50 protein-coding genes, 1 tRNA gene and 1 pseudogene (1 of these 52 only partly in view) are annotated in these 56,208 nt (G+C 69.9%); 12 read left to right on the top strand and 40 right to left on the bottom strand.

Going from position 1 to position 56,208, the window contains the following annotated elements; all coding sequences use genetic code 11:
- From hisS to Q392_RS16900, 9 genes and pseudogenes are all read right to left on the bottom strand, one after another.
- On the bottom strand, window positions 1-3 hold the start of the coding sequence (gene hisS / locus Q392_RS16940; protein ID WP_038210300.1) for a histidine--tRNA ligase. 1,320 nt of this gene lie to the left of the window's left edge; only the first 3 of its 1,323 coding nucleotides appear in the window; its start codon is at window positions 1-3; the stop codon falls past the left edge of the window.
- Window positions 4-16: 13 nt separating this feature from the next.
- Window positions 17-1,294, bottom strand: coding sequence for a flavodoxin-dependent (E)-4-hydroxy-3-methylbut-2-enyl-diphosphate synthase (gene ispG / locus Q392_RS16935; protein WP_038210298.1), 1,278 nt, complete (start codon window positions 1,292-1,294; stop codon window positions 17-19).
- 25 nt (window positions 1,295-1,319) lie between these two features.
- On the bottom strand, window positions 1,320-2,264 hold the full coding sequence (locus tag Q392_RS16930) for a helix-turn-helix domain-containing protein (RefSeq protein ID WP_038210297.1): 945 nt from the start codon (window positions 2,262-2,264) through the stop codon (window positions 1,320-1,322).
- Window positions 2,257-3,099: a type IV pilus biogenesis/stability protein PilW gene (gene pilW / locus Q392_RS16925; RefSeq protein ID WP_157008037.1), complete on the bottom strand. Its 843-nt coding sequence runs from the start codon at window positions 3,097-3,099 to the stop codon at window positions 2,257-2,259. Before pilW ends, Q392_RS16930 begins: the two co-directional genes overlap by 8 nt.
- A gap of 145 nt (window positions 3,100-3,244) precedes the next feature.
- Window positions 3,245-4,348: pseudogene (gene rlmN / locus Q392_RS16920) on the bottom strand (dual-specificity RNA methyltransferase RlmN); the annotation flags it as partial.
- Window positions 4,349-4,377: 29 nt separating this feature from the next.
- On the bottom strand, window positions 4,378-4,791 hold the full coding sequence (gene ndk, locus Q392_RS16915; RefSeq protein ID WP_038210293.1) for a nucleoside-diphosphate kinase: 414 nt from the start codon (window positions 4,789-4,791) through the stop codon (window positions 4,378-4,380).
- Window positions 4,792-4,974: 183 nt separating this feature from the next.
- Window positions 4,975-6,573: a pseudouridine synthase gene (locus Q392_RS16910; RefSeq protein WP_038210289.1), complete on the bottom strand. Its 1,599-nt coding sequence runs from the start codon at window positions 6,571-6,573 to the stop codon at window positions 4,975-4,977.
- A complete protein-coding gene (scpB, locus tag Q392_RS16905) occupies window positions 6,570-7,319 on the bottom strand; it encodes an SMC-Scp complex subunit ScpB (RefSeq protein ID WP_038210286.1) in 750 nt (249 codons plus the stop codon). The genes Q392_RS16910 and scpB overlap by 4 nt, the downstream gene beginning before the upstream one ends.
- 149 nt (window positions 7,320-7,468) lie before the next feature.
- Window positions 7,469-8,476: an RluA family pseudouridine synthase gene (locus Q392_RS16900; RefSeq protein WP_425425186.1), complete on the bottom strand. Its 1,008-nt coding sequence runs from the start codon at window positions 8,474-8,476 to the stop codon at window positions 7,469-7,471.
- A 30-nt stretch (window positions 8,477-8,506) separates the two neighbouring features.
- Between Q392_RS16900 and Q392_RS16895 the strand changes: the two genes are divergently transcribed.
- Window positions 8,507-9,319, top strand: a complete 813-nt coding sequence (locus Q392_RS16895) for an outer membrane protein assembly factor BamD (protein ID WP_245610738.1) — start codon at window positions 8,507-8,509, stop codon at window positions 9,317-9,319.
- A gap of 73 nt (window positions 9,320-9,392) precedes the next feature.
- Here Q392_RS16895 and yoaA read toward each other — a convergent pair whose 3' ends face one another.
- Both yoaA and Q392_RS16885 read right to left on the bottom strand, forming a co-directional pair.
- Complete coding sequence (gene yoaA, locus Q392_RS16890) at window positions 9,393-11,414, bottom strand: DNA repair helicase YoaA (protein ID WP_038210283.1); 2,022 nt, start codon at window positions 11,412-11,414, stop codon at window positions 9,393-9,395.
- Window positions 11,414-11,617 (bottom strand): DUF465 domain-containing protein, encoded by a 204-nt coding sequence (locus Q392_RS16885; protein ID WP_038210281.1) that lies wholly within the window; start codon window positions 11,615-11,617, stop codon window positions 11,414-11,416. Before Q392_RS16885 ends, yoaA begins: the two co-directional genes overlap by 1 nt.
- Window positions 11,618-11,716: 99 nt before the next feature.
- On the opposite strand from Q392_RS16885, the gene Q392_RS16880 reads away from it, so the two are divergent.
- Window positions 11,717-12,496, top strand: coding sequence for a PP2C family protein-serine/threonine phosphatase (locus Q392_RS16880; RefSeq protein ID WP_038210279.1), 780 nt, complete (start codon window positions 11,717-11,719; stop codon window positions 12,494-12,496).
- Window positions 12,497-12,518: 22 nt separating this feature from the next.
- Here the strand turns inward: Q392_RS16880 and Q392_RS16875 are convergent, their stop codons facing one another.
- From Q392_RS16875 to Q392_RS16850, 6 genes are all read right to left on the bottom strand, one after another.
- On the bottom strand, window positions 12,519-13,151 hold the full coding sequence (locus Q392_RS16875; protein WP_051953598.1) for a hypothetical protein: 633 nt from the start codon (window positions 13,149-13,151) through the stop codon (window positions 12,519-12,521).
- Window positions 13,152-13,237: 86 nt separating this feature from the next.
- Window positions 13,238-14,338 (bottom strand): cell division protein ZapE, encoded by a 1,101-nt coding sequence (zapE, locus tag Q392_RS16870; RefSeq protein ID WP_038210277.1) that lies wholly within the window; start codon window positions 14,336-14,338, stop codon window positions 13,238-13,240.
- Between the two features lie 85 nt (window positions 14,339-14,423).
- Complete coding sequence (gene lpdA / locus Q392_RS16865) at window positions 14,424-15,857, bottom strand: dihydrolipoyl dehydrogenase (RefSeq protein WP_038210274.1); 1,434 nt, start codon at window positions 15,855-15,857, stop codon at window positions 14,424-14,426.
- A 10-nt stretch (window positions 15,858-15,867) separates the two neighbouring features.
- Window positions 15,868-17,145 (bottom strand): 2-oxoglutarate dehydrogenase complex dihydrolipoyllysine-residue succinyltransferase, encoded by a 1,278-nt coding sequence (gene odhB, locus Q392_RS16860; RefSeq protein WP_038210271.1) that lies wholly within the window; start codon window positions 17,143-17,145, stop codon window positions 15,868-15,870.
- Between the two features lie 96 nt (window positions 17,146-17,241).
- Window positions 17,242-20,112: a 2-oxoglutarate dehydrogenase E1 component gene (locus tag Q392_RS16855; protein ID WP_038210269.1), complete on the bottom strand. Its 2,871-nt coding sequence runs from the start codon at window positions 20,110-20,112 to the stop codon at window positions 17,242-17,244.
- Window positions 20,113-20,368: 256 nt separating this feature from the next.
- Window positions 20,369-22,285: a propionate--CoA ligase gene (locus Q392_RS16850; RefSeq protein WP_038210267.1), complete on the bottom strand. Its 1,917-nt coding sequence runs from the start codon at window positions 22,283-22,285 to the stop codon at window positions 20,369-20,371.
- Between the two features lie 254 nt (window positions 22,286-22,539).
- Between Q392_RS16850 and Q392_RS31360 the strand changes: the two genes are divergently transcribed.
- Window positions 22,540-23,361 (top strand): Crp/Fnr family transcriptional regulator, encoded by an 822-nt coding sequence (locus Q392_RS31360; RefSeq protein WP_051953596.1) that lies wholly within the window; start codon window positions 22,540-22,542, stop codon window positions 23,359-23,361.
- On the opposite strand, the gene Q392_RS16835 is transcribed toward Q392_RS31360, so the two are convergent.
- Window positions 23,343-23,951, bottom strand: coding sequence for an isochorismatase family protein (locus Q392_RS16835; RefSeq protein ID WP_038210334.1), 609 nt, complete (start codon window positions 23,949-23,951; stop codon window positions 23,343-23,345). The genes Q392_RS31360 and Q392_RS16835 overlap by 19 nt on opposite strands.
- A 44-nt stretch (window positions 23,952-23,995) precedes the next feature.
- Window positions 23,996-25,129, bottom strand: a complete 1,134-nt coding sequence (locus Q392_RS16830; RefSeq protein ID WP_084217126.1) for a PQQ-dependent sugar dehydrogenase — start codon at window positions 25,127-25,129, stop codon at window positions 23,996-23,998.
- A gap of 219 nt (window positions 25,130-25,348) precedes the next feature.
- On the opposite strand from Q392_RS16830, the gene Q392_RS16825 reads away from it, so the two are divergent.
- Entirely contained in the window at window positions 25,349-25,882 is a 534-nt protein-coding gene (locus Q392_RS16825) for a C40 family peptidase (RefSeq protein WP_038210254.1), read from the top strand.
- A gap of 91 nt (window positions 25,883-25,973) precedes the next feature.
- Here Q392_RS16825 and lpdA (Q392_RS16820) read toward each other — a convergent pair whose 3' ends face one another.
- The 4 genes from lpdA (Q392_RS16820) to aceE are packed head-to-tail and all read right to left on the bottom strand — an operon-like array spanning window position 25,974 to window position 32,874.
- Window positions 25,974-27,803, bottom strand: coding sequence for a dihydrolipoyl dehydrogenase (lpdA, locus tag Q392_RS16820; RefSeq protein ID WP_038210252.1), 1,830 nt, complete (start codon window positions 27,801-27,803; stop codon window positions 25,974-25,976).
- 46 nt (window positions 27,804-27,849) lie between these two features.
- Complete coding sequence (locus Q392_RS16815; protein WP_038210249.1) at window positions 27,850-28,440, bottom strand: Ntn hydrolase family protein; 591 nt, start codon at window positions 28,438-28,440, stop codon at window positions 27,850-27,852.
- A 15-nt stretch (window positions 28,441-28,455) separates the two neighbouring features.
- Window positions 28,456-30,108: a dihydrolipoyllysine-residue acetyltransferase gene (gene aceF / locus Q392_RS16810; RefSeq protein WP_038210246.1), complete on the bottom strand. Its 1,653-nt coding sequence runs from the start codon at window positions 30,106-30,108 to the stop codon at window positions 28,456-28,458.
- Between the two features lie 48 nt (window positions 30,109-30,156).
- A complete protein-coding gene (aceE, locus tag Q392_RS16805; RefSeq protein WP_038210243.1) occupies window positions 30,157-32,874 on the bottom strand; it encodes a pyruvate dehydrogenase (acetyl-transferring), homodimeric type in 2,718 nt (905 codons plus the stop codon).
- A 183-nt stretch (window positions 32,875-33,057) separates the two neighbouring features.
- Here aceE and Q392_RS16800 point away from each other — a divergent pair, with 183 nt between their 5' ends.
- From Q392_RS16800 to Q392_RS16780, 5 genes are all read left to right on the top strand, one after another.
- A complete protein-coding gene (locus Q392_RS16800) occupies window positions 33,058-35,598 on the top strand; it encodes a PAS domain-containing sensor histidine kinase (protein WP_038210241.1) in 2,541 nt (846 codons plus the stop codon).
- On the top strand, window positions 35,595-36,248 hold the full coding sequence (locus Q392_RS16795) for a response regulator transcription factor (RefSeq protein ID WP_038210239.1): 654 nt from the start codon (window positions 35,595-35,597) through the stop codon (window positions 36,246-36,248). The genes Q392_RS16800 and Q392_RS16795 overlap by 4 nt, the downstream gene beginning before the upstream one ends.
- A gap of 81 nt (window positions 36,249-36,329) precedes the next feature.
- Entirely contained in the window at window positions 36,330-37,181 is an 852-nt protein-coding gene (folD, locus tag Q392_RS16790) for a bifunctional methylenetetrahydrofolate dehydrogenase/methenyltetrahydrofolate cyclohydrolase FolD (RefSeq protein WP_038210235.1), read from the top strand.
- Between the two features lie 36 nt (window positions 37,182-37,217).
- On the top strand, window positions 37,218-39,269 hold the full coding sequence (locus tag Q392_RS16785) for a M3 family metallopeptidase (protein ID WP_038210332.1): 2,052 nt from the start codon (window positions 37,218-37,220) through the stop codon (window positions 39,267-39,269).
- A 52-nt stretch (window positions 39,270-39,321) separates the two neighbouring features.
- Entirely contained in the window at window positions 39,322-39,963 is a 642-nt protein-coding gene (locus tag Q392_RS16780) for a glutaredoxin family protein (protein ID WP_038210230.1), read from the top strand.
- 9 nt (window positions 39,964-39,972) lie between these two features.
- Here Q392_RS16780 and rpiA read toward each other — a convergent pair whose 3' ends face one another.
- Window positions 39,973-40,662 (bottom strand): ribose-5-phosphate isomerase RpiA, encoded by a 690-nt coding sequence (gene rpiA, locus Q392_RS16775; RefSeq protein ID WP_038210227.1) that lies wholly within the window; start codon window positions 40,660-40,662, stop codon window positions 39,973-39,975.
- A 51-nt stretch (window positions 40,663-40,713) separates the two neighbouring features.
- On the opposite strand from rpiA, the gene Q392_RS16770 reads away from it, so the two are divergent.
- A complete protein-coding gene (locus Q392_RS16770) occupies window positions 40,714-41,772 on the top strand; it encodes a quinone-dependent dihydroorotate dehydrogenase (RefSeq protein ID WP_038210223.1) in 1,059 nt (352 codons plus the stop codon).
- A 65-nt stretch (window positions 41,773-41,837) separates the two neighbouring features.
- On the opposite strand, the gene Q392_RS16765 is transcribed toward Q392_RS16770, so the two are convergent.
- The 15 genes from Q392_RS16765 to uvrB form a co-directional block, all read right to left on the bottom strand.
- Window positions 41,838-42,539, bottom strand: a complete 702-nt coding sequence (locus Q392_RS16765; RefSeq protein WP_038210220.1) for a phage holin family protein — start codon at window positions 42,537-42,539, stop codon at window positions 41,838-41,840.
- Between the two features lie 72 nt (window positions 42,540-42,611).
- Window positions 42,612-42,920 (bottom strand): glycine zipper domain-containing protein, encoded by a 309-nt coding sequence (locus Q392_RS16760; RefSeq protein ID WP_038210216.1) that lies wholly within the window; start codon window positions 42,918-42,920, stop codon window positions 42,612-42,614.
- Between the two features lie 106 nt (window positions 42,921-43,026).
- Window positions 43,027-44,133, bottom strand: coding sequence for an NAD(P)/FAD-dependent oxidoreductase (locus Q392_RS16755; protein ID WP_038210211.1), 1,107 nt, complete (start codon window positions 44,131-44,133; stop codon window positions 43,027-43,029).
- Window positions 44,134-44,165: 32 nt separating this feature from the next.
- The gene (locus Q392_RS16750) at window positions 44,166-44,381 is read right to left on the bottom strand and encodes a hypothetical protein (RefSeq protein ID WP_038210208.1); all 216 of its coding nucleotides are present in this window, start codon (window positions 44,379-44,381) and stop codon (window positions 44,166-44,168) included.
- Between the two features lie 121 nt (window positions 44,382-44,502).
- Complete coding sequence (locus tag Q392_RS16745) at window positions 44,503-44,958, bottom strand: hypothetical protein (protein ID WP_038210205.1); 456 nt, start codon at window positions 44,956-44,958, stop codon at window positions 44,503-44,505.
- A gap of 145 nt (window positions 44,959-45,103) precedes the next feature.
- Window positions 45,104-45,178, bottom strand: a tRNA-Val gene (locus Q392_RS16740).
- 96 nt (window positions 45,179-45,274) lie between these two features.
- Window positions 45,275-46,000 carry a DNA polymerase III subunit epsilon gene (dnaQ, locus tag Q392_RS16735; protein WP_038210203.1) on the bottom strand — a complete coding sequence of 242 codons (726 nt, stop codon included), beginning with the start codon at window positions 45,998-46,000 and terminating at the stop codon, window positions 45,275-45,277.
- Between the two features lie 88 nt (window positions 46,001-46,088).
- On the bottom strand, window positions 46,089-46,427 hold the full coding sequence (gene fdx / locus Q392_RS16730) for an ISC system 2Fe-2S type ferredoxin (RefSeq protein WP_038210201.1): 339 nt from the start codon (window positions 46,425-46,427) through the stop codon (window positions 46,089-46,091).
- A 20-nt stretch (window positions 46,428-46,447) separates the two neighbouring features.
- Complete coding sequence (gene hscA, locus Q392_RS16725) at window positions 46,448-48,304, bottom strand: Fe-S protein assembly chaperone HscA (protein WP_038210199.1); 1,857 nt, start codon at window positions 48,302-48,304, stop codon at window positions 46,448-46,450.
- Window positions 48,305-48,313: 9 nt separating this feature from the next.
- Window positions 48,314-48,832 (bottom strand): Fe-S protein assembly co-chaperone HscB, encoded by a 519-nt coding sequence (hscB, locus tag Q392_RS16720; protein WP_038210197.1) that lies wholly within the window; start codon window positions 48,830-48,832, stop codon window positions 48,314-48,316.
- Window positions 48,833-48,905: 73 nt separating this feature from the next.
- Entirely contained in the window at window positions 48,906-49,229 is a 324-nt protein-coding gene (gene iscA / locus Q392_RS16715; protein ID WP_038210196.1) for an iron-sulfur cluster assembly protein IscA, read from the bottom strand.
- A gap of 16 nt (window positions 49,230-49,245) precedes the next feature.
- A complete protein-coding gene (iscU, locus tag Q392_RS16710) occupies window positions 49,246-49,653 on the bottom strand; it encodes a Fe-S cluster assembly scaffold IscU (RefSeq protein ID WP_038210194.1) in 408 nt (135 codons plus the stop codon).
- A gap of 31 nt (window positions 49,654-49,684) precedes the next feature.
- Window positions 49,685-50,905: an IscS subfamily cysteine desulfurase gene (locus Q392_RS16705; RefSeq protein ID WP_038210191.1), complete on the bottom strand. Its 1,221-nt coding sequence runs from the start codon at window positions 50,903-50,905 to the stop codon at window positions 49,685-49,687.
- Between the two features lie 79 nt (window positions 50,906-50,984).
- Window positions 50,985-51,521, bottom strand: coding sequence for a Fe-S cluster assembly transcriptional regulator IscR (iscR, locus tag Q392_RS16700; RefSeq protein ID WP_038210189.1), 537 nt, complete (start codon window positions 51,519-51,521; stop codon window positions 50,985-50,987).
- A gap of 226 nt (window positions 51,522-51,747) precedes the next feature.
- Complete coding sequence (gene uvrB / locus Q392_RS16695; protein ID WP_038210187.1) at window positions 51,748-53,859, bottom strand: excinuclease ABC subunit UvrB; 2,112 nt, start codon at window positions 53,857-53,859, stop codon at window positions 51,748-51,750.
- Window positions 53,860-53,990: 131 nt separating this feature from the next.
- On the opposite strand from uvrB, the gene Q392_RS16690 reads away from it, so the two are divergent.
- Both Q392_RS16690 and Q392_RS16685 read left to right on the top strand, forming a co-directional pair.
- Window positions 53,991-55,190 (top strand): amino acid aminotransferase, encoded by a 1,200-nt coding sequence (locus Q392_RS16690; protein ID WP_038210184.1) that lies wholly within the window; start codon window positions 53,991-53,993, stop codon window positions 55,188-55,190.
- Window positions 55,183-55,842: a nucleotidyltransferase family protein gene (locus tag Q392_RS16685; RefSeq protein WP_051953594.1), complete on the top strand. Its 660-nt coding sequence runs from the start codon at window positions 55,183-55,185 to the stop codon at window positions 55,840-55,842. The genes Q392_RS16690 and Q392_RS16685 overlap by 8 nt, the downstream gene beginning before the upstream one ends.
- A gap of 32 nt (window positions 55,843-55,874) precedes the next feature.
- Here the strand turns inward: Q392_RS16685 and Q392_RS16680 are convergent.
- Window positions 55,875-56,208, bottom strand: a 334-nt coding sequence (locus tag Q392_RS16680; protein WP_038210183.1) for an IS5 family transposase, incomplete at its 5' end; no start/stop codon positions are given.

Below are 56,208 nucleotides of genomic sequence, written 5' to 3'. Positions count from 1 at the left end.
CATGGAATGCAGGAAATCAGGCTTCGGCGGCGTGGGCCTGGCCGAAGCGCTTCTCGATGTAGTTCTCGACGATCTGGTGGAACTCGGCAGCGATGTTCTCGCCGCGCAGCGTCAGGGCCTTCTGCCCGTCGATGAAGACCGGCGCGGCCGGCGCTTCGCCGGTGCCGGGCAGGCTGATGCCGATGTCCGCGTGCTTGCTCTCGCCGGGGCCGTTGACGATGCAGCCCATCACGGCCACCTTCATCGCCTCGACGCCGGGGTACTTGTGGCGCCACACCGGCATCTGCATGCGCAGGTAGTCGTCGATCTGCTTGGCCAGCTCCTGGAAGGTGGTGCTGGTGGTGCGCCCGCAGCCCGGGCAGGCCGTGACGCTGGGCACGAACACGCGCAGGCCCAGCGCCTGCAGGATCTCGGAGGCGATCACCACCTCCTGCGTGCGCGGCTCGCCGGGCTGCGGCGTGAGGCTGACGCGGATGGTGTCGCCGATGCCTTCCTGCAGCAGGATCGACAGCGCCGTGGCCGAGGCCACCGTGCCCTTGGTGCCCATGCCGGCTTCGGTCAGGCCCAGGTGCAGCGCGTAGTCGCAGCGGCGAGCCAGTTCGCGGTAGACGGAGATCAGGTCCTGCACGCCGCTGACCTTGCAGCTCAGGATGATCTGGCTGCCGTCCATGCCCATCGACTCGGCCAGCTTCGCCGAGTCGATGGCGGAGGTGACCAGCGCCTCGTACATCACGCTCTTGGCGTCCCAGGGCGGCACGCGCCGGCTGTTCTCGTCCATCAGGCTGGCCAGCAGCTCCTGGTCGAGGCTGCCCCAGTTGACGCCAATGCGCACCGGCTTGTTCCAGCGCATCGCGGCCTCGATCATCTGGCCGAACTGCTTGTCCTTCTTGTCGCCCTTGCCCACGTTGCCCGGGTTGATGCGGTACTTGGACAGCGCCTCGGCGCAGGCCGGGTACTCGGTGAGCAGGCGGTGGCCGTTGTAGTGGAAGTCGCCGATCAGCGGCACGTCCACGCCCATGCGGTCGAGCTGCTCGCGGATGTAGGGCACCTGCGCGGCAGCCTCGGGCGTGTTCACCGTGATGCGCACCATCTCGGAGCCGGCCTGCGCCAGCGCCTTGACCTGGATGGCGGTGCCGATCGCGTCCACCGTGTCGGTGTTGGTCATCGACTGCACGCGCACCGGCGCGTCGCCGCCGACGGTGACCACGCGCGGGCCCCAGACCACCCTCGCCTGCCGCGAACGGCGCGGCTGCGGCGAGGCCGGGGCAATGGGCTGCTGCGAAGAAGAAGTCACTCGGCGCTCCAAATGCGGTGCGGCCTCACGAGGACCTGACCACGAAACGCGCCACGCCGCCCGACTTGGTCAGCGGCGCGAGGTCGAAGGCCTCGCCGTGCACCCGCGCATCGACGCTGGCGGCACGCCCGAGCACCACGGACAGCGGCAGCGCGCCCGAGAGATGCACCGTCTCGCCCGCCGCCAGGATGCGCTGCAGCAGCACCTTGCCGCCGGCATCCGTCACCGTGACCCAGCATTCGCCGCGCGCGGCGGTCAGCACCAGCGGCTCGGCCGTGGCAGGGGCCGCGGGCACGTCCTGCGCGGGCGCCACCGATGCGGCCGCGGTGCCCTCCGGCGCCGCAGCGACCGCCGGCCCGGCCGGGGCCGCAGCGGCCGGAGCCACCGATTCGACGACGGTGCCGGGCGCTGCCGCCGCCACAGGCGCGGCAGCGGGGGGCGCATCGCTTTCGGCGCTGCCGCCGGCTCCGGAAGTGAGATCACCCATCCAGGCGCCGAGCCGGTCGAAAGCCGACTGGGGCAGCCAGAACACCGCGGCCGCGGCCAGCAGCAGAGCGGCCACACCGCCCATCAGGGGCCGCGACGGCACCCAGCCGCCCAGCCCGCCGCCATGCCCCGGCACATGGCTGCGGATGCTGCCGCCCAGGCTGCGGTCGGCCTCCGCCAGCGCCACCTTCTGGGCGCCCGGCAGCTTGGCCAGCACGGGCGCCGGATCGATGCGCAGGGCGCGCGCCACGCTGGCGGCCAGGGCCCGTGCGAACACGGGGTCGGGCAGCGCCTCGATGTCGTCGTTCTCCAGCGCCTCGATCCGCTGCGGCGGCACCTTCAGCGCCGCGGCGACCACCTCGACATGCAGGCCGTGCGCCTCGCGCGCCTGGCGCAGCATGTCGCCGGCGCTCAACTGCGAGGTGTCGCCCGGGCTCAGCGGCTGCGAGAGGGACGCGCCGAACTCGCTGGCCCGCTCAATCATCGAAGCTGCCACGTTCGTAGGCCAGCGCCTCGCGCGACTGCGGGAAGCGCCGCTGCAGCTGCGTGCCCAGCTGCCCCACCGCCTCGCGGTTGCCCAGCCGGCGCTCCGTGCGGATGCCCAGCCACAACGATTCGGCATTGGCGGTCGGGCCGTTGTTGATACGCCGCACGTAGAACTGCGTGCGGGCGAAGTCGCCGCGCTGGTAGAGCAGCAGCGCGAGGTTGTAGCCGATGACCGGGTTGCCCGCGTCCATCTCGTAGGCCTGCATCAGCGTCTTCTCGGCCCCCGCGCGGTCGCCGGCCTGCATCTGGCACACGCCCTGGGTCATCAGGGTCTTGGACGCCTCCTGGTAGGTCGGCACAGCCAGGGCGGCAGCGAACTCGCGGCTCGCATCCGCGTAGCGCTTCTGCTGGCACAGCAGCCAGCCGTAGTTGTGGCGGGCGTCGGCGTCGCGCGGCTTCAGGGCGATGGCGCGGCGGAAGCTGTCCTCGGCCTTCTCGGGATCGTCCAGGCGCATGTAGATCAGCCCACGCAGGTTGTACGCCGCGGCCATGTTGGGATCGGCCGCCAGCGCCTGGTTGACCTCGCCCAGCGCAACCTCCGGCTGGCCCTGCTGGAAGTAGCCCAGCGCCAGTTGCATGCGCAGCTCGGCCCGGCGCTGCGCGTTCGCCGCATCGGCCGGCTCGGCCACCGGCGGTCCCGCGTGGCGCGTGTCGGCCAGCGAAGTCGTGGTCGTGGTCGTGGTGGTGCAGCCGGCGGCCAGCGCGAGCAGCGCCACGGTGCACCACAGCCTGCGCACGCCCCGTGCGGCGACTGGCGGGAAGGGCGATGTCATCGGGTCAGTGCTCCTCACAAGAAAAACGCCGGGCCGCCCCAAGTTTTCTTGCCCCCTCGGGGGGCGGGCTGGGCGCAGCCCGGCCCTGGGGGTGCTCACCGGCATGGGCGGCCTGGGCGGCAGGCGCACCGGCTGGCGACCGGTGCAGAACCACGGTGCGGCGCTGCGCCATGCGCTCGGCCGCCCGGGTGCGGTCCTTCACATCGCCGGCGAGCTGGCCGCAGGCGGCGTCGATGTCGTCGCCGCGCGTCTTGCGCACCGTGGTGACGATGCCGGCGTCGGCCAGCAGCCGCGCGAAGGCCTGCACGCGCGCGGCCGGCGAGCGCAGCAGGCCCGAGGCCGGGAAGGGGTTGAAGGGAATGAGGTTGAACTTGCACGACACGCCGTGCTCACGCACCAGCGCCGCCAGCTCCCTGGCGTGCTCGGGCTGGTCGTTCACGCCGTCGAGCATGCAGTACTCGAAGGTGATGAAGTCCCGCGGCGCATGCGCCAGATAGCGCCGGCAGGCGGCCAGCAGCTCGGCCAGCGGGTACTTGCGGTTCAGCGGCACGAGGTCGTCGCGCAGGGTGTCGTTCGGCGCATGCAGCGACACGGCCAGCGCCACCGGGCAGTCGGCGCCGAGGCGGTCCATCATGGGCACCACGCCGGAGGTCGACACGGTGAGCCGGCGGCGCGAGAGGCCGTAGGCGTTGTCGTCCAGCATGGCGCGCAGCGCCGGCACCAGCGCCGTGTAGTTCTGCAGCGGCTCGCCCATGCCCATCATCACCACGTTGGTGATGACGCGGTCGCTGCGCTGCAGGTGCCGGCGCAGGAAGTGCTCGGCGAACCACAGTTGCGCGACGATCTCGCCGGTGGTCAGGTTGCGGCTGAAGCCCTGGTGGCCGGTGGAGCAGAAGCGGCAGCCCACCGCGCAGCCGGCCTGCGAGGAGACGCACAGCGTGCCGCGGTCCTCCTCGGGAATGAACACGGACTCGACGGCATTGCCGTCGCCCACGTCGAACAGCCACTTGATGGTGCCGTCGGCCGAGATCTGCTGCGAGACGACGGGCAGGGCCTGCACCGTCGCCGTCTCGGCCAGCTTGGCGCGCAGCGACTTGGCCAGGTCGGACATCTGGCCGAAGTCGCTCGCGCCGCGCTGGTGGATCCAGCGGAACAGCTGCGTGGCGCGGAAGCGCTTCTCGCCCAGGCGCTCGCAGAACGCAGCCAGCCCCTCGAGGTCGAAGTCGAGCAGGTTGACGGCGGTGTTCATGCGTGCGCCCGTGCGGTCGCCGACGGGGCTTACTTCAGTTCGGGGAAGAAGAAGGCGATCTCGACCTTGGCCGTCTCCGGCGCGTCGGAGCCGTGCACCGCGTTGGCGTCGATGCTGTCGGCAAAGTCGGCGCGGATGGTGCCGGGCGCGGCCTTCTTCGGGTCGGTGGCGCCCATCAGGTCGCGGTTCTTGGCGATCGCGTTGTCACCTTCGAGCGCCTGCACGAACACCGGGCCGGAGATCATGAAGTCGACCAGGTCCTTGAAGAAAGGACGCTCCTTGTGGACGGCGTAGAACTCCTCGGCCTGGGCGCGCGACAGGTGCACCAGCCGGGCGGCCACGATCTTCAGGCCGGCGGCCTCGAAGCGGGAGACGATCTTGCCGATGACGTTCTTGGCGACGGCGTCGGGCTTGATGATGGACAGGGTGCGTTCGATGGCCATGGAAGTGCTTTCTGTTGAATCGGAAATGCGTGGTTGTTCGGATGCGCGAGACCGTGCGGGAAAGACACCCCCGGCCTCGACAAAGCCCGTTATTTTAGCCCGGACGAATGACGTCCCGGCCGCCGCCGCGGGCAAAAACCGCAGCGGAATCCGTGACTTGGCCCGGCGATTGAATGTGGCCGCTCAGCGCGAACGCTTGCGGCGGCGCCCGCCGCCACCGCCACCACCGCCGCCGCCGCCGCCCGGCATTCCACCGCCCGGGCCGCCGCGCCCGCCGCCCGGGCCGCGCTGTTGGCGCGAGAAGCTGTCGCTGCCGATGTAGCCGAAAGAGGTCTTCATCGGATCGGGCTGGGCGCTGCTGCCTCCGCCGCCACCGCCCTTGGGGCCATTGCCGCGGCTCTTACGGCCGGCCGCCTGCCCTCCTCCGCCGCCACCGCCGCCGAAGCCGCGCGCTCCGCCGGGCGTGGCCGGGCGCGGGCCGCTGCCCTTGGGGCCGCCGCGACGGCGCTTGTTGTTGTTGTTGTTGCGGTTGCCGCCGTTGCGCCCGCCGCCGGCCTCGCCGGGGCCCGAACGCGCCAGCAGCGCCTCGGCGCCGGCGGCCTTGGTCAGGGCGCGGATGTCCCGCTCGTCCAGTTCCAGCCAGGCGCCGCGCTTGAGCCCGCGCGGCAGCACCATGGCACCGTAGCGGATGCGGATCAGCCGGCTGACGGCATGACCCACTGCCTCGAGCAGGCGGCGCACCTCGCGGTTGCGGCCTTCGGAGATCGTCACGCGGTACCAGTGGTTCGACCCTTCGCCGCCGCCGTCCTCGATGGTGCCGAACTGGGCTCGGCCGTCGTCGAGTTGCACGCCGTCGAGCAGGCGCTGCTTCTCCTCGTTCGACAGCGCGCCCAGCACGCGCACCGCGTACTCGCGCTCCAGGCCGAAGCGCGGGTGCATCAGCCGGTTGGCCAGCTCGCCCGAATTGGTGAACAGCAGCAGGCCCTCGGTGTTCAGGTCCAGCCGGCCGACCGACTGCCACTTGCCCTGCTGCAGCCGGGGGAGCCTGCGGAACACGGTGGGACGGTTCTGCGGATCGTCATGCGTGACGACCTCGCCCACCGGCTTGTGGTACGCGATCACGCGCGGGGGCGGCGGCGCGATGCGGAAGCGGATCGGCTTGCCGTTGAACTTGACCTGGTCGCCGTACTGGATGCGCTGGCCGATGTGGGCCGGCTCGTTGTTGACCGAGATGCGGCCCTCGAGGATCAGGCGCTCCATCTCCAGACGCGAGCCGAGGCCGGCCTGGGCCAGCACCTTGTGCAGCTTGGGCGCGTCGGCCTGCGGCAGCAGCACGCGCTTGGGCAGCGCGACCTCGGGGCGCTGCTCGTCGTCGTCGAAGCGGCCGGAGACGACGTCGGCGAACTGGATCGGCTCCGGCGGCGGCGCGTTGCGCTGCTCGCGTTCGGCGGCGCGGCGGGCGCGGTCGAACTCGTCGTCGTCCTCGTCTTCGTCCTCCTCTTCTTCGTCGTCGGCATCGCCGCCATCCGCGTCCTCGACGCGCTCCGTGGCGCGTTCATCGGCGGGCGGCGGCACCGGCGCATCGGTCACGGCCGGCACCTCCTCCGCCGCATCGGCAGCTTCCTGCGCGGGCTTGGCCGGTGCACGCTTGCGGCGCCGCGGCTTCGGCTCGGCGGGCGGGCCGGCCACCTCCGCGTCCACCGCAGGCACGGGCGGGGCCGCCGGTTTGTCCTCGGCCCCCATCGGCTCGTCGGGCAGGCTGTCGGGATCGGAAGCGCTCATGGCTGGTTCTCGGGGGGGGATGCTTCGGGAGGGAGATCGGGCGCCGCCGGAGCCTGGGGCTCGTCGGGTGCGATGGCGGGATCGGCGTCGGGCGCGGGCGGCGCGTCCGGGGCGGCAGCCTCCTCGGCCGTGCCGCCCTGCTCCGCCGCCTCGTCCGCTTGCGCGGGCGCAGCCGCCTCGGGCTCGTCGATCGGCAGGGAGGGCTGTTCGCCGCCGTCGGGCAGGCCCGGCGGGCGGGGCGCCTCGATCATCGGCAGCTGGTCGAGCGAGGCCAGGCCCAGGTCGTCGAGGAACTGGCGCGTGGTGGCGTACAGCGCGGGGCGGCCGACCGTCTCGCGGTGGCCGATGACCTCGATCCAGTTGCGATCCTCCAGCTGCTTGAGGATCAGCGAATTGATGGTCACGCCGCGGATGTCTTCCATGTCGCCGCGCGTGACGGGCTGGCGGTAGGCGATGATGGCCAGCGTCTCCAGCGCCGCACGGGTGTAGCGCGGCGGCTTCTCGGGATGCAGGCGCTCCAGGTGGTCGCGCATCTCGGGGCGGCTCTGGAAGCGCCAGCCGGAGGCCACGCTCACCAGTTCCAGGCCACGCTGCGTCCAGTCCTCCTGCATCTCCGCCAGCAGCGTCTTGAGGGTGTCGGCGCCCAGTTCGTCGTTGAACAGCGCGCGCAGGTCCCGCAGCGGCAACGGCTGCGCCGAACAGAGCAAGGCGGTTTCGAGAATGCGCTTGGCATCCGCCGTATTCATGGTTCGCGTCGTCCGGGAAGAGGCGCCGGCGAAGGCGCGCGTTCAGAACACAGAAAAGAGAAAGAAGCGGTGGGACGGCAGTGGCGCCGCGTCAGGCGCGACAGGGGAGGCGCGGTCCGGTGGGCTGTCACCGGCGGCAGGGCGAGCCGTCAGGTGCGATTGTAGTCCAGCCCCCGCGAGCGCAGCAGCGCCGCCAGGTCGGCCGGCGGCGGGCGGCGCCAGCGCATCGCCTCGCCCGTGACGGGATGCACGAATGCCAGTTGCCATGCATGCAGCGCCTGGCGCGCCAGGCCGTCCACCGGCCGGCCGCCGTAGACCTCGTCGCCCACCAGCGGATGGCCGATCGATGCCATGTGCACGCGGATCTGGTGTGTGCGCCCGGTCTCCAGCGTGCAGCGCACGAGGCACAGCTCGTCGGTGCCGCCCAGCGACTCGATCAGCGTGCGGGCCGGCTTGCCGGCGTGCTGGCGCAGGTCGACCACCGCCATGCGCAGCCGGTTGCGCGGATCGCGGCCGATGGGCGCATCCACCTGCCGCGCGGCCGGGCCGCTCCAGCGGCCGTGCCCGAGCGCGATGTACTGCCGCGTGACCTCGCGCGCAGCGATCATGCGCACCAGCGCCTCCATCGCCTCGCGCGTGCGCGCCACCACCATCAGGCCGCTGGTGTCGCGGTCCAGCCGGTGCACGATGCCGGCGCGCGGCAGCCGCGCGGCGGCGCCGTCGCGCGCCAGCAGGCCGTTGAGCAGGGTGCCGCTCCAGTGGCCGGGCGCCGGGTGCACCACCAGGCCGGCGGGCTTGTCGAGCACCAGCAGGTGGGCGTCCTCGTGGACCACTTCCAGCGCCATCGGCTCGGGCCGGAAGGCCTGGCTCTGCGGCGTGGGCCGCAGCTCGACGCTGCCGCTCTCGCCGGCGCGCACGGCCGTCGACGGCTTGCGCACCACGCGCCCCTGCACCTGTACGGCGCCGGCCTCGACGAGCTGCTGCAGGTAGCTGCGCGAGAACTCGGGCACCAGCACGGCCAGGGCACGGTCCAGGCGCTGCCCGTGCAGCGCGGCCTCGATGCGGAAGGGCCGCAGCTCGCTCGCCTCGGCCGCCTCGCCGCCCTCCTCCGGCAGGGCCTGCGCCGGGTCTTCCGGGAGGGGGCCGGCCGATATAATTGAAAGGGTTTCCTTCACGAAAGCTTGCCTGTGACGTTGCGCGCCAAATTATCGGCTGCCCCCACCCTGCTGGCCCTGTGCGGCGCTGCTGCCCTGATCGCCGGATGCTCCTCCACGCAGGAGGACCGCACCGCGAACTGGAGCCCCAACCGCATCTACCAGGAAGCCAAGGAAGAAGCCGACGGCGGCTCCTACGACAAGGCCATCCCGCTGTTCGAGAAGCTGGAGGGCCGCGCCGCCGGCACGCCGCTGGCGCAGCAGGCGCAACTCGACAAGGCCTACGCGCAGTTCCGCAGCGGCGAGCGCGCCCAGGCCATCGCGACGGTCGACCGCTTCATGAAGCTGCACCCGGCCAGCCCCGCGATCGACTACGCGCTCTACCTCAAGGGCGTGATCAACTTCAACGACGACCTGGGCATGTTCGCGTGGCTCACGCGCCAGGACCTGTCGGAGCGCGACCAGCAGGCGGCCAAGGAGTCCTTCCTGGCCTTCAAGGAGCTGGTGACCCGCTTCCCCGAGTCGCGCTACGCGCAGGACGCGCGCCAGCGCATGAACTACGTCGTCAACTCGCTGGCGCAGTACGAGGTGCACGTCGCCCGCTACTACTACACGCGCGGCGCCTACCTGGCGGCGATCAACCGTGCGCAGATCGCGCTGGCCGACTACCGCGAGGTGCCGGCGCTGGAGGAGGCGCTGTACATCATGGTCCAGTCCTACGACGCGCTGGGCATGACGGACCTGCGCGACGACGCCAAGCGCGTGCTGACCACCAACTACCCGAACAGCACCTACCTCACGCAGGGCTTCCGCGCCAAGGACGACCCGTGGTGGAAGCTCTGGTGACGGCGGCGCGGCGGCGCTGATCCGATCCGCAACGGCCGCCTCGCGCGGCCGTTTCCATGTCCGGGGTGCGGTTTCAGGCGTGGCCCTGGCCGGCGGTCGCGGCGAGCGCGTCCAGTTCGGCCTCAAACTGTGCCGGGTCGTCCAGGCGGCGCATCGGCGGCAGCGCGCCCAGCAGGCGGCGCCCATAGCCCATGCTCAGCAGCCGCGTGTCGCACAGCACCAGGAGGCCGCGGTCGCTCTCGCGGCGGATCAGGCGCCCTGCGCCCTGCTTGAGCGCCACCGCCGCCTCGGGCACGAAGTAGTCGTTGAAGCCGCTGCGCCCCTGCAGTTCCAGCCGGCGCGCGCGGGCCTCGACCAGCGGATCGCCCGGTGGCGGGAAGGGCAGCTTGTCGATGACCACCAGTTGCAGCGCATCGCCGGGTGCGTCGAAGCCCTCCCAGAAGGAGGCCGAGGCCACCAGCACGCAGCCGGCGCGCCCGCCCTGGCCGCCTTCGCGGAAGCGCTCCATCAGCACGCGCTTGGGCAGTTCGCCCTGGACCATGACCTCGTAGGACGCGCCCGCCGCTTCCGCCTCGCGGCGCATCTGCTCGCCGATGGCGCGCAGCGCCCGCAGCGTGGTGGTGAGGACCAGGGTGCGGCCGCCCAGGCGCGCCGCGCCGTGCGCGGCCAGCCGTGCGACCGCGGCGGGGTGGCCGGGCTCGTTCGGCTTTGGGAAGCCGCGCGGCACAAACACCGCCGCCTGCTGCGCGTAGTCGAAGGGGCTGACCACGCGCAGGATCTGCGCGTCCTCCAGGCCGCAAGGCTCGGTGAACCAGCGCAGCGCCGGGTCGTCGCCCAGGGTCGCCGAAGTGAAGACCCAGGCGCGCGGACGGCTGCCCGCGGGCTGCTCGGCCGAGGCGTCGGTCTTCAGCAGGCGCTGGCGCACGGTCTCGGCGATGTCCAGCGGCGACTCCACCAGCCGCAGTTGCGTGCCCACGTCCAGCCAGCGCACGGAGGGCGCCTCGCAGTCCTGCGCGAAGTGCGCGGCGCGCTCGGCGGTCCGCACGGCGCGCTCGTGCAGTCGCACGAAGTCCGGCGCGATCTCGCTGACGGTGTCCAGCGCGGCGGCGGCCTCCTGGGCCGCCTGCCGCACGGCCTCGAGCGCATCGAGCCACGGGCCCGCCTCCACCCCCTCGGGCGCCGCGCCGGCCCACTTCAGCCGGCTGCCCTGCCACGGCTTGCCGGCGGCCATGCGCAGCTCGCGCGCGGCGCGCTCCACCGCGCTGGCCAACTGCATCCAGTCGGCCAGGCCGCGGGCCAGCCGCAGGCCGGCCGCCAGCAGGTCGCGCGCGAAGTCCAGCACCTGGCCGGTGCCCAGCTGCAGGCCGAGGAACTGCACCCCGGTCTCGTTGAGCTGGTGCGCCTCGTCGAACACCACCACGCGCACGCTGGGCAGCAGCTCGGCCATGCCGGACTCGCGCACCGCCAGGTCGGCGAAGAACAGGTGGTGGTTGATGACCACCACGTCCGCCGCCATCGCCTCGCGCCGGGCGAGGTTGACGTGGCAGCCCTTGAACTTCGGGCATTGCGCGCCCAGGCAGTTGTCGCGGGTGGAGGTCACCAGCGGGATGACGGGCGAGCGCTCGTCCAGCCCGGGCAGCTCGGCCAGGTCGCCGGTGCGGGTGGCCTGGGCCCATTGCTCGATCTTCGCCAGCGTGCGTATCGCGCCGCGCTCGACGGAGGCGTCCTGCCGCGCCTGCTCCAGCCGGTGCACGCACAGGTAGCTGGCCCGGCCCTTGAGCAGCGCGCTGCGCAGGGGCAGCTCCAGCGCCTCCAGCAGCCGCGGCAGGTCGCGGCCGAAGAGCTGGTCCTGCAACGCCTTGGTGGCGGTGGACAGCAGCACGCGCTCGCCGCTGAGCAGCGCCGGCACGAGGTAGGAGAAGGTCTTGCCGACGCCGGTGCCGGCCTCGGCCACCAGCACGCCGCCCTGCTCGATGGTGTCGGCCACCGCCAGCGCCATGTGCGTCTGGCCGGGGCGCACGCGGAACACGTCCGCCGCGCGGGCGAGCGCACCCTGCTCGGCGAAGGCGCCTTCGACCTCCTCGCGCAAGGGCATCAGGCGGGTTCCTGCGGGTCGGCCAGCAGCTCCAGCCGCGCGATCTCGTCGCGCAGCGCGAGCCGGCGCTTCTTCAGGCGGCGCAGCAGCAGTTCGTCGGCGGGCGCGGTCTCGGCCAGCCGGTCGATGCTGGCGTCCAGGTCGGCATGCTCCATGCGCAACTCAATCAGTCGGCGCGTGACGGAATGAAGGTTGGAGTCCAATGCGCGGGGCCCGAGGACGCGGGCCGGAGGGAACGATCGACTGATAATAAGCGCTTCGTCCACGCACCCGCAGGCCTCGCGGCCGCGATCGCCGCGTTCATGCCCCGAGGCTTCCGACTTGCCGCCGCCACTGGCCTGCACCAGGGCGACCGGCCCTACCAGCAAGACCAGGTCGCGCTGCTCAGCCACCCGCGCGTGCCGGGCTGCGTGCTCGCGGTGGTGGCCGACGGCATGGGCGGTCGCAGCGGCGGGCGCAAGGCTTCCGACCAGGTGCTGCTGACCGCGCAGCAGCTCTTCGCCCGCTTCTCGCCGGACCGCGACACCCCCCAGGAGCTGCTGCGCCGCCTGGTCGAGGACGCGCACACCGTCATCAAGCTCACAGCCGCGGCCAGCGAACAGGAACCGCACAGCACCCTCGCGGCCTTCCTGCTGACGCCCGACGGGCGCGGCGCGGCGGTGCACGCCGGCGACTCGCGCATCTACCAGTTCCGCAAGGGCCGGCTGGTGCGGCGCACGCGCGACCACTCCTACGTCGAGGTGCTCATCGAGCGCGGCGAACTGGCCGAGGACCAGGCGATGCTGCATCCGCAGGCCAACATCCTGGTCGGCTGCCTGGGCATGCGCAGCACGCCGCCGCCGCTGGACGTGCACACCCTGGAAGAACTGGGCCCCGGCGATGCGCTGCTGGCCTGCAGCGACGGCCTGTGGCACTACTTCACGCCCGAGGAGCTGGGCGCCGTGGTGGCCGAGCAGTCGCCGCGTGAGGCGGTGCAACTGCTGGTGGACGAAGCACGCCGGCGCGCCCGCGGCACGGGCGACAACCTGTCGGTGGCCATCGTCCGGCTGGATCCCCTGCCGCGGCACACGCCGCAAGCCTAGGCGCCCCGCCCGTCCCCTCGCCTCAGCGCGGCGGCGGCGGCAGCGGGGCCGCAGGCGGCTTGGTGCGCTCTGCGTTCTTGCGTTCGCGCTCGGCGCGGCGCTGCTGCACGCTGCGCTGCTTGTTCTCGAAGCGCTCCCGCTCGGTGGGCGCCTCGGCGCGCTGGCGCGCGGCGCGCGCCTGGTCCTCCGCGAACTGGCGTTGCTTGCCGGCCGCGTCCTGGCGGTTCTGCGCCTCCTCGGCCGCCATGGCGGCGCGGCTCGCCGCGTGGTCTGCGGCGCGCTGTTCGCGCGCCTGCTGCGCCTCGCGGGCCTTCTGCTGCTCCTCGGGGCGGTCCTGCGTCCGCGGGGTGGCCTGGCGCTCGTCGATGCGGCGCAACTGCTCGGCGCCGCGGCGCTTGCGCTCGATGTCGTTGATGGCCGCTTCCTGGCGCTTCAGGTCGTCCTCGGCGCTGCGGCGGGCGCGGCGCGCCTGGCTCAGGCAGTCGTTGACGGCGAAGCGCTGGTAGCAGGCCGTCTCCTGCTGCTGGAAGCGCGTCTCGACTTCCTGCCGCTCGGCCGCGATGCGGTCGCGCTCGGCCTGGAAGTCCTCCTGCGCGCCGGCGAGCGCGCCGCCCAGCAGGGCCGGCAGGAGAAGGAGGGCACGCAGAAGCTTCATGCCGGCACCGCCCGGCCGCCCGAAGGCGCCGACGCTTCCCCTCCGGGGGGCAGCGATACGCGAAGCGATGAGCGTGGGGGCCAGTTTCATGTCAGGCGGGTATCGACGACACGGCGCTCCTGCGAGAGGAACTCCTTGGATTGCATTTCATTCAGGCGCGAGACCGTGCGCGGGAACTCGTGCGCCAGGGGCCCTTCGGTGTACAACGCCTCGGGCGGCACCTCGGCGGACATGATCAGCTTGACGCGCCGATCGTAGAACACATCCACCAGCCAAGTGAAACGGCGTGCTTCCGAGGCCATGCGCACCGGCATGGCGGGCACGTCCGAGAGCAGCACGGTGTGGAACTGGCTGGCGATCTCCAGGTAGTCGTTCATCGAGCGCGGGCCGCCGCACAGGGTCTTGAAGTCGAACCAGACCACGCCGCCGGCGCGGCGGCGCGCACGGATCTCGCGCCGCTCGATGTGCAGCACCGGGTTGTCGTCGCCCTTCTCCGCCAGCTTCTCGAAGGTCTTGCGCATCTCCTTCTCGGCCGCCGCGTCGTTGGGCGTGAGGTACAGCCGCACCTGCTCCAGCGTGCGCCGGCGGTAGTCGGTGCCGTTGTCGACGTTGATGACTTCCAGCTTGCGGTTGAGCAGGTCGATGGCGGGCAGGATCCGGTCCCGGTGCAGGCCGCCGGGGTACAGGTCGTCGGGCTTGAAGTTGGAGGTGGTGACGAAACCCACGCCGTTGTCGAACAGCGCCACCAGCAGCCGGTGCAGGATCATCGCGTCGGTGATGTCGGCGACGTGGAACTCGTCGAAGCAGATCAGCTTGAAGCGTTTCGCGATGCGCCTGCCAAGTTCGTCCAGCGGGTTCTGGATGCCCTGCAGCTCGGCCAGCTCGCGGTGCACCTCGCGCATGAACTCGTGGAAGTGCAGGCGCGTCTTGCGGTTGAGCGGCACCGCGTTGAAGAAGCAGTCCATCAGGAAGCTCTTGCCGCGGCCCACCCCGCCGTACATGTAGACGCCCCGCGGGATCTCGGGACGGTTGATCAGCTTCTTGAAGGCATTGGAGCGCTGGGCCTTGTAGGCAGCCCATTCGCGGGCGCAGCGGTCCAGCGCGTCGACGGCGCGCAGTTGCGCCGGGTCGGCGGTGTAGCCGCGCGCCTTCAGTTCGGCTTCGTAGGCTTGCTTGACGGACTGCAAGAGGATTCCGGGGGACGTGGAACGAAGAAGCCGCTCGCGCAGGCGCGTGGCCCGGCGGCGAGCGGCTGGGGCTCGGCTCAGCGCATCAGAAGTTCAGCGTGCGCTTGTCGACGGCCAGGGCCGCCTCCTTGGTCGCCTCCGACAGCGAGGGGTGCGCGTGGCAGATGCGCGCGATGTCCTCGCTGCTGGCCCTGAACTCCATCGCCACGACGGCCTCGGAGATCAGCTCGCTGGCCATCGGGCCGACGATGTGCACGCCGAGGATCTCGTCCGTCGCCGCGTCAGCCAGGAACTTGACCATGCCGGTCGTGTCGCCCAGCGCACGCGCGCGGCCGTTGGCCAGGAAGGGGAAGGTGCCGGCCTTGTACTTCACGCCGTCGGCCTTGAGCTGCTGCTCGGTGCGGCCGACCCAGGCGATCTCGGGGCTGGTGTAGATGACCCACGGGATGGTGTTGAAGTTGACGTGCCCGTGCTGGCCGGCGATGCGCTCGGCCACGGCCACACCCTCTTCCTCCGCCTTGTGCGCCAGCATCGGGCCGCGCACCACGTCGCCGATGGCCCACACGCCCGGCAGGTTGGTGCGGCACTCGTCGTCGACCACGATGGCGCCGCGCTCGTCCAGCTTCAGGCCCACGCCTTCCGCGTTCAGGCCGACGGTGTTGGGCACGCGGCCGATGGAGACGATCAGCTTGTCGACTTCCAACGTCTGCGCCTCGCCCTTGGCGTTGGTCCAGGCGATGGACACGCCCTTCTTCGACGACTTGACCTCGCCGACCTTGACGCCCAGCTCGATCTTCAGGCCCTGCTTGTCGAAGGCCTTCTTAGCCTCCTTGGCGATCTGCTCGTCCACCGCGCCCAGGAAGGTGGGCAGGGCTTCCAGCACCGTCACCTCGGCGCCCAGGCGGCGCCAGACGGAGCCCATCTCCAGCCCGATCACGCCGGAGCCGATCAGCGCCAGCTTCTTGGGCACGGCGGGGATGCGCAGCGCGCCGTCGTTGGAAAGGATGTTCTCCTCGTCGAAGGGCGTCCCCGGCAGCGCGCGGGCGTTGGAGCCCGTGGCGACGATGACCTGCTTGCCGACGATGCTCTCCTCCTTCTCGCCGGCGACCTTGATCTCGTAGCCGCCGTCGGCGGCCTTCACGAAGGAGCCGCGGCCGTGGAAGAAGGCGATCCTGTTCTTCTTGAACAGGTACAGGATGCCGTCGTTGTTCTGCTTGACGACCGCGTCCTTGCGGCCGAGGAGCTTCACTAGGTCCAGCTCCAGGCCTTTGACGTTGATGCCGTGCTCGGCGAAGTGCTTGCCGGCATGCTCGTAGTGCTCCGAGCTCTGCAGCAGCGCCTTGGAAGGGATGCAGCCCACATTGGTGCAGGTGCCGCCCGGCGCGGGCTTGCCGTCCTTGTTCTTCCACTCGTCGATGCACGCGACGTTGAAGCCGAGCTGCGCCGCGCGGATGGCGGCGATGTAGCCGCCGGGGCCGCCGCCGATGACGACGACGTCGAATTGCTTGCTGTCTGCCATTCGCCGCTCCTTACAGGTCGAACAGCAGGCGCGACGGATCTTCCAGCGCCTCCTTCATGGCCACCAGGCCCAGCACGGCCTCGCGGCCGTCGATGATGCGGTGGTCGTAGCTCATCGCCAGGTAGTTCATCGGGCGCACCACGATCTGGCCGTTCTCGACCACGGCGCGGTCCTTGGTGGCGTGCACGCCCAGGATGGCGGACTGCGGCGGGTTGATGATCGGCGTGGACAGCATCGAGCCGAAGGTGCCGCCGTTGGAGATGGAGAAGGTGCCGCCGGTCATCTCCTCGATGCCCAGCTTGCCTTCCTGCGCCTTCTTGCCGAACTCGGCGATCTTCTTCTCGATGTCGGCGAAGCTCATCTGGTCGGCATTGCGCAGGATCGGCACCACCAGGCCGCGCGGCGAACCCACGGCGATGCCGATGTCGAAGTAGCCGTGGTAGACGATGTCGTTGCCGTCCACGCTGGCGTTGATCACCGGGTACTTCTTGAGCGCGTGCACCGCGGCCTTGACGAAGAAGCTCATGAAGCCGAGCTTGACGCCGTGCTCCTTGGTGAACGCGTCCTGGAACTTCTTGCGCAGTTCCATCACCGGCGCCATGTTGACCTCGTTGAAGGTGGTCAGGATGGCGTTGGTGGCCTGCGACTGCAGCAGGCGCTCGGCGATGCGGGCGCGCAGGCGGCTCATCGGCACGCGCTCTTCGGGGCGCTCGCCCAGGTCCTGCTTGCCGCCGGGGGCGGACACCTGCGGCAGCGCGGCCTTCGGCGCGCCGGTGGGAATCTGCACGGCGGGCGCGGCGGACGGCGCGCCGGCGCCGCGGGCCACGGCCGACAGCACGTCGCCCTTGGTCACGCGGCCGTCCTTGCCGGTGCCGGCCACGTCGGCGGCGGTGAGGTTGTTCTCGGCCAGCAGCTTGGCGGCCGAGGGCATGGCCACGTCACCCTTGCCGGCGGCGGTAGGCGCCGGCGAGGCGGACGAAGCGGCGGCGGGCGCGGTCGCCGGGGCTGCAGCAGCGGCCGGCGCGGGGGCGGCGGCGCTGGCCTTGCCCTCCGTGTCGATCTTGGCGATCAACTGGTCGGCCACCACGGTGGCGCCGTCGCCGGCCACGATCTCGGCCAGCACGCCGGCGGCCGGCGCCGGCACCTCGAGCACGACCTTGTCGGTCTCGATCTCGATCAGGATCTCGTCGACCGCGACGGCTTCGCCGGCCTTCTTCTTCCACTGCAGCATCGTGGCCTCGGCCACGGACTCGGACAACTGGGGAACCTTGACTTCAACGATGGACATGTGTGTTCTCTGATGTTCGTTCTGGGGAGCGGCACGTGCGCCGTGGGCGCGCATGCGCGAAGGCCGGCGCTGGGGCCGGCCTCCGACAGGTCTTCCTTACTTGGTGAGCACGAAACCCTTCAGCTTGCCGAAGGCGCCGTCGACCAGCGCCTTCTGCTGTTCCTGGTGCAGGTGCGAGTAACCCACCGCCGGCGAGGCGGAGGCCGCACGGCCGGCGTAGCCCAGCTTCTGGCCCTCAAGCATGTTCTCGTGGATGTAGTGCTGCACGAAGAACCAGGCGCCCTGGTTCTGCGGCTCGTCCTGGCACCACACCACGTCGACGGCGTTGGGGTACTTCTTCAGTTCGGCGCCGAAGGCCTTGTGCGGGAAGGGATAGAGCTGTTCCACGCGAAGGATCGCGACGTCGTCAGTGCCCTTTTCCTCGCGCTTCTTGGCCAGGTCGTAGTAGACCTTGCCCGAGCAGGCGATCACGCGCTTGACCTTCTCGGCCTTGAGCGCCTTGCTGTCGGGAATGACCGTCTGGAAGCCGCCCTTGATGAACTCCGACAGCGGCGAGGTCGCGTCCTTGTTCCGCAGCAGCGACTTGGGCGTCATGATCACCAGCGGCTTGCGCAGGTTGCGCACCTGCTGGCGGCGCAGCACGTGGAAGATCTGGCTGGCCGTGGTGGGCTGCACGATCTGCATGTTGGCGTCGGCGGCCAACTGCATGAAGCGCTCCAGGCGCGCCGAGCTGTGCTCCGGGCCCTGCCCCTCGTAGCCGTGCGGCAGCATCAGCGTGATGCCGTTGACGCGGCCCCACTTCACTTCGCCCGAGGCGATGAACTGGTCGATCACCACCTGCGCGCCGTTGGCGAAGTCGCCGAACTGGGCTTCCCAGATGACCAGCGTGCTGGGGTCGTTGGAGGCATAGCCGTATTCGAAGGCCAACACCGCCTCTTCCGAGAGGATGGAGTCGATGACGACGAACGGCGCCTGGTTCTCGGCCACGTTCGACAGCGGCACGTAGGTGCCCACGTCGAACTTCTCGCGGTTCTGGTCGTGCAGCACGGCGTGGCGGTGGGTGAAGGTGCCGCGGCCGCAGTCCTCGCCCGACAGGCGCACGCCGTAGCCGCTGGCCACCAGCGAGGCGAAGGCCATGTGCTCGCCCATGCCCCAGTCCACGTTGATCTCCCCACGACCCATGGCGGCGCGGTCGTCGAGCACCTTCTTGACCAGCGGGTGCACGGTGAAGCCCTCGGGCACCGTGGTGATCTTCTCGGCCAGGCGCTTCCACTCGGCCAGCGGGATGGCCGTCTCGGCGGCGTCGGTCCACTTCTTGTTGAGGAAGGGGCTCCAGTCGACCGCGTACTTGCTCTTGAAGTTGGTCAGCACCGGATCGACCGTGTGCTTGCCCGCGTCCATGGCCGCCCGGTAGGCCTTGACCATGTCGTCGCCCAGCGTCTCGCCCAGGCCCTGCGCCGCCAGCTTGTCGGCGTAGAGCTTGCGGGTGCCCGGATGCTTGGCGATCTTCTTGTACATCAGCGGCTGGGTGAGCGCGGGCGTGTCCTGCTCGTTGTGGCCCAGCTTGCGGAAGCAGACGATGTCCACCACCACGTCCTTGTTGAATTCCTGGCGGAACTCGAGGGCTAGCTGCGTGCACAGCACCACTGCCTCAGGGTCGTCGCCGTTCACGTGCAGCACCGGCGCCTCGATCATCTTGACGATGTCGGAGCAGTACAGCGTGGAGCGCGAATCGCGCGGGTCGCTGGTGGTGAAGCCGATCTGGTTGTTGATGACGATGTGCACCGTGCCACCGGTGTAGTAGCCGCGCGTCTCGGCCAGCGCCAGGGTCTCCATCACCACGCCCTGGCCGGCGAAGGCGGCGTCGCCATGCACCAGCACCGGCAGCACCGAGTCACCCTCGGCGTCGCCGCGGCGGTCCATGCGGGCGCGCACGGAGCCCTCGACCACCGGGTTGACGATCTCCAGGTGCGAGGGATTGAAGGCCAGCGACAGGTGGACCGGGCCGCCGGGCGTGCTCACGTCGGAGCTGAAGCCCTGGTGGTACTTCACGTCGCCGCTGGGCAGATCCTCAGGGGCGGTGTGGTCGAATTCGGAGAACAGGTCCTTGGGCGCCTTGCCCAGGGAGTTGACCAGCACGTTCAGGCGGCCGCGGTGGGCCATGCCGATCACGATTTCCTGCACGCCCTTCTCGCCGGCGCGGTTGATCAGCTCGTCCATCGAGACGATGAAGCTCTCGCCGCCTTCGAGCGAGAAGCGCTTCTGGCCGACGTACTTGGTGTGCAGGAAGCGCTCCAGGCCCTCGGCCGCGGTCAGGCGCTCCAGCACGTGCTTCTTCTGCTCGGTGCTCAGCTTGGGATTGGTGCGGGCGCTTTCGAGCTTCTGCTGCCACCAGCGCTTCTGCGTCTGGTCGGTGGTGTACATGTACTCGGCGCCGATGGTGCCGCAGTAGGTCTCGCGCAGCGCGTTCAGCAGGTCGCGCAGGGACATCGTGTCCTTGCCGAAGAAGGTGTTGCTGGTGTTGAACACCGTCTCCATGTCGCCGTCGGTGAAGCCGTAGAACGAAGGCTCCAGCTCGGGGATGGCGGGGCGCTCGGTGCGCTTGAGGGGATCGAGGTCGGCCCAGCGGGCGCCGACGTTGCGGTAGGCGGCGATCAGCTGCTGGACGGCGGTGCGCTGGCGGCCCAGTTCGGAGTCGGCGCCGTTGGCCTGCACCACCTTGGCGGTGCCCTGCTTGGCACGCTCGGCAAAGGCGTTGATGACCGGCTGGTGGGGAACGTCCTTGGCGTCGCTGCCGTTCGTGGCAGGCACGTGCTGCAGGGCGTCGAAGTAGGAGCGCCAGTTGTCGGGCACGCTGCCCGGGTTGGCGAGGTAGTTCTCGTACATCTCCTCGACATAGGGCGCGTTGCCGCCGAAGAGGTACGAATTGCCTTGATAGGCGGTGTAGATGGACGGGGAATCACTCATGTTCCGCTGACCTCCGCTTCCCTTCAGGAAGCATTAGCTGGTTAGAAAAACCTTCCGCGACACGGCTGAACCGGTTGGCGGATGCGACTGTGGCTGGGAAGGGCCTGAGTACCTTCGCATTGTGCCACGTCAAATGGATGACGGCCGCCCCTCGGAACGCAGGCGCGGCGCGAATCCCGTCTTTCCGCCGGGAAGAACGGGCATTCTTGGCACGCGCGCCCGCCAGGGCAAGCGGGCCGAACCCGAGGCGGGCCGCTCAGCCGGCCGTCACCAGGGCCCGGATGGCCTGCAGCGTGCCGGGGTCGTCGATGGTGGTCAGGTCGCCCGGGTCGCGCTGCTCGCACACGGCCTGGATGGCGCGGCGCAGCAGCTTGCCGCTGCGCGTCTTGGGCAGGCCGGCCACGAAGCGCACCCGCGCCGGCCGGGCCAGGGCGCCGAGCCGCTCGGACACGGCCTGCATGATCTCGCCCTCCAGCTTCAGCGCCTCGGCCGCGTCGCCGGCGGCGGCGCCGGCCTTGGGCACGACGAAGGCCATCGCCACCTGGCCCTTGAGCGGATCGGCCACGCCCACCACGGCCACCTCGGCCACGTTGGGGTGGCCGGAGATGGCCTCCTCGATCTCGCGCGTGCCCAGGCGGTGGCCGGCCACGTTGATCACGTCGTCGGTGCGGCCCAGGATGTAGTAGTAGCCGTCCTCGTCGCGGATGCCCCAGTCGAAGGTGGAATACACCAGCTTGCCCGGGATGCTCTTCCAGTAGGTCTGGACGAAGCGCTCGTCGTCGCGCCACACGGTCTGCATGAAGCCCGGCGGCGTCGGCCCCTCGATGGCGACCACGCCCTTCTCGCCCGGCGCGGTCAGCTCCTCGCCGGTGGCCTCGTGCAGGATCTTCACCTTGTAGCCGTACATCGGCACGCCCGGGCTGCCGAAGCGGGGCGCCTTGGGCTCCACCGCATTGGCCAGGGTCAGGATCGGCCAGCCGGACTCGGTCTGCCAGTAGTTGTCGATAATGGGCACGCCCAGACCGTCGCTGATCCAGCGCGCAGTGGGCTCGTCCAGCGGCTCGCCGGCCAGGAACAGTGAGCGCAGGCTGGCGAGGTCGTACTTCTTCAGCAGCGCCGGGTCCTGCTTCTTGAGCACGCGCACCGCCGTCGGCGCGCTGAACATGACGGTGACCCTGTACTTCTCGACGAGTTGCCACCAGATGCCGCCGTTGGGCTGGCGGTCCAGGCCCTGGGTCGGCAGGCCCTCGTACACCAGCGTCGCCATGCCGGCCAGCAGCGGTCCGTAGACGATGTAGCTGTGGCCCACCACCCAGCCGATGTCGCTGGTGGAGAAGTAGGTCTCGCCGGGCCGGCCGTCGAAGATGTGCTTCATGCTGGCCGCCAGCGCCACCGCGTAGCCGCCGACGTCGCGCTGCACGCCCTTGGGCTTGCCGGTGGTGCCGCTGGTGTAGATGGTGTAGCTGATGTCCGTGGCCTCCAACCAGGCGCAGGGCACCTCGGCGTCGGCATGGCGGGCGAGCAGGTCGGCCGCCAGGTGGTCTCGGTCGGCGGTCAGTTCCATGGGCGCCAGCGCCCGGTCCACCAGCAGCACCGCCGGCGGCTTGTGGGCGGACAGGCGGATCGCCTCGTCCAGCAGCGGCTTGTAGGGGATCACCTTGCCGCCGCGCGAGCCGGCGTCGGCGCTGACCACGACCTTCGGCCCGGCATCCTCGATGCGCGAGGCCAGCGAGGCGCTGGCGAAGCCGCCGAACACGACGCAGTGGATGGCGCCGATGCGCGCGCAGGCCAGCATGGCGAACACCGCCTCGGGAATCATCGGCATGTAGATCAGCACCCGGTCGCCGCGGCCCGCGCCCAGCGCCATCAGGCCGGCGGCCATGCGCTGCACCTCGGCATGCAGTTCGCGGAAGGTCCAGGTGCGCTCGACGCCGGTCTCGGTCGAGACGCCGATCAGCGCCGGCTGGTCGCCGCGCGCGGCCAGGTGGCGGTCGACCGCGTTGTGGCACAGGTTGGTCTGCCCGCCGACGAACCAGCGGTAGAAGGGCGGGCGGGCGGCGTCGAGGATCTGCCGGGGCGGCACGTGCCAGTCGATCAGCCCGGCCTGCTCGGCCCAGAAGGCATCGGGCTCCTCGATGGAGCGAAGGTGGAAGTCCTCGAATCGGGTGGTCATGGCTGTCTCCTGGCGGCGCGGGGCCGCCTTGTGCTTTTCGGATCGGGGGCGAAGGAGCGCCGCCGGGGCGCCCCGCATGCAGTCGATTATGGAAGGCGCCCTTGCGTACGCCTGACATGGCGCACGCGGCGCACGCATCGCGGCCGCCACGGGCCCGACTCTTGAGATGCCTCAAACCCGCAGCCGCCGGCTCTTGGCAGATTCGCAGCATCCCTTTTTCCTTTTGCCTTGCCAATCTGCAGGAGTCACCGTCGATGCCGCCGGCCTTGTCCCCCGCACCGCGCCCGCCGTCCCCCGGGCCGGCCTGCGCGCGTCCCCGGCCGCCCACCGCCGCGCCCGCGACGGGCCTGCGCGCCGATGCCCAGTTGCTGCGCCTGGCCTTCGCCCCGTCCGGCCTGCGGCAGGCGAGCCTCGAGCGGCTGGCCGCGGCGCTGCAGCCGCACCTGCTGTCGCCGGGCCTGGTCCGCGGCGCCCCGCCGGCCTTCCCGCCGGCCTGGTGGCTGGTGGCCGAAGGCCGCATCGTGGTGGGCCGGCCGGGCGAGGACGGCGGCCTGGTGGAAAACCGCATCGTCGAGCGCGGCCAGTGGTTCGACATCGCCGGCGCCTGGCTGGACTCGGCCTGGATCGAGTCGGCCACCTGCCCGGTGCCGGTGACGCTGCTGGCCCTGCCGCTGCAGACGCTGATCGCCTGCGCCCAGGCCGATGCCGCGCTGCTGCACGCGATGGGCCGCGTGATGGCCGAGCGCGTGCGCGAGCTGACCGAGGGCCGCCACGAACTCGCGACCAAGGACGTGCTCAGCCGCCTGGCGCTGTGGCTGCTGCGCCAGCCCAGCCAGCCGGGGCCCGACCATGCGCCGGCGATCCACCTGCCGGTGCAGAAGCGCTCCATCGCGCAGCAGCTGGTGATGGCGCAGGCGACGCTGTCGCGCAGCTTCCGCCGCCTGGCGGAGCTGGGCTGCATCGAGGTGGCCGGCTACACGGTGATCGTGCGCGACGTGGAGGCGCTGCGCAGCCTGGCCGGCGAGCCGCCGCTGCTGGCCGGCCCCGTGCCGGGGCGTCAGCGGATGAGTGCCTGAAGCGCCTTGAAGGCCGGGTGCTCGGCGCTGCGCAGCCACTCGAAGCCGACCATCTCCGTCGTCACCAGCTCGGCGCCCGCGCCGGCCAGCCGGTCGAAGGCGGCGTCGCGGTTGCGCTCGGTGCGCGAACCGCAGGCGTCGGTGACGACCCAGACCTCGAACTCGTCCTCCAGCAGCTCCAACGCCGTCTGCAACAGGCACACGTGCGCCTCGCAGCCGGCGATCACGATGCTCTCGCGCGCCGCCGGCGCGGCGGCCGAGCGCTCCTTCTGCAGGTGGCGCGGCAGGCTGCGGGCGTTGCCCTGCGGGGCGCGGGCGGGCGGACGCAGCCATTCGGCGAGGCCCTCGGCCACGGCGCTGAAGTGCATCTTGGGCAGCGTACGGCGGCACAGGGCGCGCAGTTCGGACGCGTTCTCGCCGAGCCGGGCCGGGTTCTGCTCGGTGCCGAACACGGGCACCTCGGCCAGTTGCGCCAGCTTCGCCAGCCGCACGGCGTTGGCCAGCACGGCCTCGCCCTGGTGGATGGCGGGCATGAGGCGGGCCTGGTAGTCGACCAGCACGAGCTGGGAGGAGGAAGCGTCGAGCAGCATGGCGGCCATTGTCTCCGCGATCGGGTCGGCAGCGGCCGGGCGCTTCAGCGCGGCACGAGGCGGATCAGCTTGCCGTCCTGCGCGTCGGTCAGCACGTAGAGCAGGCCATCGGGCCCCTGGCGCACGTCGCGGATGCGCTCGCGGCCGGCCTCCAGCAGCTTGTGCTCGGCCGTCACCTTGTCTCCCGCGAGTTCGATGCGGTCCAGGTAGCCGAACTTGAGCGAGCCGACGAAGAGGTTGCCCTTCCAGGCCGGCCCGTAGCGGTCGCTGGTGAGGAAGGCCATGCCCGAGGGCGCGATGGACGGCACCCAGTATTTGAGCGGTTGCTCCATGCCCGCCTTGGCGGTGATGCCTTCGCCGATGGCGCCGCCGCCGTAGTTCTCGCCGTAGGTGATGATCGGCCAGCCGTGGTTGCGGCCGGGCTGCGGCCGGTTGATCTCGTCGCCGCCCTGCGGACCGTGCTCGTGCATCCACAGCCGGCCGTCCGGCCCGAGCGTCGCGCCCTGGCTGTTGCGGTGGCCATAGCTCCAGATTTCCGGCAGCGCGCCGGCGCGGCCGACGAAGGGGTTGTCCTTCGGGACGCTGCCGTCCTTGGCCACGCGCACGACCTTGCCCAGGTGGTTGTCCAGCGTCTGCGCATCCTCCTTGCGGCTGAAGCGGTCGCCCAGCGTGAGGAAGAGCGTGCCGTCACGCCCTTCCACGATGCGGCAGCCGAAGTGATTGCGGCTGGCCACCTTGGGCTGCTGGCGGAAGATGACCTGCACCCCCTCCAGCCGCCGCAGGTCGTCGGACAGCCGGGCCCGCGCCAGCGCGGTGCCGTTGGCGCGGCCGGCCACATCCGGCTCCGAGAAACACAGGTACAGCGTGCGGTTGCGGGCGAATTCGCTGTCCGTCGCCACGTCGAGCAGGCCGCCCTGCCCGCCCGCCGCCACCGCCGGCACGCCGGCGACGGGCTCGCCCAGCCGGCCGTCGGCCTCGATCACCCGCAGCCGCCCGGGCCGCTCGGTGACCAGAAAGCGCTGTTCCGGCAGGAAGGCCACGGCCCAGGGGTGTTCCAGCCCCGCGGCCACCACCTGCGGCTGCGGCTGGGCCTGCGCCAGGGCCGAAACCGACGCGCCGAGCACCAGCAGAGCCCCGGCGATGTTTCGCCCCAGCGATCGCGTCCTGGAAGTTGTCATCTCTTGCCACCCGTTGCACACAGAAAGGAACACTTTGCGCCTCATTTCCGTGACGCCTGTGCCTTGCCCATGCATGACCAAAGGCAATTTAGATCGCACCTGTTACAACTTCAATTTTGCTGCATTGCAGAAAATCTTTTTGATTCAAAGAGTTATGCAGGATTTCGAATGTAACTTCCAAATTGACATGGTTCAGTGTCATCAATATCCTACGCGCCCATGCGCCGAATCCCCCTCTCCCTGCTCGCCTTCGTCCTGGCCGCCTCCGCCCACGCTGCCCCGACCGACGAGACGGAGGGAATCCAGGCCCGCCACGGGCTGATGGACCGCATCGAGCACGTGCGCCACTCCGTCAGCGACCGCACTTCGGAACTGGTGCTCAGCGCCATGGGCTTCCTGGGCGTACCCTACCGCCGCGGCGGCAACAGTGTCGAGACGGGCTTCGACTGCAGCGGCTTCGTGCGCGCGATGTACGACAAGTCGGTGGGCAAGCTGCTGCCGCGCCGCGCCGAGGAGCAGGCGGCCGCCACCGAGAAGATCGACCGCAGCGAGCTTCGTCCGGGCGACTTGGTGTTCTTCAACACCATGCGCCGCGCCTTCAGCCATGTCGGCATCTACATCGGCGACGGCAAGTTCATCCACTCGCCGCGCACGGGCGCCGAGGTGCGCGTGGAAAGCATGAACGTGAGCTACTGGCAGCGCCGCTTCAACGGCGCGCGGCGGGTCATCGAGGACGGCGCGTCGGGCGAGTGAGCCCTCCGCCCTTTCCGCGGGGCCTGCAAGGCCCATAAAAAAATCCCGCCGCCGGCGGGATTTTTCGTTGGGTGCGCGTCGCGCAGGGCGCTCAGCCCTTCTTCTGCGGCGGCAGGTCGGTGCAGGTGCCGTGCGCCACCTCCGCCGCCATGCCGATGGATTCGCCCAGCGTCGGGTGCGGGTGGATGGTCTTGCCGATGTCGATCTCGTCGGCGCCCATCTCGATGGCCAGGGCGATCTCGCCGATCATGTCGCCGGCATGCGTGCCGACGATGCCGCCGCCCAGGATGCGGTGCGTCTGGGCATCGAACAGCAGCTTGGTGAAGCCCTCGTCGCGCGTGTTGGCGATGGCACGGCCGGAGGCCGTCCAGGGGAAATGCCCCTTCTTGACCTTGATGCCCTCGGCCTTGGCCTGGTCCTCGGTGAGGCCCACCCACGCCACCTCGGGGTCGGTGTAGGCCACGCTGGGGATCACGCGGGCGTTGAAGGCGGCGCTCGCCAGTTCCCGGTCGCCCTTCTGCTCGCCGGCGATGACCTCCGCCGCCACATGCGCCTCGTGCACCGCCTTGTGCGCCAGCATCGGCTGGCCGACGATGTCGCCGATGGCGAAGATGTTCGGCACGTTGGTGCGCATCTGGACGTCCACCGGGATGAAGCCGCGGTCGGTCACCGCGACGCCGGCCTTCTCGGCGCCGATCTTCTTGCCGTTGGGGCTGCGGCCCACCGCCTGCAGCACCAGGTCGTAGACCTGCGGCTCCTTGGGCGCGTTGGCGCCCTCGAGCATGACCTTGATGCCTTCCTTGGTCGCCTCGGCGCCGACGGTCTTGGTCGAGGTCATGATGTTGTCGAAGCGCGGCGCGTTCATCTTCTGCCACACCTTGACCAGGTCGCGGTCGGCGCCCTGCATCAGGCCGTCGAGCATCTCGACCACGTCCAGCCGCGCGCCGAGCGTGGAATACACCGTGCCCATCTCCAGGCCGATGATGCCGCCGCCCAGGATCAGCATGCGCTTGGGGTCGGTCGTCAGTTCGAGCGCGCCGGTGGAATCGACCACGCGCGGGTCGTCCTTGGGCATGAAGGGCAGGCTCACCGCCTGCGAGCCGGCCGCGATGATGGCGTTGCGGAACTTGACGACCTTCTTGCTGCCGGTCGTCTGGGACCCGTCGCCGGTCGTCTCGTCGACTTCCAGGTGATAGGGGTCGAGGAAGGTGCCGACGCCGCGCACGGTCGTGACCTTACGCATCTTCGCCATGGCCGCCAGGCCGCCGGTGAGCTTGCCCACCACCTTGTTCTTGTGCGCCAGCAGCTTGGCGCGGTCCACCTTGGGCGCGCCGAAGTCGACGCCGAGATCGGCGAAGTGCTTGACCTCGTCCATCACCGCGGCGACGTGCAGCAGCGCCTTGGAGGGGATGCAGCCCACGTTCAGGCAGACGCCGCCCAGCGTGGCGTAGCGCTCGACCAGCACGGTCTTCATGCCGAGGTCGGCGCTGCGGAAGGCGGCGGAGTAGCCGCCGGGGCCGGCGCCGAGCACCAGCGTGTCGCATTCGATGTCGACCTTGCCGCCGTAGCTGCCAGCCGGCGCAGGCGCACGGGCGGGCGCGGGCGCCGGAGCGGATGCCGCCGGGGCCGGGCTGGCGGCCGGCGCGGGGGCCGCCGGCGCCGGCGCGGCGGCAGCGGCGCCTTCGGCCGCTTCCACCGTCAGCACCACCGAGCCCTCGCTGACCTTGTCGCCCACGTTGACGGCGACCGACTTGACCACGCCCGCATGGCTGGACGGGATCTCCATCGATGCCTTGTCGGACTCCACGGTGATCAGCGACTGCTCGACCGCGATGGTGTCGCCGGGCTTGACCAGCACCTCGATCACCGCGACGTCCTTGAAGTCGCCGATGTCCGGCACCTTGACCTGTTGCTCGCTCATGCGTGTCCCCTTGTCGAATTGGCTGTGAATGGATCGGCGGCCGGACTCAGGCGCCCGCCTTCAGTTTGAGGGTGATGATCTCCAGCGGCCCGGCCGTGCTGCGGTCGAACTCGCAGCCCGCGGCCAGCCCCGCCTCGGCCACCTCGCGCGCGCTGCGCGCCCGGTCGTAGGCCGCGTGCATCGCGCCCAGCGCGAAGCTGCGGCCCGAGCCGATGCTCCAGAATGTCTTGAACTCGAACACCTCGCGGTAGCTGTAGACGCCGTAGATGCCGCTCGCGTTGGCCAGCAGCAGGCTGAACTGGCTGGACTCGTAGGGATCGTGGTCCTCCTCCTTGGTCTGGAGGAAGAACGTCTCCTTGAGCACCGGGTGCAGCTTGGTGAAGGTGAGGAACACCTCGTCCTTGCTGCCCAGCCGCAGTTCGGCCTTCGGCATGGCCGCCAGGGCATGGCGCAGCACCGGGAAGTGCGCGATCGAGCCCGAGGCGGCGAAGACGCTGCGGCCGTTCGCGCCCTCGACGGTGAACAGCTTGCGGTTGTCCTCCGAGCGGTGCGTCAGGCGCGTGTCCCCGAAGGTCACGAGCGTGTCGGCACCGATCGCCACCTGGCCGCCCTTGCGAACGACCACCACGGTTGTCATGGCGCGGCCGGCGTGTCAGAGCACGATGCGACGGTAGTCCGCCAGCAACTGGCCCAGGTAGGCATTGAAGCGCGCCGCGGCGGCGCCGTCGATGACGCGGTGGTCGTACGACAGCGACAGCGGCAGCACCAGGCGCGGCACGAACTGCTTGCCGTCCCACACCGGCTTGGTCTGGCCCTTGGACAGGCCCAGGATCGCCACCTCCGGCGCGTTGATGATCGGCGTGAAGTGCGTGCCGCCGATGCCGCCCAGCGAGCTGATGGAGAAGCACCCGCCGCTCATGTCGGCCGCGCCCAGCTTGCCGTCGCGCGCCTTCTTGGCGAGCTCGCCCATCTCCTTGCTGATCTGGATGATGCCTTTCTTGTCCGCGTCCTTGAGCACCGGCACCACCAGGCCGTTGGGCGTGTCCGCCGCGAAGCCGATGTTGTAGTACTGCTTGTAGACCAGGGTGTCGCCGTCCAGGCTGGTGTTGAACTCGGGGAACTTCTTCAGCGCCGCGACCACGGCCTTGATGACGAAGGCCAGCATCGTCACCTTGACGCCGGACTTCTCGTTCTCCTTGTTGGTGGAGACGCGGAAGGCCTCCAGCTCGGTGATGTCCGCCTCGTCGTTGTTGGTGACGTGCGGGATCATCACCCAGTTGCGCGCCAGGTTGGCGCCGCTGATCTTCTTGATGCGCGACAGGTCCTTGCGCTCGACCGGGCCGAACTTGGTGAAGTCGACCTTGGGCCAGGGCAGCAGGTCGAGGCCGGCGCCGGAGCCGCCCGCCGGCGCCTTGGCCGCCTGGGCCTTGGTCTGCGCGGCGCCGCTCATCACGGCCTGGGTGAACTTCTGGACGTCCTCCTGCGTGATGCGGCCCTTGGGGCCGGAGCCCTTGACCTCTTCCAGCGGCACGCCGAGCTCGCGGGCGAACTTGCGCACGGACGGCGAGGCATGGGGCAGCGCCCCGCTGGGTGCCTTGGTCGGGTCGTGCGGTGCGGCGGCAGCCGGCGTGGCCGCCGGTGCGCTCGCCGTCGCCGCAGCGGGCGCCGGTGCCGGCGCGGCCTGGGGCGCGGCGGCGGCAGGCGCCGGTGCGGGGGGCGCGGCGCCTGCCACGCCTTCGAGCACCAGCACCACCGAGCCCTCGCTCACCTTGTCGCCGACATTGACCTTCACGTCCTTGACCACGCCGGCCGCCGACGACGGGATCTCCATCGACGCCTTGTCCGACTCCACCGTGATCAGCGACTGCTCGGCCTGCACCGTGTCGCCGGGCTTGACCAGCACCTCGATCACCGCGACCTCCTTGAAGTCGCCGATGTCCGGCACCTTCACCTCGACCGGCCCCGATGCGGCCGCCGGCGCGGGCGCGGGTGCCACGCTCGCGGGCGCCGGGGCCGGCGCGGCGGGCGCCTCGGCCGCGGGGGACGGTGCCGCTGCCGCGCCGCCGCCCTCGCCTTCCAGGATCACCACCAGCGAACCTTCATTCACCTTGTCGCCGACATTGACCTTCACTTCCTTGACGACGCCGGCCGACGACGACGGAATCTCCATCGACGCCTTGTCCGACTCCACCGTGATCAGCGACTGCTCGGCCTGCACCGTGTCGCCAGGCTTGACCAGCACCTCGATCACCGCGACGTCCTTGAAATCGCCGATGTCCGGCACCTTCACTTCGACTGCTGCCATGTCTTCTGTCTCCCGCCCGTCCCCAGGCGCTCGTGGTTGTGATGGTTGTTACGCGTAGAGCGGGTTGATCTTGTCGGCGTTGATGCCGTACTTCTTGATCGCCTCGGCGGCCTTGGCCGCGGGCAGCACGCCGTCGTCGGCCAGCGCCTTGAGGGCAGCGACCACGATGTAGTGGCGGTTGATCTCGAAGTGCTCGCGCAGCTTGCTGCGGAAGTCGCTGCGCCCGAAGCCGTCGGTGCCCAGCACGCGGTAGCTGCGGCCCTTGGGGACGAACGGGCGGATCTGCTCGGCGTAGGACTTCATGTAGTCGGTGGAGGCGATCACCGGGCCGGTGCTCTTGCCGAGCTGCTCGGCCACGAAGGGCACACGCGGCGTCTCGGTCGGGTGCAGCAGGTTCCAGCGGTCGGCGTCCTGGCCGTCGCGCGCCAGCTCGTTGAAGCTCGGGCAGCTCCACACGCCGGCGGCCACGCCCCAGTCCTTGGCCAGCAGTTCCTGGGCGAAGATCGACTCGCGCAGGATGGTGCCGCTGCCCAGCAGCTGCACCGTGGGCACGTTGGCCTGCTGCAGCGTGGGCGCGCTCTTGCACAGGTACATGCCCTTGATGATCTGCTCCTCCGTGCCGGGCTGCAGGCCGGGCATGGCGTAGTTCTCGTTGAGCAGCGTCAGGTAGTAGAAGACGTTGTCCTGCTTCTCCACCATGCGCTTGAGGCCGTGGTGCAGGATCACGCCCACCTCGTGCGCGAAGGTCGGGTCGTAGGTGACGCAGTTGGGGATGGTGCCGGCCAGGATGTGGCTGTGGCCGTCCTCGTGCTGCAGGCCCTCGCCGTTGAGCGTGGTGCGCCCGGAGGTGCCGCCCAGCAGGAAGCCGCGGGCCTGCATGTCGCCGGCAGCCCAGGCCAGGTCGCCCACGCGCTGGAACCCGAACATCGAGTAGTAGATGTAGAACGGGATCATGATGCGGTTGCTCGTCGAGTACGAGGTCGCCGCCGCGATCCAGCTGGCCATGCCGCCCGCTTCGTTGATGCCTTCCTGCAGGATCTGGCCCTTGGTGTCTTCCTTGTAGTACATGACCTGGTCCTTGTCGACCGGGGTGTACTGCTGGCCATGCGGGTTGTAGATGCCGATCTGGCGGAACAGGCCCTCCATGCCGAAGGTGCGCGCCTCGTCCACCAGGATGGGCACCACGCGCGGCCCGACGGCCTTGTCGCGCAGCAGTTGCGTGAGGAAGCGCACGTAGGCCTGGGTGGTGCTGATCTCGCGGCCTTCCGCGGTCGGCTCCAGCACCGCCTTGAAGGTGTCCAGCGAGGGGATCGTGAAGCTCTCGTCGGCCTTGGTGCGGCGGTGCGGCAGGTAGCCGCCCAGCGCCTTGCGGCGCTCGTGCAGGTACTTCATCTCCGGCGTGTCCTCGGCCGGCTTGAAGAAGGGCAACTCGGCGATCTGGCTGTCGGGGATCGGGATGTTGAAGCGGTCGCGGAAGGCCTTGATGTCCTCGTCGTCCAGCTTCTTGGTCTGGTGCACCGTGTTCTTGCCCTCGCCGATCTTGCCCATGCCGAAGCCCTTGACGGTCTTGACGAGCAGCACGGTGGGCTGGCCCTTGTGGTTCTGGGCGGCATGGAAGGCGGCATACACCTTCTGCGAGTCGTGGCCGCCGCGGCGCAGGTCCCAGATCTCGTCGTCGGTCATGTGCTCGACCATCTTGAGCGTGCGCGGGTCGCGGCCGAAGAAGTGCTTGCGCACGTAGGCGCCGTCGTTGGCCTTGAAGGCCTGGTAGTCGCCGTCGTTGCACTCCATCATGACCTTGCGCAGCGCGCCGTCATGGTCCTTGGCCAGGAGCGCGTCCCAGCCCTTGCCCCAGATCAGCTTGACGACGTTCCAGCCCGAGCCGCGGAACTCGCCCTCCAGCTCCTGGATGATCTTGCCGTTGCCGCGCACCGGGCCGTCCAGGCGCTGCAGGTTGCAGTTGATGACGAAGATCAGGTTGTCCAGGTTCTCGCGCGCCGCCAGGCCGATGGCGCCCAGCGACTCCACCTCGTCCATCTCGCCGTCGCCGCAGAACACCCAGACCTTGCGGTTGCTGGTGTCGGCGATGCCGCGCGCGTGCAGGTACTTGAGGAAGCGCGCCTGGTAGATCGCCATGATCGGACCCAGGCCCATCGACACCGTCGGGAACTGCCAGAACTCGGGCATCAGCTTCGGGTGCGGGTAGCTGGACAGGCCCTTGCCGTCCACTTCCTGGCGGAAGTTCAGGAGCTGTTCCTCGGTCAGGCGCCCCTCGAGGTAGGCGCGCGCATAGATGCCGGGCGAGACGTGGCCCTGGATGTACAGCAGGTCGCCGCCGTGGTTCTCGCTCTCGGCGTGCCAGAAATGGTTGAAGCCGGCGCCGAACATGCTGGCCAGCGAGGCAAAGGAGCCGATGTGGCCGCCCAGGTCGCCGCCTTCGGGCGGATGGTGGCGGTTGGCCCGCACCACCATGGCCATGGCGTTCCAGCGCATGTAGGCGCGCAGGCGCTGCTCGATCTCCAGGTTGCCGGGGCTGCGCGCCTCCTGGCTGGGCTCGATGGTGTTGACGTAGCCGGTGTTGGCCGAGAACGGCATGTCCACGCTGTTCTGGCGGGCATGCTCAAGCAGCTCTTCCAGCAGGAAGTGGGCGCGTTCGGGGCCTTCGGCCTGAATGACGGCGGAGAGGGCATCCCTCCACTCCTTGGTTTCCTGGGCGTCTGCATCGTTGGCAGCCGCGCCGAAGTGGTTCTCGGGATTCGCCGACATCCTGTGTCTCCTTCGTCGATGTGTGGTCCGGTAATTTAGTGCGCGCTCGCGTGGAGCGCGTGCAGTGTCTCACAAAAAGATGGGCATTCCAAATTATGCTTGTCATTTTCTTTATATGAAATAACAGCCCGCGAAATGTCTCCGCAGGAAGGTGCGGGAGAGGCTTCACCCTACACTTCGCCGATGCCCTTCTCCAACCCCCTGTCCGCGGCGCGCCATGCGGTGAACGCTTCGCCGCTGTCGTGGTGGCGGCGCTGGTGGAAGCGGCAGACGCCGGTGTCGCAGGACCGGGTGGCGATGCTGGTGCCGCTGGTGGCGGTGCTGCTGTTCCTGGCGGCCATCGTGGCGGCCTTCTCCTATCTGCGCGCCGAGGAACTCGAGCGCGAGCAGGAATCTGTCAAGCGCGACGTGGAATACGCCCAGCAGCGCCTGCGCCTGCGCCTGCTGGAGCGCCAGGAGCAGCTGATGCGCCTGGCGCGCGATGCCGGCAACCGCGAGATCGACGCCGCGGAGTTCCGCAGCCGGGCGGAATCGCTGGTGAGCCAGTACCCCGAACTGCAGGTGGTCAGCTGGATCGACGACCGGCGCCGCGTGCAGTCCAGCTATGCCGCGCCCAGCGTGCATCCGGCGCAGCAGCGCCCGTCGGGCGACGTGCTGCGCCCCGGCGAAACGGAGAGCAACTACGCCCTGGCGCGTGAGTTGCGCCAACCGGTGTTCTCGCAGCCCACCGCCGGTCAGGAACCGCCCAGCCTGCTGCAGCTGCACATCCCGCTGTACGACCAGGGCCTGTTCGCCGGCGTGGTGCTGGGCGAGTTCTCCATCGACGGGCTGCTGCGCTACGGCGTGCCGCCGGAGGTGGCGGCGCGCTATGCGGTGTCGCTGCTGGACGCCCATTCGCAGACCATCGCCGGCAACACCATCAACCCGCGCGAGGAAGAGCTGCGCCTGCTGCCCTGGGACCGGCAGGCGAATGAATTTGAGGTGCCCGTCTCGCCGGTGGGCAACGGCCTGGTGTTCCGGGCCCAGGCCTACCGCACCTCGCAGGGGCTGGTGGGCAACGGCCTGTTCTGGCTGGTGGTGGCGCTGTCGATGCTGACGAGCTGGATGCTGATCGGCACCTGGCGCCACACGCGGCGGCGCCTGCAGACCCAGCAGGCGCTGGTGGCCGAAACGAACTTCCGCCGGGCGATGGAGAACTCCATGCTCACCGGCATGCGCGTGCTCGACCTCGAAGGCCGCATCACCTACGTGAACGCCGCCTTCTGCGCCATGACGGGCTGGAGCGAGGAAGAGCTGGTCGGGCAGACGCCGCCCTTCCCCTACTGGCTGGAGTCCGACCACGAGCTGATGAGCGAGCGGCTGGAGGAAGAGATCCACGGCCGCGCGCTGCCCGGCGGCTTCCAGGTGCGCGTCAAGCGCAAGAACGGCACCGTCTTCAATGCCCGCCTGTACGTCTCGCCGCTGATCGACGCACGCGGCCACCAGGCCGGCTGGATGACCTCGATGACCGACATCACCGAGCCCACCCGCATCCGCGAGCAGCTCTCGGCCTCGCACGAGCGCTTCACGACGGTGCTGGAGGCCCTGGATGCGTCGGTCTCGGTGGCACCGCTGGGCAGCGAGGAGCTGCTGTTCGCCAACAAGATGTACCGCTCGTGGTTCGGCTCCGACTCCGAAGGCCACCTGGACATGGTGGCCCAGGCCGGGGTACCCGGCAGCCAGTCGCAGGACTCCGCCTTCGACGACGTCGACCCGCTGGCCGGCCTGCCGCTGGACACGCTCACGGCGGCCCAGCCGGCCAACAACGAGATCTACATCCCCGAGCTGGGCAAGTGGCTGGAGGTGCGTTCGCGCTACCTGACCTGGGTGGACGGGCGCCTGGCGCAACTGGTGATCGCCACCGACATCACCGCCCGGCGCGACGCCGAGGAACAGGCCGCCGTGCAAGCCGACCGCGCGCAGGCCGCCAGCCGCCTGATCACCATGGGCGAGATGGCCTCCAGCGTGGCGCACGAGCTGAACCAGCCACTGACGGCCATCACCAACTACTGCAACGGCATGATGTCGCGCCTGCGCGGCCAGCAGATCGACACCGAGGCGCTGCTCGCGGCGCTGGAGAAGACCTCCAAGCAGGCGCAGCGCGCCGGGCAGATCATCCAGCGCATCCGCACCTTCGTGCGGCGCAGCGAACCCAACCGCGCGCCGGCCGAGGTCGCCACCATGGTCAGCGAGGCGGTGGAACTGGCGGGCATCGAACTGCGCCGGCGCAACGTGCGCCTGAACCACTACGTGGCGGCCCGGCTGCCGTCGCTGAACGTGGACCGCATCCTCATCGAGCAAGTGCTGGTCAACCTGATGAAGAACGCCGCCGAATCCATCGACCTGGCCGAGCGGCCGACCGCGCGGCGCAGCGTCGAGCTGCGGGTGGTGCCCCGCACGCTGGGCGGCCAGCCGACCGTGGAGTTTTCGGTGCAGGACACCGGCATGGGCCTGGCGCCGGAAGTGCTGGAGCGGCTGTACGAGGCCTTCTTCTCCACCAAGCGTGAGGGCATGGGCATCGGGCTGAACCTGTGTCGCAGCATCGTCGAATCCCACCGCGGCCGGATGCAGGCGGAGAACCTCTACAATGGATCGGAGATCGCCGGTTGCCGTTTTTCCTTCTGGATTCCGGTGTCCGGCGCTATTGAATCCGTAGCGAGCGACGAGGTAAAGGTCAACGCATGAGTCTGATTCCGAAGAAGGGCACGGTCTATGTGGTGGATGACGACGAGGCCGTGCGCGACTCGCTGCAATGGCTGCTCGAAGGCAAGGACTACCGGGTGCGCTGCTTCGACTCGGCCGAATCCTTTCTCTCGCGCTACGACCCGCGCGAGGTGGCCTGCCTGATCGTCGACATCCGCATGGGCGGCATGAGCGGGCTGGAACTGCAGGAAAAGCTCATCGAGCGCAAGTCGCCGCTGCCCATCGTGGTCATCACCGGCCACGGCGACGTGCCCATGGCGGTCGACGCCATGAAGAAGGGCGCGATGGACTTCATCCAGAAGCCCTTCGACGACGAGGCCCTGGTCGCCCTGGTCGAGCGCATGCTCGAGCACGCGCGCACCGCCTTCGCCCAGCACCAGCAGTCGGCCAGCCGCGACGCGCTGCTGTCCAAGCTCACCGGCCGCGAGGCGCAGGTGCTCGAGCGCATCGTCGCCGGGCGCCTGAACAAGCAGATCGCCGACGACCTGGGCATCAGCATCAAGACGGTGGAGGCGCACCGCGCCAACATCATGGAAAAGCTCAACGCCAACACCGTGGCCGACCTGCTCAAGATCGCACTGGGCCAGTCGCCCGCGCAGCCTGCCGCTTCTGCCAAGGCCGTGACGCCCTGATTCCGCTGCCTTCAGCAGCGACCAGCGCCCGCCTCGCCCCCTGCGTGAGCGGGCGTTTTCACTTGTGAGTCCAGACATCCCATGACAGCCCAGCTCATCGACGGCAACGCCCTCGCCCGCCAGATCCGCGCCGAAGTCGCCGGCCGCACCCAGGCCCTCAAGGCGCGCGGCGTCGAGCCCGCCCTGGCCATCATCCTGGTCGGCGACGACCCGGCCAGCCAGGTCTACGTGAAGCACAAGGTCAACGACAGCAGCGAGACCGGCCTGACGGCGAAGCTGGAGCGCTACGGCGCCGACCTTGCCGAAGCCGAGCTGCTGGAGCGCATCGACGCGCTGAACAAGGACCCGTCCGTGCACGGCATCCTGGTGCAACTGCCGCTGCCCAAGCATATGGACAGCCACAAGGTGATCGAGGCCATCTCGCCCGCCAAGGACGTCGACGGCTTCCACGTCGCCAGCGCCGGCGCGCTGATGGTCGGCCAGCCCGGCTTCTGGCCCTGCACGCCGCACGGCTGCCTGCGCATGCTCGACTCCATCGGCTACGAGTTGCGCGGCAGGCACGCAGTGGTCATCGGCCGCAGCAACATCGTCGGCAAGCCGATGGCGATGATGCTGCTCGGCCGCAGCGCCACCGTCACCATCTGCCACAGCGCCACGGCCGACCTGGGTGCGATGACGCGCCAGGCCGACGTGATCGTGGCGGCGGTGGGCAGGCAGAACCTGGTGACGGCCGACATGGTCAAGCCCGGCGCGGTGGTCATCGACGTGGGCATGAACCGCAACGCCGAGGGCAAGCTGTGCGGCGACGTGGATTTCGACGGCGTGAAAGAGGTGGCGGGCTGGATCACGCCCGTGCCCGGCGGCGTCGGCCCCATGACCCGCGCCATGCTGCTGGTCAACACCATCGAGGCGGCCGAGCGCGCCACCGCCTGACTTGAAGCCCGCTTCTCCCGCCTCCAGATGACCGACATGAGCGCCAATCCCCTCCTCGACTTCACCGACCTCCCGCTGTTCGACCGGATCCGCCCGGAGCACGTCGCACCGGCCGTGGACACGCTACTGGCCGAGGCCGAAGCAGCTCTGGAGGAAGTGACGAAGCCGGCATTCCCGGCCGAGTGGGCCGCCATCGCCCGCGTGCTGGACGTGGCGACCGAGCGCTTCGGCCGTGCCTGGGGCGCGGTGGGCCACCTCAACGCCGTCGCCGACACGCCGGCCCTGCGCGCCGCCTACAACGAGGCGATGCCGCGCGTGACCGCCTTCTGGACCCGCCTGGGCTCCGACGAGCGCCTGTACGCCAAGTACAAGGCCATCGACCCGGCCGCGCTCGACGCCGAGCAGCGCCAGGCCCACAAGAACGCCGTGCGCAACTTCGTGCTGGGCGGCGCCGAGCTGCAGGGCGAGGCGAAGAAGCGCTTCGCCGAGATCCAGGAACGCCAGGCCGAGCTGTCGCAGAAGTTCAGCGAGAACGCGCTGGACGCGACCGATGCCTTCGCGCACTACGCCGAGCGCGGCGAACTGGACGGCCTGCCGGAAGACGTGATCGCCGCCGCCCGCGCCGCGGCCGAGGCGGAGGGCAAGCCCGGCTACAAGCTCACGCTCAAGATGCCCAGCTACCTGCCGGTGATGCAGTTCGCCAGGAGCGGCGCGCTGCGCGAACGGCTCTACCGCGCCTACGTCACCCGCGCCAGCGAGTTCGGCGACGCGGCCTTCGACAACACCCCGCTCATCACCGAGATCCTGGCGCTGCGCGAGGAAGAGGCGAAGCTGCTGGGCTACTGCAACTTCGGCGAGCTGTCGGTCGTGCCCAAGATGGCCGAGTCGCCCGCCCAGGTGGTGAAGTTCCTGCGCGACCTGGCCGCCAAGGCCCGGCCCTACGGCCTGCGCGACGTGGCCGAGCTGCGCGAGTTCGCCGCGAAGGAACTGGGCATCGCCGATCCGCAGCCCTGGGACTGGAGCTACATCGGCGAACAGCTCAAGGAGGCGCGCTACGCTTTCAGCGAACAGGAGGTCAAGCAGTACTTCCCGGCGCCGAAAGTGCTGGCGGGCCTGTTCAAGATCGTCGAGACGCTGTTCGAGGTGAAGATCGTGCGCGACAGCGCGCCGGTGTGGCATTCGACGGTGGAGTTCTACCGCATCGAGCGCGCCGGCACGAAGGTCGGCCAGTTCTACCTCGACCCGTCCGCGCGCACCGGCAAGCGCGGCGGCGCCTGGATGGACGACGTGCGCGCCCGCTGGCTGCGCCCCGACACCGGCACGCTGCAGACGCCGGTGGCACACCTGGTATGCAACTTCGCCGAGGGCGTGGACGGCAAGCCGCCGCTGCTCACCCACGACGACGTGATCACCCTCTTCCACGAGTTCGGCCACGGACTGCACCACATGCTGACGCAGGTCAACGAGCACGACGTCTCGGGCATCAGCGGCGTGGAATGGGATGCCGTCGAGCTGCCCAGCCAGTTCATGGAGAACTTCTGCTGGGAGTGGGACGTGCTCTCGCACATGACGGCGCATGCCAATACCGGCCAGCCGCTGCCGCGCCCGCTCTTCGACAAGATGACCGCGGCCAAGAACTTCCAGAGCGGCATGCAGACGCTGCGGCAGATCGAGTTCGCGCTGTTCGACATGCTGCTGCACACCGACTTCGATGCCGCCCATGTGCAGCCCGGCGCCGTGATGGCGCTGCTGGACCAGGTGCGCAGCGAGGTCGCGGTGCTGCCGGCGCCGCCCTTCAGCCGCACGCCCAACACCTTCACCCACATCTTCTCGGGCGGCTACGCGGCCGGCTACTACAGCTACAAGTGGGCCGAGGTGCTCAGCGCCGACGCCTACGCGGCCTTCGAGGAGACGGTGAGCCCGGACGGCGCGCCCAGCATCGAGACCGGCCGCCGCTACCGCCAGCAGATCCTGGAGGCCGGTGGAAGCCGCACCGCGATGGAGAGCTTCAAGGCCTTCCGCGGCCGCGAGCCGCAGCTCGACGCGTTGCTGCGCCACCAGGGCATGGCCGAACCGCTGGCGGCCTGAGGGCGGCGCGGCTGCGGTAATCTCCGCAGCTTCGTCACCCCTTGAACCCCTCATGAGCCCCATGTACCTGCGATTCAGCGCCGTTGCCCTTTGCCTTGCTGCCGGCAGCGCCGCCGCGCAGGGTCTGTACCGGCAGGTGGACGCCAACGGCCGCGTCACCTACACCGACCGGCCGCCGGCGGCCAGCACCCAGCCTGTCGCGCCCGGCCGGGCGGGCAGCAGCGGCGCGGGCGCCGGGGCCCTGCTGCCGTACGAACTGCGCCAGGTCGTGCAACGCTACCCTGTGACGATCTACACGGGCGACGACTGCGCCCCCTGCGAGACGGGTCGCAACCTGCTGCTCACGCGCGGCATCCCCTTCGACGAGCGCACGGTGAAGACGCCGGACGACATCGCCGCGCTGGAACGCCTCTCGGGCCAGAACTCGCTGCCGCTGCTGACCATCGGCACGCAGCAGGTCAAGGGCTTCGCAGACGCGGAGTGGTCGCGCTACCTGGACGCGGCAGGCTATGCGAAGAGCGTGCAGTTGCCGCCCGGCTACCGCAACCCGCCGGCCCAGCCGCTGGTGGCGCAGCAGCGCGTCGCCCCGCCGGCACCGGCGGCCGCCGCTCCGGCCGAGGCCCCTGCCGCACCGCCCCCGCCGGCAGACGCCAACGGCCCCACGCCCTCGAACCCGGCCGGCATCCGCTTCTGACGGCGGCGCTCAGCCGAAACTGAGCGTCTGCACGCCCTGCGGCGCCGCCAGCAGGCACACGTCGGCCTTCTGGTGCGCGAACACGCCGACCGTGACCACGCCCGGCCACTGGTTCACCTCGCTCTCGAAGCCCAGCGGATCGGCGATCGCCAGGCCGCTCACGTCGAGGATGTGCTGGCCGTTGTCGGTGACCAGCGGCGCGCCGTCCTTCTCGCGCACCTGCGCCACGCCGCCCAGCGCCGCGAACTGCCGCATGATCCGCCGCGCCGCCATCGGGATCACCTCCACCGGCAGCGGGAAGGCGCCCAACACGTCGACGCGCTTGGAGGCGTCGGCGATGCACACGAAGCGGCGCGACTGCGCGGCGACGATCTTCTCGCGCGTGAGCGCCGCGCCGCCGCCCTTGACCATGAAGCCGCGGCCGTCGATCTCGTCGGCGCCGTCGATGTAGACGGCCAGTTCGTCCACCGCGTTGCTGTCGAACACCTCGATGCCCAGCGCGCGCAGCCGCTCGGTCGACGCCACGGAGCTGGAGACGGCGCCGCGGATCTCGCCCTTGATCGTCGCCAGCGCCTCGATGAACTTGTTGACGGTGGAGCCGGTGCCCACGCCCACGATCTCGCCGCGCGGCACGTAGGCCAGCGCGGCCTGCCCCACCATCGCCTTGAGTTCGTCCTGGGTCGGTGCGGGTGCGTTCATGGCGGAAAATCCTGGGTTCGTCTCGACAGAAAAGAAGCCGCGAATTATCCGATGCTCTCCCTCGCCTACGGCCTGGCCCGCCCCTTCCTCTTCGGGCTCGACCCCGAGGCCGCACACGAACTCACCCTCGACAACCTGGCGCGCACGCAGAACACGCCGCTGGCCTGCTTGTACGCCTCGGCGCGCATCGACGACCCGGTGACGCTGGCGGGCCTGGCCTTCCCCAATCGCGTCGGCCTGGCCGCCGGCCTGGACAAGAACGCCCGCTGCATCGACGCCTTCGCCGCGATGGGCTTCGGCTTCGTCGAGGTCGGCACCGTCACGCCCAGGGCGCAGCCCGGCAACCCCAAGCCGCGCATGTTCCGCCTGCCCGATGCGCAAGCGCTGATCAACCGGCTGGGCTTCAACAACGAGGGACTGGACGCCTTCGTCGCCAATGTGCAGAAGGCGCGCTTTCGCCAGCAGGCGCAGCGCGCCGGCCGCGCGCCGATGCTGCTGGGCCTGAACATCGGCAAGAACGCCGCCACGCCCATCGAGCGGGCGGTGGACGACTACCTGCTCGGCCTGGAAGGCGTGTACCCGCACGCCGACTACGTGACAGTCAACATCTCCAGCCCCAACACCGCCAACCTGCGCAGCCTGCAGAGCGACGAGGCGCTGGACGCGCTGCTGGGCGCCGTCGCCGAGCGGCGCGGCGCCCTGGCGGCCACGCAGGGCCGCCATGTGCCGGTGTTCGTCAAGATCGCGCCGGACCTGGTGGCGGACCAGGTGGCGGTCATCGCCGCCACGCTGCGCCGCCACGGCATGGACGGCGTCATCGCCACCAACACCACGCTGGAGCGCGCCGCCGTGCAGGGCATGCGCCACGCCGGGGAGACCGGCGGCCTCTCGGGCGCGCCGGTGCGCGAGGCCAGCGACCGCGTCGTGGCGGGCCTGCGCGCGGCCCTGGGGCCGGACTTTCCGATCATCGGCGTGGGCGGCATCCTCAGCGGCGCGGACGCGCAGGCCAAGCGCGCCGCCGGCGCGGACGTGGTGCAGATCTACACCGGCCTCATCTACAAGGGCCCGGCGCTGGTGCGCGAGGTGGCACAGGCGCTGCGCCGGGGCTGAGGCGCCGCCGAGAAAGAAAAAAGCCGCCGGCGCATCACGCGCGCGGCGGCTTCCCCTGGGGAAACTCAGCGCAGTTTCCAGAGGATCGGCAGCGCCCAGCTCACGGCCTTGAGCACCCGGCGCGGACCGACGGCCGCCAGCAGCACCGCGGCCGCGGCGCCGGCCGCCACCGGATGCTCGCGCGCCATGCGCGTGGCCCGCGCCTGCAGCGGCTCGCGCGCCGTGCCGGCCGCCACGGCCTCCGCCTGCGCCGCCTCGGCGGCGGCCTCCAGGCGCTCGGCCAGCACGAGGCGCCGGCGCTGGCCTTCGATGCGGTCGACCAGCTCGGCCAGGGTGGCCGGACGCGGCTCGCGCGGCTTGTCCTCGTCGCCGAAGCGCGCCTGCAGCCATTCGATGTCGCGCTCGAACTCCAGCTGCGCCGGCTGCACGGCCGACGAGGCGCCGCGCAGCGACGTCACCAGGCCGACCAGCGCGCCCGCCCAGAGGACGATCCACACCAGGGCCACGATCCAGGCGGCCGTGCTGCGCTGGGGCGTGTCCCAGAAATGCACGATCACCGCCAGCGAGAGCAGCACCGCCATCACGATGGTCAGCCCGACCAGCGCCACCAGCAGCGCCGCCATGCGTTGCAGCGGCGCCTTCAGGTCGGCGAGCGCCATGCGCACCAGCTGCGCACGGTCCTCCGCCGCGATCACGCCCTCGCCCACGGCGGAGCGCAGGCGGGCAATCCGTTCGTCGATGCCGAAAAGACCCAGCAGCCGCTTCATGCGCCGCGCCTCCATGCTCCCTGCAGATGAAACCCGCCGCGCCGGAACCCGGCCGCCGGCGGGGTCGGACGCTCAGCGGCGGCCAAGCAGCAGGCCCACCAGCACGCCGACCGCCAGGGCACCGGCTGCGATCTGCCAGGGCTCGTCATGGGCGTAGGCGTTGGCGGTCTGCGCCGCATCCTTGGCCCGCTTGGCGGCGATGCGGCTCTTCTCGGCCGCCAGCTCGCGGGCGATGGCCAGTTTGGCCTCGACACGCTGCTTGAGCGCCTTGACCTGAGGCACGGATTCCAGTTCCTTGCTGGAGAGCACCCCCTTGACGTCGCTGGCGAGGTCTTCGACCACGGCGTTGGCGGCTGCTTCGAGATTCTTGGTTGCGGACATGGGTGATGAACCTTCCCTCAGTGTGATCACGACGCCGGCGAAGCGCCGGCAGTGGACACGCCTGCAAGCGGCGTGCCGACCATGTTACCCCGTGATGCGCGTGGCCTTAGTGGGATATGTCCGGCATTCGGGCCACGAATTCCGCAATCGCCAGGCTGCTGGTCAGCCCCGGCGACTCGATGCCGAACAAGTTGACCAGCCCGGCGACGCCATGTTCGGCCGGCCCCTGGATGACGAAGTCGTGCGCCGGCTCGCCCGGCCCGGAGATCTTCGGCCGGATGCCCGCGTAGCCCGGCTGCAGCGCCCCGTCGGCCAGGGCCGGCCAGTACTTGCGGACCTCGGCATAGAAGCCGTCGGCGCGGTACGGATCGACCTCCAGATCGTCCGGCGAATCCACCCACTGCACGTCGGGCCCGAACTTCGCCTGTCCGCCCAGGTCCAGCGTCAGGTGCACGCCCAGCCCCGCGGCCTCGGGCACCGGGTAGATCAGCCGGCTGAAGGGCGAGCGCCCAGCGAGCGTGAAATAGCTTCCCTTGGCCCAGTGGGCGGCGGGCACGTGCCGCGGGTCCAGCCCGTCGAAGCGCCGCGCCAGCGCCGGCGCCCCCAGACCCGCCGCGTTGACCACTGAGCGGCAGCGCAACTGCGTGCCGTCGACGCCGACCAGGTCGATCCCCGCCGGCCCGCAGACGGCGCGCGCCACCGGCGACTTGAGCGCCAGCATGCCGCCCGCGTTCTCCAGGTCGCCCTGCAGCGCGAGCATCAGCGCGTGGCTGTCGACGATGCCGGTGCTGGGTGACAGCAAGGCGGCCTCGCAGGCCAGTTGCGGTTCCAGCGCACGGGCCTGCTGCTCATCGAGCGCCTCCAGGTCGTCCACGCCGTTCGCGCGCGCCTTGCGGACGATGTCTTCCAGCGCCGCCACCTGCGCGGGCGCGGTGGCGACGATCAGCTTGCCGCAGCGGCGATGCGGGAGGTTCCGTTCGGCGGCGTAGGCGTAGAGCATCTCCTTGCCCTGCACGCACAGCCGCGCCTTGAGCGAGTCCTGCGGGTAGTAGATGCCGGCGTGGATCACCTCGCTGTTGCGGGAACTGGTGCCGGTGCCGATGGCGCCCTCCGCCTCCAGCACGATGACCTCGCGGCCCTGCAGCGCCAACGCACGCGCGACCGCCAGGCCCACCACACCGGCGCCGATGACGGCGCAATCGAATTCGTCCATGCGGCGAGCTTAGCCGCTCGCCGGACCGGCACTCAGGCCATCCGCCAGCGGAAAGTGGCCGCCCGCATGAAGTGACTGGACAGCGTCAGCCGGCGCCGCACGCGCAGCGCCTGCCCGTGGTCCGGCTTGGCCGGCGGGGGAATGGTCGAATCCGAGGGCGGTGCGGCGGGCGTGGCGGGTCCGCGATCCGGCTCCACGGGCAGTTCGGCCGGGTCGTCGGGCGTGATCGGCGCGGGCAGGTCTGGCATGGCGGCCTCCTTTGCCGGAGATGATGCGCCGATTCGGCCGGCGCGCAGCAGGCGGAGGCCGCCGCGACCGTGCGTCGGCCGGGGACCACGCCACGTCGGGGCCGCGGCATCGCGCGGCGTTTCATCGGCCTTGGACGCGACGCGCGGCCGCGCCGTCACGGCGGCCCATCTCCCGGGCCGTCTGCGCGAGCCAGCGGTCCGCCTCCGCCTGGCCGTGGTCGTGAACGCGGCGCCTGTATTCGGGCGCCAGCGAACGCATCATGGCCTGCTGATCCCGTTCAGCCCCATGCGGCGCCGTCCCTTGTGGGTTGCGCTGCGCCCGGCGGGCGCGATCCGCCTTGCATACGCCTTCATCCGGCCATTGCGCGCAGTACTTCCTCATGGTCGGCGACAGTTCGTCCGAGGCGTGGCCACCCTTGCCGATGTTGCGCGTGCCGCTCAGCGTGGATTGCCCCAGGGCCGTCGCGCCCATGCCGGCGCCCAGGTCCATCGAGGCGCCGGGATCGAACTGCGCCCATGCCTGGCTGGCGCAACACGCGGCCAGCGCCACCGCGCCGAGGATCGACATGGATTTCATGAGGGCTCCTTCCATGTGGGCCGGCGATGTCGTGCGTCGCTTTCGGACGGAACCATTCGACGGCCCGGCCATCGTGCCCGTTCGGCCGTGCCGAATCCACCCCCCGCGGGGCGGGAGGCGGATGAGTCGGGAGGATCTGTGTGAATGGTGGGCGATGCAAGGTTCGAACTTGCGACCCCTGCAGTGTGAATGCAGTGCTCTACCACTGAGCTAATCGCCCTGGCGGCGGCGCTGTGTGCGCCGTGCCGGAAAACTGGAGGGAAGGCCTGGGGCCTCCCACCGGTGGCATGTCCGCGCTGTTGCGCGAAGCCTCGCATTATGCCACAGCTTGCGCGCCGTCCTGGCGAAAGAGTGTCTTGCCGCCGCTGGCCTTGTCGAGGTCGGCCAGCATCCTGTCGTGCTCGGCCAGTTCCGACTCGGAAGCCGTCAGCACCGGCAGCACGAAGCTGCTCAGGTCCACCGCCACGATCGCCGCGCCCTGGGCCGGCTCGTCGCTGGGCGCGACGTCGATCAGCAGGGCGTCCTGCCCGCGCGTGAGGTTGATGTACACGTCGGCCAGGAGCTGCGCATCCAGCTTGGCGCCGTGGTAGGTGCGGTTGGACCGGTCCACGCCGAAGCGGTCGCACAGCGCGTCCAGCGAATTGCGCTTGCCGGGATAGACCTGCTTGGCCATCGCCAGCGTATCGGTCACCTCGGCCACGTAGCTGGCCAGCGGCTGCAGCCCGGCGCGCTCGAACTCCTTGTTCAGGAAGCCGACGTCGAAGGCCGCGTTGTGGATGATCAGCTCGGCACCACGCAGGTACTCCACGATGTCCTGCGCCCGCTCGACGAACTTCGGCTTGTCGGCCAGGAACTCGCTGGTCAGGCCGTGCACCTTGAGCGCGTCCTCGTGGCTCTCGAGCTCGGGGTTGAAGTACAGGTGCAGGTCGTTGCCCGAGAGCTTGCGGCCCACCAGTTCGACGCAGCCCAGTTCGATGACGCGGTCGCCGTTCTCGGCCGAGAGGCCGGTGGTTTCGGTGTCGAGGACGATCTGGCGCATCATGCCCTCCGCCGGGCCGCCCCAAGGAGGGCATGCGCCCCCTCGGGGGGCAGCGAATACACGCAGTGATGAGCGTGGGGGCTGATGGTCATCAGTGGTTTTCCTTGGCGTGGTTGATCGAGTACTTCGGGATCTCGACCGTCACGTCGTCTCGGCCCAGGATGGCCTGGCAGGACAGGCGCGAGGTCGGCTCCAGGCCCCAGGCGCGGTCGAGCAGGTCCTCCTCGGCCTCGTCGGGCTCGCCCAGCGAGGCGTAGCCCTGGCGCACGACGACGTGGCAGGTGGTGCAGGCGCAGCTCATCTCGCAGGCATGCTCGATCTCGATGTCGTTTTCCAGCAGCGCCTCGCAGATGGAGGTGCCGGCGGGCGCCGTGATCTCGGCGCCCTCGGGGCAGTATTCGGCGTGGGGGAGGATCTTGATGATGGGCATGGTGGCCGTTGCCGTTCTTCTCAGACCGATTCGATCTTGCGCCCGGCCAGGGCGCGGGCGATGCCCTGGTTCATGCGGCGCGCGGCGAAGGGCTCGGTGCCCTCGGCCAGCGCCTTGGTGGCGGCCTCGATGGCCGCGGCGTCGCTACCGGCGCGGGCGCGCTCGAGTTCGGCGACGAGGGTCTCGATGGCCTCGCGCTCGGTCGCATCCAGCAGCGCGCCGTCGGCCGCGATGGCGCTGCGCGTGGCCAGCACCATCCGCTCGGCGTCGACGCGGGCCTCGACCAGCGCACGCGCCTGCATGTCCTGCTGGGCCGTGGAGAAGCTCTCGCGCAGCATGCCGGCGATCTGCTCGTCCGTCAGGCCGTACGAGGGCTTGACGGTCACGCTGGCCTCCACACCGCTGCTCTGCTCCTTCGCGCTCACCGACAGCAGGCCGTCGGCATCGACGGTGAAGGTGACGCGGATGCGCGCCGCGCCCGCCGCCATCGGCGGGATGCCGCGCAGGGTGAAGCGCGCCAGGCTGCGGCAGTCGGCGACCAGGTCGCGCTCGCCCTGCACCACGTGCAGCGCCAGTGCGGTCTGGCCGTCCTGGTAGGTGGTGAAGTCCTGTGCCATCGCGGTCGGGATGGTGGTGTTGCGCGGCACGATGCGCTCGACCAGCCCACCCATCGTCTCCAGGCCGAGCGAGAGCGGGATCACGTCCAGCAGCAGCAGGTTGCCGGCGTTGTCGTTGCCGGCCAGCTGGTTGGCCTGGACGGCGGCGCCCAATGCCACCACCTGGTCGGGGTCGAGGTTGACCAGCGGCTCGCGGCCGAAGAACTGCGCCACCGCGCGGCGGATCTGCGGCATGCGCGTGGCGCCGCCGACGAGCACGATGCCCTGCAGGTCCTCGGGCTTCAGGCGCGCATCGCGCAGCGCCTTGCGGGCGGCGGCCAGGGTGCGGTCGGTCAGGGGCCGGGTGGCCTCGTCGAACTGTGCGCGCGTGACGGTGCAGCGCAGGTCCGCGCCCCCCAGGCGGGCGCTGAACTCGGTGGATTCGTCGTCACTCAGCGCCTCCTTGGCGGCCCGCGCCGCCACCAGCAGCGCGGCCCGGTCCTCGCCGCTGCGCGGCGTGGCGCCGGTCTGGGCGAGCACGGCCTCGGCCAGCGCGTGGTCGTAGTCGTCGCCGCCCAGCGCGGAGTCGCCGCCGGTGGCGATGACCTCGAACACGCCCTGCGTCAGCCGCAGGATGGAGATGTCGAAAGTGCCGCCACCCAGGTCGTAGACGGCGTAGACGCCCTCGCTCGCGTTGTCCAGCCCGTAGGCGATGGCGGCGGCCGTCGGCTCGCTGATGAGGCGCAGCACGTTCAGGCCGGCCAGTTGCGCCGCGTCCTTGGTGGCCTGGCGCTGGCCTTCGTCGAAGTAGGCGGGCACGGTGATGACGGCGCCGTGCAGGTCGTTGTCGAAGGTGTCCTCGGCGCGGTAGCGCAGGGTCGCCAGGATCTCGGCGCTGACCTCGACCGGCGACTTCAGGCCGGCCGCGGTGCGCACCTGCACCATGCCGCCCTCGTCCGCCAGCGCGTAGGGCATCGCCTCCTGGTGCGCGATGTCGGCCAGGCCGCGCCCCATCAGGCGCTTGACCGAGGTGATGGTGTTGGCCGGGTCCTGCGCGCGGGCCGCCAGGGCCTCGTGGCCGATCTGCCGCCGGTCCTGGCCGAGGTAGCGCACGGCAGAGGGCAGCAGCACCCTGCCCTGGTCATCGGGCAGGCACTCCGCCACGCCGTTGCGCACGGCAGCCACCAGCGAGTGCGTGGTGCCCAGGTCGATGCCGACGGCGATGCGGCGCTGGTGCGGGTCCGGCGCCTGGCCGGGTTCGGAGATCTGGAGAAGTGCCATGGGAAGCGCCTATTGTCCCAAGCGGTCGAAAGCCGCGTCGGCCTCGTCGGCGAATCGCTCGATGAACATGAGGGCTCTGACCTGCTGGGCCGCGCCGGGGTAGTCGCCTTTCTCGTCGATCAGCCAGTCCAGCGACGAGAGGGCGCGGGTGCGGGCCGCATCGACCTGGACCTGCAGCGCCTCCAGCGCGACCAGGTCGCCGGCTTCCTCCAGCGCCTCGCGCCATTCCATCTGCTGCACCAGGAACTCCGGCGGCATGGCGGTGTTGCGCTCCGCGTCGACCGGCGCGCCGTTCAGCTCGCACAGGTAGGCGGCGCGCCTGAGCGGGTCCTTCAGCCGCTGGTAAGCCTCGTTGATCCGCACCGACCACTGCATCGCCAGCCGCTGCGCCGCCGGGCCCTGGGCCGCGAAGCGGTCGGGATGCGCCTCGCGCTGCAGTTCCTTCCAGCGCGCGTCCAGTGTGGCGCGGTCCTGCGCGAAGGTGGGCGGGACGCCAAACAGCGCGAAATCGGTGTCGGTCAGTTGCATGCGAAACGGTCGGGCGCCCCGACGATAAAAAGCCGCCGGAGCGCGGCGGCTGGCACGGCGAGGCAGCCGGTGTTCAGATCCTGAAGCTCTCGCCGCAGCCGCAGCGGTCGCGCTCGTTGGGGTTGTTGAAGCGGAAGCCCTCGTTCAACCCCTCGCGCACGAAATCCAGCTCGGTGCCGTCGATGTAGGCCAGGCTCTTCGGGTCGATCATGACCTTCACGCCATGGTCCTCGAACACCACGTCCTCGGGCGCCACCTCGTCCACGTACTCCAGCTTGTAGGCCAGGCCCGAGCAGCCGGTCGTCTTGACGCCCAGGCGCACGCCCAGCCCCTTGCCTCGCTTGGCGAGGTAGCGGGTGACGTGGCGGGCAGCGGCTTCGGTCAGCGTGACGGCCATGTCGGTGCGCGGCCCTTCAGTGGACATCGGCGGCGGCCGTGGCGCCGTGCTTGGCCTTGTAGTCGTTGACGGCGGCCTTGATGGCGTCCTCGGCCAGGATCGAGCAATGGATCTTCACCGGCGGCAGCGCCAGTTCCTCGGCGATCTGCGCGTTCTTCAGCTGCGCCGCCTCGTCCAGCGTCTTGCCCTTGACCCACTCGGTCACCAGCGAGCTCGACGCGATGGCCGAGCCGCAGCCGTAGGTCTTGAAGCGCGCGTCCTCGATCACGCCCGTGTCGGGGTTGACCTTGATCTGCAGCTTCATCACGTCGCCGCAGGCCGGCGCGCCCACCATGCCGGTGCCGACGGTCTCGTCGCCCTTGTCGAAGGAGCCGACGTTGCGGGGGTTCTCGTAGTGGTCGATGACCTTCTGGGAATAAGCCATGGGGTTACCTCTTGTTCTGGTGCGATTCGGTTCAGTGGGCGGACCACTGGATGGAGTTCAGGTCCACGCCGTCCTGGTACATCTCCCACAGCGGACTGAGCTCGCGCAGCTTGGCGACGTTGTGGCGGATGGCCGAGACGGCCGTGTCGATCTCTTCCTCGGTCGTGAAGCGGCCGATGGTCATGCGCAGGCTGCTGTGGGCCAGCTCGTCGCTGCGGCCGAGCGCGCGCAGCACGTAGCTGGGCTCCAGGCTGGCCGAGGTGCAGGCCGAGCCGGACGACACCGCCAGCCCCTTGATGCCCATGATCAGCGACTCGCCCTCGACGAAGTTGAAGCTCATGTTCAGGTTGTGCGGAACGCGGTGCGTGAGGTCGCCGTTGATGAACACCTGCTCGATGTCCTTCAGGCCGTCCAGCAGCCGTTGCTGCAGTGCGCGCGCCTTGGCGAGGTCCTGCGGCATCTCTTCCCTGGCGATGCGGAAGGCCTCGCCCATGCCCACGATCTGGTGGGTGGGCAACGTGCCCGAGCGCATGCCGCGCTCGTGGCCGCCGCCGTGCATCTGCGCCTCGATGCGCACGCGCGGCTTGCGGCGCACGTACAGCGCGCCGATGCCCTTGGGGCCGTAGGTCTTGTGCGATGCCAGGCTCATCAGGTCGACCGGCAGCGTCTTGACGTCGATCTCGACCTTGCCGGTCGCCTGCGCCGCGTCGACGTGGAAGATCACGCCCTTCTCGCGGCAGATGGCGCCCAGGGCCGGGATGTCCTGGACCACGCCGATCTCGTTGTTCACGAACATCACGCTGGCCAGGATGGTGTCGGGGCGGATGGCGGCCTTGAACTTCTCCAGGTCGAGCAGGCCGTTTTCCTGCACGTCCAGGTAGGTCACCTCGAAGCCCTGGCGCTCCAGCTCGCGCATCACGTCGAGCACGGCCTTGTGCTCGGTCTTGACGGTGATGAGGTGCTTGCCCTTGCCCTTGTAGAACTGCGCCGCGCCCTTGATCGCCAGGTTGTCGGACTCGGTGGCGCCGGAGGTCCAGATGATCTCGCGCGGGTCGGCGCCGATCAGCTCGGCCACCTGGGCGCGCGCCTTCTCGACCGCCTCCTCCGCTTCCCAGCCCCAGGCATGGCTGCGCGAGGCGGGGTTGCCGAAGTGCTCGCGCAGCCACGGGATCATGGCGTCGACCACGCGGGGATCGACCGGCGTGGTGGCACCGTAGTCGAGGTAGATCGGGAAATGGGGAGTCACATCCATGGCTTGCTCGTCGGGGCGTGGGGGTCGTCGTTGTTCTGGCGCGGCCCTCGGGGGCCCGCCGCTTTCAGAAGTCCGTCGGTCAGGTCTTGGCCAGGGCGCTGCCCAGCGCGAACACCGAGTTGGGCGCGTTCACGCGGATCGGCTTGACCACCGGCTGGCTGGAGATCGCCCGCTTGGGGGTCGGCTTGCTCTCGATCTGCACGCCCTTGGCGATCTGGTCGTCCACCAGCTTCTGCAGGGTGACGGAATCGAGGAACTCCACCATCTTCTGGTTCAGCGAGGCCCACAGCTCGTGCGTCATGCAGCGGCCGGCCTCGCCCAGGCAGTTTTCCTTGCCGCCGCACTGGGTGGCGTCGATCGGCTCGTCCACCGAGACGATGATGTCGGCGACGGTGATGTCCGAGGCCTTGCGGCCCAGCGAATAGCCGCCGCCCGGCCCGCGGGTGGACTCCACCAGCTCATGCCGGCGCAGCTTGCCGAACAGCTGCTCGAGGTACGACAGCGATATCTGCTGGCGCTGGCTGATCGCGGCCAGCGTGACCGGCCCCGTGTTCTGGCGCAGGGCCAGGTCGATCATGGCGGTGACCGCAAAACGGCCCTTGGTCGTCAGACGCATCGCAAGCTCCTTTCGAAGTGCTTACCGTGGAAATGACACCCTGGAGACCATCTTCCGGAGTGGCATCGTCTCCGCCCTGCCCGGCCAGGCCCCATCGAGGGGTGAGAGCCGGCCCTTCATCGCGAAGTTCTTCTGTTGTTGAGTATTTCGCTCAAGTTTAACAGAAAACCCCAGGCCATGCTCGGGTAAACCCGATGGGGTCGATGGAGAGCGTCTATCGGTCCGCTCAGGCCCTTTGCCCGCCCGCGGGCAGCACCGCGATGTTGTCGCCACCCGCTGCACCGAAAGCCTGCTCGCGCAGCAGCGCCAACTGGTCGCGCACGCGGGCCGCCTTCTCGAACTCCAGGTTGCGGGCGTGCTCCAGCATCTGCTTTTCCAGGCGCTTGATCTCCTTGGCGACGTCCTTCTCGCTCATGTCCTCGACCTTGGCCCGCTCCAGTTCGCGCTGGATCGCCTCCTTGCCGGACTTCTCGCTGTAGACGCCGTCGATCAGCTCGCGCACCTGCTTGACGATGCTGCGCGGCGTGATGCCGTGGGCCTCGTTGAACTCGATCTGCTTGATGCGGCGCCGCTCGGTCTCGCCCATCGCCTTCTTCATCGATTCCGTGACGGTGTCGGCGTAGAGGATGGCCTTGCCGTGCAGGTTGCGGGCCGCCCGGCCGATGGTCTGGATCAGGCTGCGCTCGGCGCGCAGGAAGCCTTCCTTGTCGGCGTCGAGGATGGCGACCAGCGACACCTCCGGGATGTCCAGCCCCTCGCGCAGCAGGTTGATGCCCACCAGCACGTCGAAGGCGCCCAGGCGCAGGTCGCGGATGATCTCGACCCGCTCCACCGTGTCCACGTCGCTGTGCAGGTAGCGCACCTTCACGCCGTTGTCGCCCAGGTACTCGGTGAGCTGCTCGGCCATGCGCTTGGTCAGCGTGGTGATCAGCACGCGCTCGTTCTTCTCGACGCGGATGCGGATCTCCTGCAGCACGTCGTCCACCTGGTGGGTGGCGGGGCGCACCTCGACCTCGGGGTCGATCAGGCCGGTGGGTCGCACCAGTTGCTCGACCACCTGGCCGGCGTGCTGCTGCTCGTAGGCGGCCGGCGTGGCCGAGACGAAGATGCACTGGCGCATGCGGCGCTCGAACTCCTCGAACTTCAGCGGCCGGTTGTCCAGCGCCGAGGGCAGGCGAAAGCCATACTCCACCAGCGTGGTCTTGCGCGCCCGGTCGCCGTTGTACATGGCCGAGAGCTGGCCGATCATCTGGTGGCTCTCGTCCAGGAACATGATCGCGTCCTTGGGCAGGTAGTCGGTCAGCGTGGGCGGCGGATCGCCCGGCGCGGCGCCCGAGAGGTGCCGCGTGTAGTTCTCGATGCCCTTGCAGTGGCCGATCTCGGCCAGCATCTCCAGGTCGAAGCGCGTGCGCTGCTCCAGGCGCTGCGCCTCCACCAGCTTGCCGGCGGCCACCAGCTCCTTCAGGCGCGCGTCCAGTTCCAGCTTGATGGTCTCGACCGCGCGCAGCGTCTTGTCGCGCGGCGTGACGTAGTGGCTGGAAGGGTAGACGGTGAAGCGCGGCACCTTCTGGCGGATGCGGCCGGTGAGCGGGTCGAACAGCGACAGCGTCTCGATCTCGTCGTCGAACAGCTCGATACGGATCGCCAGTTCGCTGTGCTCGGCCGGGAACACGTCGATCACGTCGCCGCGCACGCGGAAGGTGCCGCGGGCGAAGTCCTGCTCGTTGCGGGTGTACTGCATGCGGATCAGCCGGCCGATCAGGTCGCGCTGGCCGACCTTGTCGCCCACCCGCATGATCAGCCGCATCTCCATGTAGTCCTCGGGCGTGCCGATGCCGTAGATGGCGCTCACCGTGGCCACGATCACCACGTCGCGCCGCTCCAGCACGCTCTTGGTGGCCGACAGGCGCATCTGCTCGATGTGCTCGTTGATGGACGAGTCCTTCTCGATGAACAGGTCGCGCTGCGGCACGTAGGCCTCGGGCTGGTAGTAGTCGTAGTAGCTGACGAAGTACTCCACCGCGTTCTTCGGGAAGAACTCGCGGAACTCGCTGTAGAGCTGCGCCGCCAGCGTCTTGTTGGGCGCGAACACGATGGCCGGGCGGCCCAGGCGGGCGATCACGTTGGCCATGGTGAAGGTCTTGCCCGAGCCGGTCACGCCCAGCAGGGTCTGGAACACCTCGCCGTCGTGGACCCCTTCCACCAGCTGCGCGATGGCCGTCGGCTGGTCGCCGGCCGGCGGGTACGGCTGGAAGAGCTGGAAGGGGGAGTCGGGAAAGGAGACGAACTCGCCCTTCGCGGGGGTCTTGTCGGGCATGGATTCAGGCACTTCGGGCATGGGCGGAAGCGGTGCAGGTGCGGGCCGGCCGGTAAAATTCAACGGAACCCGCCAGCCTACCGCAGGCCAGCCGGCAGCCCAAGCCCTGGGGCCTCCCGGGCATCCCCTCCCTTCCAAGGACGCATTCCAAAATGTCTCTCTTCACCGCCGTCGAAATGGCGCCGCGCGACCCGATCCTGGGCCTGAACGAACAATTCGCCGCCGACACCAACCCGCAGAAGGTCAACCTCGGCGTGGGCGTGTACTACGACGACAACGGCAAGCTGCCGCTGCTGGAGTGCGTGAAGAAGGCCGAGGCCGACATGATGAAGGCGCCCAGCGCCCGCGGCTACCTGCCGATCGACGGCATCGCCGCCTACGACGCGGCGGTGAAGGCGCTGGTCTTCGGCGCCGACAGCGAGCCGGTGAAGTCCGGCCGCGTCGCCACCGTACAGGGCCTGGGCGGCACCGGCGGCCTGAAGATCGGCGCCGACTTCCTCAAGAAGCTCAGCCCCGACGCCAAGGTGCTGATCAGCGACCCGAGCTGGGAGAACCACCGCGCCCTGTTCACCCAGGCCGGCTTCCAGGTCGAGACCTACCCCTACTACGACGCCGCCAAGCGCGGCGTGAACTTCGAGGGCATGCTGGCCGCGCTGAACGCCGCGCCGGCCGGCACCATCGTCGTGCTGCACGCCTGCTGCCACAACCCGACCGGCTACGACATCACGCCCGCGCAGTGGGACCAGGTGGTCGAGGCCGTCAAGACCAGGAAGCTCACCGCCTTCCTCGACATGGCCTACCAGGGCTTCGGCCACGGCATCCAGGAGGACGGCGCCGTCATCGGCAAGTTCGTCGCCGCGGGCCTCGACTTCTTCGTCTCCACCTCCTTCTCCAAGAGCTTCAGCCTGTACGGCGAGCGTGTCGGCGCCCTGTCGGTGCTGTGCGAGAGCAAGGACGAGGCGGCCCGCGTGCTGTCGCAGCTGAAGATCATGATCCGCACCAACTACAGCAACCCGCCCACGCACGGCGGCGCCGTGGTGGCGGCGGTGCTCGGCAACCCCGAGCTGCGCGCCCTGTGGGAGAAGGAGCTGGGCGAGATGCGCGTGCGCATCAAGGCCATGCGCCAGAAGCTGGTCGATGGCCTGAAGGCCGCCGGCGTGAAGCAGGACATGGGCTTCATCACCGAGCAGATCGGCATGTTCAGCTACTCCGGCCTGACCAAGGACCAGATGGTGCGCCTGAGGAGCGAGTTCGGCGTCTACGGTACCGACACCGGCCGCATGTGCGTGGCGGCGCTCAACAGCAAGAACATCGACCACGTCTGCCAGGCGATCGCCAAGGTCGTTGGCTGATCCCGTCGATTCATCCAGCGAGCCGGGCGGCGAGCCTTCGCCGGCCCGGCTTTTTGTCGACCTGGCGCTGGCCAACCCGGCCAACCGCGCCATCCTGGAGCGCCTCCCGGCCCTCGGACTGCCCGACGCCTGGCTGGTGGCCGGCTGCCTGTTCCAGACGGTGTGGAACCTGCGCAGCGGTCGGCCGGCGGCCGAGGGCATCCGCGACTACGACCTCTTCTATTTCGACGCAGCCGACCTGTCGGCCGGGTCCGAGGCGGCCATCGGCAGCCGCGTGCAGACGGCCTGCGCCGACCTGGGCGTGACGCTGGAAGCGAAGAACCAGGCCCGCGTCCACACCTGGTACGAGGCGTACTTCGGGGCCCCCTACAGCCCGCTGCGCAGTTCGTCGGAAGGCATTGACCGCTTCCTGGTGGACGGCACCTATGTCGGCCTGCAGGCCGGTGCCGGCGGCCTGACGCTGTACGCGCCCGACGGGCTGGACGGACTCCTGCGGGGCGTGCTGCGGCCCAACCGCCGCTGTCCCGATGCGCGGCTCTATGCCGCCAAGGCGGCCGACTACCGGCGCCGCTGGCCCTGGCTCAGGGTGCTCGACACGGCGGCGGCGCAGGCTGCACAGCCGGTGCTGGTGCGCGGCCTGTGCACCTCGTAGCCCGCCACACCCGCCCTAGGCTGAATCGACATTCAATCTGTCAGCCAAGCCAGACTTGCGGCCAGGCAGAGGAAGGCCATGAAGTGGGCGGCCTTGCGGTCGTAACGCGTGGCGATGCGTCGGAACTGCTTGAGCCGGCCGAAGCATCGCTCGATCGCATTGCGAGCCCGGTATAGCTTGGCATCGAAGGAGCGCGGCTGCTGGCAACTGCGCGGCGGAATCACGGCTTGAGCGCCCGCCGCCTCGATCTGCGCCACAAAGGCGCGGCTGTCATAGCCCTTGTCGGCAAGCACATGCGTTGGCCTGAGGCCCTTGAGCAACTCTGGAGCCTGGGTGATGTCGTTGACTTGCCCGGGCGTGAGGATC

Origin of the sequence: Xenophilus azovorans DSM 13620 (assembly GCF_000745855.1) — a bacterium.
GTDB classification, from domain to species: domain Bacteria; phylum Pseudomonadota; class Gammaproteobacteria; order Burkholderiales; family Burkholderiaceae_C; genus Xenophilus; species Xenophilus azovorans.
The sequence above is the reverse complement of the archived record's forward strand: the minus strand, read 5'-3'. Positions and strand labels throughout refer to the sequence as shown.

Excerpts from the sequence above, each read along its gene's own strand:
- scpB (WP_038210286.1), bottom strand. The coding sequence starts at position 7,319 with ATGAATACGGCGGATGCCAAGCGCATTCTCGAAACCGCCTTGCTCTGT.
- Q392_RS16780 (WP_038210230.1), top strand. The coding sequence starts at position 39,322 with ATGAGCCCCATGTACCTGCGATTCAGCGCCGTTGCCCTTTGCCTTGCT.
- Q392_RS16765 (WP_038210220.1), bottom strand. The coding sequence starts at position 42,539 with ATGAAGCGGCTGCTGGGTCTTTTCGGCATCGACGAACGGATTGCCCGC.
- Q392_RS16755 (WP_038210211.1), bottom strand. The coding sequence starts at position 44,133 with ATGGACGAATTCGATTGCGCCGTCATCGGCGCCGGTGTGGTGGGCCTG.
- rpiA (WP_038210227.1), bottom strand. The coding sequence starts at position 40,662 with ATGAACGCACCCGCACCGACCCAGGACGAACTCAAGGCGATGGTGGGG.
- hscB (WP_038210197.1), bottom strand. The coding sequence starts at position 48,832 with ATGCAACTGACCGACACCGATTTCGCGCTGTTTGGCGTCCCGCCCACC.
- Q392_RS16835 (WP_038210334.1), bottom strand. The coding sequence starts at position 23,951 with ATGCTGCTCGACGCTTCCTCCTCCCAGCTCGTGCTGGTCGACTACCAG.
- folD (WP_038210235.1), top strand. The coding sequence starts at position 36,330 with ATGACAGCCCAGCTCATCGACGGCAACGCCCTCGCCCGCCAGATCCGC.
- Q392_RS16760 (WP_038210216.1), bottom strand. The coding sequence starts at position 42,920 with ATGTCCGCAACCAAGAATCTCGAAGCAGCCGCCAACGCCGTGGTCGAA.
- iscR (WP_038210189.1), bottom strand. The coding sequence starts at position 51,521 with ATGCGTCTGACGACCAAGGGCCGTTTTGCGGTCACCGCCATGATCGAC.
- Q392_RS16750 (WP_038210208.1), bottom strand. The coding sequence starts at position 44,381 with ATGCCAGACCTGCCCGCGCCGATCACGCCCGACGACCCGGCCGAACTG.
- Q392_RS16795 (WP_038210239.1), top strand. The coding sequence starts at position 35,595 with ATGAGTCTGATTCCGAAGAAGGGCACGGTCTATGTGGTGGATGACGAC.
- hscA (WP_038210199.1), bottom strand. The coding sequence starts at position 48,304 with ATGGCACTTCTCCAGATCTCCGAACCCGGCCAGGCGCCGGACCCGCAC.
- lpdA (WP_038210274.1), bottom strand. The coding sequence starts at position 15,857 with ATGGCAGACAGCAAGCAATTCGACGTCGTCGTCATCGGCGGCGGCCCC.
- lpdA (WP_038210252.1), bottom strand. The coding sequence starts at position 27,803 with ATGAGCGAGCAACAGGTCAAGGTGCCGGACATCGGCGACTTCAAGGAC.
- Q392_RS16855 (WP_038210269.1), bottom strand. The coding sequence starts at position 20,112 with ATGAGTGATTCCCCGTCCATCTACACCGCCTATCAAGGCAATTCGTAC.
- uvrB (WP_038210187.1), bottom strand. The coding sequence starts at position 53,859 with ATGCCCGAAGTGCCTGAATCCATGCCCGACAAGACCCCCGCGAAGGGC.
- Q392_RS16830 (WP_084217126.1), bottom strand. The coding sequence starts at position 25,129 with ATGACAACTTCCAGGACGCGATCGCTGGGGCGAAACATCGCCGGGGCT.
- Q392_RS16705 (WP_038210191.1), bottom strand. The coding sequence starts at position 50,905 with ATGGATGTGACTCCCCATTTCCCGATCTACCTCGACTACGGTGCCACC.
- Q392_RS16815 (WP_038210249.1), bottom strand. The coding sequence starts at position 28,440 with ATGACAACCGTGGTGGTCGTTCGCAAGGGCGGCCAGGTGGCGATCGGT.
- pilW (WP_157008037.1), bottom strand. The coding sequence starts at position 3,099 with ATGACATCGCCCTTCCCGCCAGTCGCCGCACGGGGCGTGCGCAGGCTG.
- Q392_RS16785 (WP_038210332.1), top strand. The coding sequence starts at position 37,218 with ATGAGCGCCAATCCCCTCCTCGACTTCACCGACCTCCCGCTGTTCGAC.
- Q392_RS16910 (WP_038210289.1), bottom strand. The coding sequence starts at position 6,573 with ATGAGCGCTTCCGATCCCGACAGCCTGCCCGACGAGCCGATGGGGGCC.
- aceE (WP_038210243.1), bottom strand. The coding sequence starts at position 32,874 with ATGTCGGCGAATCCCGAGAACCACTTCGGCGCGGCTGCCAACGATGCA.
- ndk (WP_038210293.1), bottom strand. The coding sequence starts at position 4,791 with ATGGCCATCGAACGCACCCTGTCCATCATCAAGCCCGACGCCGTCGCC.
- Q392_RS16800 (WP_038210241.1), top strand. The coding sequence starts at position 33,058 with ATGCCCTTCTCCAACCCCCTGTCCGCGGCGCGCCATGCGGTGAACGCT.
- Q392_RS16770 (WP_038210223.1), top strand. The coding sequence starts at position 40,714 with ATGCTCTCCCTCGCCTACGGCCTGGCCCGCCCCTTCCTCTTCGGGCTC.
- iscA (WP_038210196.1), bottom strand. The coding sequence starts at position 49,229 with ATGGCCGTCACGCTGACCGAAGCCGCTGCCCGCCACGTCACCCGCTAC.
- Q392_RS16930 (WP_038210297.1), bottom strand. The coding sequence starts at position 2,264 with ATGATTGAGCGGGCCAGCGAGTTCGGCGCGTCCCTCTCGCAGCCGCTG.
- Q392_RS31360 (WP_051953596.1), top strand. The coding sequence starts at position 22,540 with ATGCCGCCGGCCTTGTCCCCCGCACCGCGCCCGCCGTCCCCCGGGCCG.
- dnaQ (WP_038210203.1), bottom strand. The coding sequence starts at position 46,000 with ATGATGCGCCAGATCGTCCTCGACACCGAAACCACCGGCCTCTCGGCC.
- iscU (WP_038210194.1), bottom strand. The coding sequence starts at position 49,653 with ATGGCTTATTCCCAGAAGGTCATCGACCACTACGAGAACCCCCGCAAC.
- Q392_RS16690 (WP_038210184.1), top strand. The coding sequence starts at position 53,991 with ATGTCTCTCTTCACCGCCGTCGAAATGGCGCCGCGCGACCCGATCCTG.
- Q392_RS16825 (WP_038210254.1), top strand. The coding sequence starts at position 25,349 with ATGCGCCGAATCCCCCTCTCCCTGCTCGCCTTCGTCCTGGCCGCCTCC.
- Q392_RS16875 (WP_051953598.1), bottom strand. The coding sequence starts at position 13,151 with ATGAAGCTTCTGCGTGCCCTCCTTCTCCTGCCGGCCCTGCTGGGCGGC.
- Q392_RS16880 (WP_038210279.1), top strand. The coding sequence starts at position 11,717 with ATGCCCCGAGGCTTCCGACTTGCCGCCGCCACTGGCCTGCACCAGGGC.
- Q392_RS16850 (WP_038210267.1), bottom strand. The coding sequence starts at position 22,285 with ATGACCACCCGATTCGAGGACTTCCACCTTCGCTCCATCGAGGAGCCC.
- aceF (WP_038210246.1), bottom strand. The coding sequence starts at position 30,108 with ATGGCAGCAGTCGAAGTGAAGGTGCCGGACATCGGCGATTTCAAGGAC.
- yoaA (WP_038210283.1), bottom strand. The coding sequence starts at position 11,414 with ATGCCCTTGCGCGAGGAGGTCGAAGGCGCCTTCGCCGAGCAGGGTGCG.
- fdx (WP_038210201.1), bottom strand. The coding sequence starts at position 46,427 with ATGCCCATCATCAAGATCCTCCCCCACGCCGAATACTGCCCCGAGGGC.
- odhB (WP_038210271.1), bottom strand. The coding sequence starts at position 17,145 with ATGTCCATCGTTGAAGTCAAGGTTCCCCAGTTGTCCGAGTCCGTGGCC.
- Q392_RS16745 (WP_038210205.1), bottom strand. The coding sequence starts at position 44,958 with ATGAAATCCATGTCGATCCTCGGCGCGGTGGCGCTGGCCGCGTGTTGC.